This window comes from Pseudomonas salomonii, assembly GCF_900107155.1.
Taxonomy (GTDB): Bacteria; Pseudomonadota; Gammaproteobacteria; order Pseudomonadales; family Pseudomonadaceae; genus Aquipseudomonas; species Aquipseudomonas salomonii.
In genome coordinates, this window is sequence record NZ_FNOX01000008.1 from 321,930 (window position 1) to 379,600 (window position 57,671).

The window sequence follows — 57,671 nt, forward strand, 5'->3', positions numbered from 1 at the left end:
ATATGCGCCACAACGCCCATGGGGTGGTGCTTTGATGCTGTCTGGCACGCTTGCTGCTCAAGCCTGGTTACATCCTTTCCTGCGAGGTACTGCCAGATGAGTCAGCAAGCCGTGAAATTTGCCTATTGGGTACCCAACGTCAGCGGTGGGCTGGTGGTCAGCAAGATCGAACAGCGCACTCACTGGGGCATCGACTACAACCGCAAGCTCGCGCAGTTGGCCGAGGCGGCCGGCTTCGACTATGGCCTGACGCAAATTCGCTTCACCGCCGGTTACGGCGCCGACAACCAGCATGAGTCCGTCGCGTTCAGCCATGCGTTGCTGGCGGCGACCACCACGCTCAAGGTGATCGCGGCGATCCTGCCTGGCCCTTGGCAGCCGGCGTTGGCAGCCAAGCAACTGGCGACCATCGACCAGCTCACCAACGGGCGCATTGCGGTGAATATCGTCAGTGGCTGGTTCAAGGGCGAATTCCAGGCCATCGGCGAACCCTGGCTTGAACACGACGAACGTTATCGTCGCTCCGAGGAGTTTATCCGCGCCCTCAAAGGCATCTGGAGCCAGGACGATTTCACCTTCAAGGGTGACTTCTACCGCTTCAACAATTACAGCCTCAAACCCAAGCCACTCGGCCAGCCGGAAGTGTTCCAGGGCGGCAGCTCACGGGCGGCGCGGGACATGGCGGCACGCGTGTCGGACTGGTACTTCACCAACGGCAACACGCCCGAAGGCATCAAGGCCCAGGTTGACGACATTCGCATTAAGGCCGCGGCCAATAATCATTCGGTGAAAGTCGGTGTAAACGCCTTTGTGATCGCCCGCGACACCGAAGAAGAAGCCCGCGCCGTGCTCGCCGAAATCATCAACAAGGCCGACCCCGAGGCGGTGAATGCGTTTGGCGACGCGGCCAAACAGGCGGGCAAGGCCTCACCGGAAGGCGAGGGCAACTGGGCCAAGTCCAGCTTTGAAGACCTGGTGCAATACAACGACGGCTTCAAGACCAACCTGATCGGCACGCCGCAGCAGATCGCCGAGCGCATTGTTGCGCTCAAGGCTGTGGGCGTGGACCTGATACTGGCCGGCTTCCTGCATTTTCAGGAAGAAGTCGAATACTTCGGCCAGCGCGTCCTGCCGCTGGTGCGCGAGCTGGAAGCCAAGGCGGGGGTCAAGCAGGTGGCTTGAACAGCACCACCGCCGCGCGCAATTGTTTGCTGCCAAAACGACACATGCGCTCGAACTCCCCATGGCTGACCGGCAGATGCTGGCAGTCCAGGGGCTGGCGATGCTGGCTGTGATCCACGTCGGGGTCGTGCAGGTAGACGAACTCTGCGTCGCAGTCGGTGACCATCACCCAGTGCGGCGATTTGGAACGGGTGAGGCGGTAGCTGCTGATCAGCACCAGCGGCTGCCCGCCGGCCTGCAACACCTGGGGTAAATCCAGGGCGCCGCCGAGTATCTGTTCGACGTCGCTGCCGGCCAATTCCTCTTCAAACGCTTCGTGCACCAAGCGCATCACGTCCTTTTTGTGCGGGTCGCGCACGCCATCGAGAAACAACGGCCCGCGCACATTCACCTGCATACGCACCCGAAACCCCCGGCGCCAGGCCGCCAACGCCAAGCCTTGCGGGCTGCAGCCGCCGTGGCCTGCGGTCATGAACACGGTGGTGGCTTCACGCCAGATCTGCAGTTCTTCGCGCCGCCCGGCCCCGCGCCCCGGCAGCAACGCGCCCATGGCCATCAGCAGGCACGCGGCGCCACAGGTGAAGTCGGTGGTCTGCTGGTAATACGGCACGCTCTGGGGGCGTGCGACCTGGTGCTGGAGGATGCGTTTTTCCAGGCGAATGGCGGCGGTGTGATCTTCGTAATAATCATTGATCAGCGCAAAGCGCCGATAGCCATTGCGCTCGTACAGCGCCAGGGCACCGGGGTTGTCGGTGCGCACTTCCAGGCGCAGGTAGGCGCAATCATGTTCCAGGGCGCAGGCCTCGATGCGCGTCAGCAACCGCTTGCCCAAACCCATGCCGCGTGCGTGCTCGGCGATGGCGATGGAGTACAGGCGCGCCAGCGAGGTGCCGCGGTGGAACAACACCAGTGCATAACCGAGCAATTGCGCGTCGTTTTCCGCCACCAGTAACTGGCCATGGGCACGGCTGATCATCCACTGGAAACTGCGCGATGAGAGCCGGTCGGTGGTGAAACAGTGCTGTTCCAGCGCGACCAATTCGGGCACGTCAGCGGGTATTGCAACGCGAAAGGAAAGAGCCATATGACCGCCGTAAAAGTTGCGTAACGAAACGGGACTTCTCTAAAAGATCGTGCTTAATAGAAAAGGTCGAGTTCTCTAAAGCGGATCAAATATTATGTCAGCGGTACAAGGTCATTGGCGTGAAGTATCCGAGCAAAACGTCGCGGCGACAATAACTTCCAGCGGTTATTTATCGGTCGCGAGCAAAGGGTCCAGTCAAGTGGTGATCATTGTCGAACGCAAGGAAGATTGGGCCTCCTACTTTCCCAGCGAAGACATCGTGACGGCCCAGGAATACCTTGAGCAAACTCGTGAAAGCGAGACGGGCAAGCGTGTGCAGGTCATCAACCTGTGCCGCAGCTACAAGTACCTTGGGCACGGCTACTACTGCTCGTTGCTGGCCGAAGCGCGTGGGCACAAGGTGATTCCGTCGGTGCGCACCATCAGTGAATTGACTAAAAAGTCGCTGTATGGCTTGGCACTGGACGACCTGGATAAAACCCTCGATAAAGCCCTGAGTCATCACCTTTACAGCAATACCGAAGGTTTTACCCTGACACTTTATTTTGGTCGAACCAATATAGAACCGCTGCAAGAGTTGGCCCGCCAGTTATTTGAAACCTTCCCGTGCCCGATCTTGTTAGTTGAGTTTCGCAGACACAACGGCTGGCATATCGACGGGGTCAAGTCCGGGGTATTGCACAAGTTGCGCGATGACCAGGAAGACCAGTTCGCCCACGCCCTCGACAACTTCAGCCGCAAGATCTGGCGCCAGCCGCGCTCACGCCGTTTGGCACGGTATGACCTGGCGATTCTTCACGACCCGCAGGAACAACTGCCGCCGTCCAATGCCCGCGCCCTGGACAACTTTGTGCGGGTCGGCAAGGGCCTGGGCATCGATGTGGAGCTGATCGAGCGCAAGGATTATTCACGCCTGGCCGAGTACGACGCCTTGCTGATCCGCGAGACCACCAGTGTCGACAACCACACTTACCGCTTCGCCAAAAAAGCCGAAAGCGAAGGTCTGGTGGTCATGGATGACCCCGCATCGATCCTGCGCTGTACCAACAAGGTCTACCTCACTGACCTGCTCAACAGCCATCAACTGGGCATGCCCGCCACCGAGATTCTCTACAAGGAGCGACCGGAAGACTTCGAACGGGTGGGCGAGCGCCTGGGCTTCCCGTTGGTGTTGAAGATCCCCGACGGTTGCTTCTCGCGCGGCGTGATCAAGGTGGAAAGCCAGGAGGCCCTGCTCAAGGCTACCGCCGAGTTGTTCGAACATTCGGTGCTGTTGCTGGCCCAGGAGTTTTTCTACACCGAGTACGACTGGCGCATTGGCGTGCTCAACCGCAAGCCGATCTTTGCCTGTCAGTACTTCATGTCCAAGGGCCATTGGCAGATTTATAACCACAAGGCCATCGGCCAGGACATCAACGGCGAATGCCGCACCCTGGCGGTCCACGAAGCACCCAAGGCGGTGGTGGAACTGGCGGTGAAGACCGCCAACCTGATCGGCGACGGCCTTTATGGCGTCGACCTCAAACAGTCCGGCGACAAAGTGGTGGTGATCGAGGTCAACGACAACCCGAACATGGACGCCGGTATCGAAGATGCCTATCTGCAAGACGACCTGTATGCGCTGGTGCTGGAGGAGTTCGTACGGCGCCTGGAGTTGAAACGCCAGGGCCAGGGCTGGTGATGCAAACAGCATGAACAACCTGTGGGAGCTGGCTTACCTGCGATAGCAATCTTGAGGACGCCCTCGCAGGCAAGCCAGCGCCCACAGGTTATGCGTCGGTGTGCGGTTGCAGTGTCAGCACTTCAAAGCCGTCCGCCGTCACCGCCACGGTGTGTTCCCATTGCGCCGACAGGCTGTTGTCCTTGGTCACCACCGTCCAGCCATCCTTGAGGTCGCGCACCTTGGCGCTGCCCTGGTTGAGCATCGGCTCGATGGTAAACACCATGCCTTCGCGCAGTTCCAGGCCGGTGCCGGGGCGGCCGAAGTGCAGCACTTGGGGTTCCTCGTGCATCTGCCGGCCGATGCCGTGGCCGCAATACTCACGCACGACGCTGTAGCCGTTGGCTTGCGCATGGCTCTGGATCGCATGGCCGATATCGCCCAGGCGGGCGCCGGGGCGAACCTGGCGAATGCCGGCCCACATGGCTTCGAAGGTCTGTTCTACCAGGCGCCGGGCCTTGGGCGCCACGTTGCCGATCATGTACATCTTGCTGGAGTCAGCGATAAAGCCGCCTTTTTCCAGGGTGATGTCGATGTTGATGATGTCGCCGTCTTTCAACACCTCCTTGGCGCTGGGCATGCCATGGCACACCACTTCGTTGATCGAGGTGTTGATGCAAAAGGGGTAGTCGTATTGCCCAAGGCTCGCCGGGCGGGCGTTGAGGTCGTTGCGGATGAAGGCCTCGACGGCGCTGTCCAGCTCCAGAGTCGAGCGCCCGGCAGCGACAAAACCGTCGAGCATGCTGAATACCTTGGCCAGCAGGCGCCCGGATTCGCGCATCACCGCCAGTTGTGCGGGGGTCTTGATCATCAGCCGCGCCCTCGGATCAGGTCGGGTTTGTCCAGCAACAGCTTGTTGATCAGTTCGTTGTAGGGCAGGTGCGGGTTGAGTTCGGCCAGCAGGCCGATCTTGATCCAGAACTCGGCCTGGGCATTGATGGAGCGGTCCATGGCCGCGCTGGCCAGGCGTAGCTGTTCGTGCAGTTGGTCGGTGATCTTGACGATGCCCATGGGGTTCACTGTGTTGGATTGATATACAAAGCGTATACGTTTCGTATATCGCGCGTAAACCCCAACCGGCTAAATGGCGACAGGCCATTGACTTGCCCAACCACCGGCGGTTAATTTCGTTGCATGACATTTCAAGCCTTGCGCCGCCAGCCGAGCATTATTATTACCGCCATTCCTCATTTGGCGGGATAGCACACGGCTGCACCCAAACCCGCCCTGGAGGCGGGTTTTGTTTTTCCGACTCCTGGGCAGCACACCAATTCCAGGAGACGCCCATGAGTACCCACCGCGCCGCGCAAACCGCCAATACCGGGCTGCTTGAGCACTACGTGAAAAAGATCCTCGCCGCCCCGGTCTACGACGTGGCAGTGCGCACGCCCTTGCAGCCGGCGCCTGCGCTGTCGGCGCTACTGGGCAACCAGGTGCTGCTCAAACGCGAAGATTTGCAGCCGACGTTTTCCTTCAAGATCCGTGGCGCCTACAACAAGCTGGTGCAACTCGGCGATAAGCACAAAGCCTGTGGCGTGGTGACCGCCTCGGCGGGTAATCATGCGCAGGGTGTGGCGCTGGCGGCGCGGGAGCTGGGGATCAAGGCCAGCATCGTCATGCCGTGCAGCACACCGCAATTGAAGGTGCTGGGCGTGCGTTCCCGGGGCGCCGAGGCGGTGTTGCATGGCGAAAGCTTCCCGTTTGCCCTGGCCCACGCGCTGCAATTGGCCCAGGCAACGGGTTGCACCTTTGTTTCGCCGTTCGATGACCCCGATGTGATCGCCGGCCAAGGCACTGTGGCCATGGAAATACTGCGTCAACAGCAAGGCCCGCTGCACGCGATCTTCGTACCGGTGGGCGGCGGCGGCCTGATCGCCGGGATTGCCGCCTATGTCAAATACCTGCGGCCCGAGGTGCGCATCGTCGGGGTCGAACCCGAGGGCTCGAGTTGCCTGCTGGCGGCCTTGCGCGCCGGTGAGCGCGTGGTGCTGCCCAGTGTCGACGGGTTTGCCGATGGCACTGCCGTGGCGCAGATCGGCGCCTATGGCTTTGAGATCTGCCGCGATTGGGTCGATGAAGTGATCACCGTCAGCAATGACCAACTGTGCAGCGCCATCAAGCTGATCTACGACGATACGCGCTCCATCACCGAGCCTTCCGGCGCACTGGCGGTGGCGGGCATTCGCAAGTACGTCAGCCAAAACGGCACGCACGGGCAAACCTTGGTGGCGGTGAATTCCGGGGCCAATATCAACTTTGATAGTTTGCGACATGTTGCAGAGAGAGTCGCGGCGCAAAGTGCAATTTAGTGCATAAACGTTTAATCGGCGCGATTCGACGACGATGCCGGCTACACAAACCGGCTTATATAACGGGTCGTTGCGCTTATGAGGAAAAGTTACAACAAGAACGGATTTTGCCGAGTAGGCTTATTGACTGTAAGCGTCTGCCAAGGTCGGTAAGACGTGGCGGGCCTGCGCCTGCCGGACACACAAAAAATCTGTTGGCAGTCTCAAGAAAGGAGAGGTTGGCCATGCTTTCGGAACTGGAACTACGCAGCATTATTGAAGGAAGCTTCCTGCCCAAGCGGTGTGAATGCACCAAAGCCGAAGACGCCTCGTTGACGATCAAGGTCTATGACGACCGCGACCGTGACCGGGTAGATTTGGAAGTCAAAGGTATCAACGCAGAAAAACTCGACAGCAGTCGAGCCATTTGCAACCTGATCAGCGGGTTGCGCGAAGACCTCAAGCACACCCAGGCGCCTGCTCAGCAAAGAGTGGCGGGGCGCGGCTACTAGTCAGCCAAGTGGTTGAGTGCAAGTGGTTGAGAGTCAGTCACCGATGACCTGTGGGCCTGGTAGTCGCCAGGCCCAATACGGTGTGCATCAGTTCTGGAAATCACAGGCTTCGGACATTTTTCGATAGCCCACGTCTTCGATTTTCCCGGCTTTGTCCACGAATTTGATATCGGCATTGATCACCTTGCACGTATCGGTGTCTTCCTCGTGCATGGCGATCACTTTGTCGATGTTCAACGGCGTGCCGTATTGATAAGGCACGGGCTTGGCCGCGGTGTCGGCTTGGGCCATGCCCGATAGGGCTGCAAGGGCCAGGGTGGCGGTGAATAACCATGTACGCAGTTTCATGAGGGTGCTCCGCAAGTGAGTTCAATTTCACTCTCGGCTTGCGGGATTAACCATCGATTAATTTTGCCTTGGCTGACAAAACCTTCATGAAACCCAGGCTTCAGCCCAACTGCTGACGATACGGCAGGTCCGGCCCGGTCTTGCTGCAGGTCAGCGCGGCGGCGCGGATGGCGAAGCCGAGCATGCTGTCGATCTGCGCGCGCGTCAGCTGTTGCAGGCCGTCAATCGAATCCAGCTGCTGCTCGGTCAGCCAGGCAATCAACGCGGCCTGGAAGGTGTCGCCGGCGCCCACCGTATCGGCCATCACGACCTTGACCGCAGGTTGCGACCAGCTGCCGTGCTGGCGGCTGAAGACTGTCGCGCCATCGCCGCCACGGGTGAGGAATACCAACTGGCAACGGTGTTGCAACCAGCCTTGCAGCACGCTCTCGGGCGATTGGTCGGGGTAGAGCAGGTGCAGGTCTTCGTCGCTGACCTTGATCAGGTCGGCATGTTTGACCAGCTCGGCCACGCGCTCACGCCACAGCTGGATATCCGGCTGCGGGTTGAGCCGCACATTGGGGTCCAGGCTGATCAGGCGCTTGCCGCTTTCGCGCTTGACCAGGCTCAGCAGCGTGTCGCCAATCGGCTGCACCACCAGCGAAAACGAGCCGACATGCAGGCCACGAATCTCATCGCCCAACGTCGGCAGATGCTCAAGGGTCAATTGCCGATCTGCGCAGCCTTCGCCGCGAAAGCTGTACTGCGGTGAGCCGTTGGCGCCCACGGCAACCATTGCCAGGGTAGTCGGCGCGGCAAACTCAAGCAGAAACTGCCGGCTGACGCCTTCGTCCTTGAGCACTTGCAGCAAGCGCTGGCCAAGGAAGTCGTCGGACACGCCACCCAACAGCGCGGACTCAATGCCCAGGCGGCGCAAGCCCACGGCCACGTTGAACGGTGAACCACCGGCAATGGCCTTGTAATTGACCCTGGAAGCCTGCCCGCTGGCCTCTTGCTCGCTGAAAAAATCAAACAGCGCTTCGCCACACACCAGATACATAGTCGTTCGCTCTTAAAGGGTTGCCACGAGCTGCTGGTAGCGCTCGTAAGCCTGTTGATAGGCACTCACATTGGTCGCCACCGGCAGCGTGCGGCTGCTCGGGTCGACACTGACGCATTTGTCGCACAGGCTGGCCAGGGGTTCGCCGGACTGGCTCCACACCGCCTGGATTGCCGCGCCCAGGGCGGCGGCTTCGCTTTGTTCGGTACACACCACTTCGGTGTTCATGATATCGGCAACCATCTGCCGCCACACCGGGCTTTTCGAGCCACCGCCGATCAGGCGGATGCTGTGGCTTTGCAGGCCGGTCTGGCGCAGCAGGTCGAGGCCGTAGCGCAGGCCGAAGGTGGTGCCCTCAACCACCGCGCGACACAGGTTGGCGCGGGTCAGGTTGGTCATGGTCAGCCCGTGCACGCTGCCGGTGGCGTGGGGCAGGGCGGGCACGCGTTCGCCGTTGAGGAACGGCAGCATGCTCACGCCGTCGGCGCCAATCGGCGCTTGCTCAACCAGGCTGTTGAAGGTCGCAAGGTCAAGGTCGAACAGCTCGCGAATCACCCCGGTGGCGTTGGTCAGGTTCATGGTGCAGATCAACGGCAGCCAGCCACCGCTGGACGAACAGAAGGTCGCCACCGACGCTTGCGGGCTGACATTCGGCTGATCGGCAAATGCGTAAACGGTGCCGGACGAACCCAGGCTCATGGTGATCACGCCGGGGGCGATATTGCCGGTGCCGATGGCGCCCATCATGTTGTCGCCGCCGCCGCTGGACACCTTGGCATTCGGGTTGATCCCCAGGCGTTCGGCGATGGCCGGCAGGAGGGTGCCGACAGTTTGATCGGCCGCAACCAATTGCGGCAGGGCTTTTTCCAGGCGTCCGCTCGGGTCGATGTGCGTAAGCAGCGCCACGTCCCACTCACGGCTGCGCACGTTGAAGTAGCCGGTGCCCGACGCATCGCCGTATTCCGCCACGGCGCGGCCGGTGAGCCAGTAGTTGAGGTAATCGTGGGGCAGCAGGATATGGGCGATGCGCGCGAACACGTCCGGGTGTTGTTCACGGGTCCACAGCAGTTTCGACACGGTATAGCCCGGCGCAATGGCCACGCCAAGACGTTCCAGCGAGCCGCTTTCGCCGCCCAGGTAGGCCAGCAGGCGCGCGTTCTCCTGCGCGGTTTCGGTGTCGCACCAGAGTTTGGCCGGGCGCAGCACTTCACCTTGCTCGTCCAGCAGCACCAGACCGTGCTGCTGGCCGGACACGCCGATGCCGAGGATGTCCTGGCCGTCTACACCGGCCTGTTGCAGGGCGCGGTGGGTGGCTTCGGTAAAGGCGTCCAGCCATTCCTGGGTGTGCTGTTCGCGGCGGCCATTGGCGCCGCTGATCAATGTATGCGCGGCGGCGCCCAGGCCCAGGACCTTGCCGCTGGACGCGTCGAGGACGATGGCTTTGGTGCCCTGGGTGCCGCAATCGATGCCGAGGTACAGGTTTTGCTGGGTCATGAGGATTTGCTCAGCATATTGTTGGCTTGGTAACCCGTTCAAATGTGGGAGCGGGCTTGCTCGCGAATGCGGTGTGTCAGTTAAGGATGTATCGACTGAATCACCGCATTCGCGAGCAAGCCCGCTCCCACAGGTTGATTCGGTTTCGTCAGTTGATCTTGGCGAGCAGGCCTTCCAGAGTCTTTGTTACGCCATTATCTCGAAGGCTTTGATAGCAACGCTCAAACGCTGCCACAAACTCAGCCGAGTTGGGAATAGCCTTGCCAAAAATCTCTTCCACACCCAGCAGGCGCTGGCTGATCAGCGCGTCGTCACTCACCAGCCCCTGGCAGAACTCGGCGCGTGGGTCGGGGATCTTGTAAGTCACGCCGTTTTCATCAACGCCTTTGAGGTACAGCGCCCAGGCGGCGACAACCAACGCCGCGCGCTCGGTTTCACGCCCATCGGCAATCAAGCGATTGATGGTTGGTACGGTGAACTTGGGAAACTTCGACGAGCCATCGGAGCACACACGCTCCAACTGGTCGGCAATCGCCTGGTTGGAAAAACGGTCCACCAGCGTCTGCTTGTAGTGGGTCAAATCAATGCCCGGTACCGGCGCCAGGTTTGGGGTCACGTCCAGGTCCATGTACGCGCGCATGTAGGCGACGAACACCGGGTCGTTCATGGTGTCGTGTACAAACCGGTAACCCTTGAGAAACCCCAGGTAGGTCAGGGCCAGGTGGCTGCCGTTGAGCAGGCCGATCTTCATCTCTTCGTAAGGCGTGACGTCATCGGTGAACTGCACCCCGACGCTTTCCCAGGCCGGGCGGCCGTTAACGAATTTGTCTTCCAGCACCCATTGCACAAACGGCTCGCACACCACCGGCCAGGCGTCGTCGATGCCGTGTTCGTCGTGCAGTTGCAGGCGGTGGGCGCTGCTGGTCATCGGTGTGATGCGGTCGACCATGGCATTCGGGAAGCTCACGTTGGCCTTGATCCAGTCGTGCAGTTCGGCGTTGTGCAGGGCGGCAAATGCCAGCAGTGCCTTGCGCGTGACGGCGCCGTTGTGCGGCAGGTTATCGCAGGACATCACGGTAAACGCCGGGGTGCCGGCGGCGCGACGCTGGGTCAGTGCGGCGCAGATAAACCCGAACACGGTTTTCGGGGCATTGGGATGCGCCAGGTCGTGCTGGATCTGCGGCAGGTGCGCCATGAACTCGCCGTTACTGTCGTCAATGCAGTAGCCGCCTTCGGTGATGGTCAGCGAAACGATGCGAATCTGCGGGCTGGCCAGCTTGTCGATCAGCGCCTGGGCGCCGTCTTCGGCCAGCAGCATGTCGCTGATCGCGCCGATCACGCGCACGTCGGTGTCGTCGGTATCGCCCAGCTCATACAGGGTGAACAGGTAGTCCTGGCCGGCCAGGTCGTCGCGGGCCTTGCGGTCCTCGCTGCGCAGGCCAACGCCGCAGATGCTCCAGTCCAGGCCAACGCCGGTATTCATCAGCGCGTCGGTGTAATACGCCTGGTGCGCGCGGTGGAAACCGCCGACGCCGATATGCGCGATGCCCTGGGTGGTGCTGGCAATCGCATAGGCGGGAATTTTCACGTGCGGCGCCAATTGGGTGAGGTTCTGTTTATTCAGTTTCATCACAAGTCTCGCGAAATCAGGCGGCAGCGCGCAGTGGACGAGCCACGGCCACGCCATCGGTGTCGAACAGATGGCAGTGCGCCGGGTCCAGGTGCAACTGCAGGGTTTCGCCGTATTGGCTGGCCATGTCGCCACGGATGCGCAGGGTCAGCGGCTCGCCGCTGGCGGTGATGACGTGGCAGAAAGTGTCGCTGCCCAGGCGCTCGCCGACGTCGGCGGTGACGGTCAGCGTGGTTTGGCCAGGCGAGGCAATTTCCAGGTGTTCCGGGCGAATACCCAGGGTCACCGCGCTGCCCACGCTCAGGCTGGCGCCGCTCATTGGCAGGCTGATCAGCATGCCGGCGTCCAGTTGCACGTCGCAGCTTTGACCCTCGACACGGGTCACCTTGCCCTTGAGGAACCCCATTTTCGGCGTGCCCAGAAAGCCCGCCACAAACAGGTTGGCCGGCTGGTGGTACAGCTCCAGCGGCGAGCCGACCTGCTCAACGCGGCCGCTGTTGAGGACCACCACCTTGTCGGCCAGGGTCATGGCCTCGACCTGGTCGTGGGTCACGTAAATCATGGTCGCTTGCAGTTCTTTATGCAGGCGCGAGAGTTCCAGGCGCATCTGCACGCGCAGGGCGGCGTCGAGGTTGGACAGCGGTTCGTCGAACAGGAAAATCTTCGGGTTACGCACGATTGCACGGCCGATCGCCACGCGCTGACGCTGGCCACCGGACAGTTGCTTGGGCTTGCGCTCCAGCAACGGGCCAAGTTCGAGAATACGCGCCGCTTCGCTGACTTTGCTTTCCACCAGCTTCTTGTCGACACCCGCCAGGTCCAGGGCAAACGACATGTTTTTGCGCACGCTCATGTGCGGGTACAGCGCGTAAGTCTGGAACACCATGGCCAAATCGCGCTTGGCCGGGGTGACTTCGGTGATATCGCGGCCATCGAGTTCGATGGTGCCTTCGGTGACTTCCTCAAGGCCTGCGATCAAACGCAGCAGGGTGGATTTACCGCAGCCCGACGGACCGACGAACACCACGAACTCCTTGTCGTTCACTTCGAGATCAATGCCCTTGATGATCGAGAAACCTTCGAAGCCTTTTTGCAAATTCTTGATTTTCAGGTTGGCCATGATGGGCCTCCGCTTGGAATTATTATTTAACTGCGCCGAAGGACAGGCCACGCACCAGCTGTTTCTGGCTGATCCAGCCAAAGATCAGGATCGGCGCACAGGCGAGGGTCGAAACGGCGGACAATTTGGCCCAGAACAAGCCTTCGGGGCTGGAGTAAGAGGCGATCAGCGCGGTCAACGGCGCGGCGTTCGAGGAGGTCAGGTTCAGCGACCAGAACGCCTCGTTCCAGCACAGGATCAGCGACAGCAGCACAGTGGAGGCCAGGCCGCCCTTGGCGATCGGCAGCAGCACGCGGACCATTTCCTGCCACAGGGTGGCGCCGTCCAGGCGTGCGGCTTCGAGGATATCCTTGGGGATGTCCTTGAAGTAGGTGTACACCATCCACACCACAATCGGCAGGTTGATCAGGGTGTAGATGATGATCAGCGCAATGCGCGTATCCAGCAGGCCAAGGCTCTTGGCCAGCAGGTAGATCGGCATCAATACGCCCACAGGCGGCAGCATCTTGGTCGACAGCATCCACAGCAAGGTGCCCTTGGTGCGTTTGGTTTCGTAGAACGCCATGGAGTAGGCGGCCGGCACCGAGATCAGTAGGCACAGGGCGGTGGCGCTGAACGAGATCACCACCGAGTTCCAGGCGTAGGCGAAGTAGTTGCTGCGCTCGTTGATGTGCAGGTAGTTCTCCAGCGTCGGCGTGAAGATGAACTGCGGCGGTGTGGCGAACGCGTCGATTTCGGTCTTGAAGCTGGTCAGCACCATCCAGAAGATCGGGAAGAAGATCAGGATCGCGATGGCCCAGGCCAACGTGCCGAGCAACAGGCTTTGCAGGCGGCGGGATTGTTGAAGCGTCATGGCGCGGCCCTCAAGGCTTGTCAGTCAGGTTTTTGCCGATCATCCGCACCAGGATGATCGCCGCGATATTGGCGATGACCACGGCAATCAAGCCGCCGGCCGAGGCCATGCCCACGTCGAACTGCACCAGCGCCTGGTTGTAGATCAGGTAGGCGAGGTTGGTCGAGGCGTAGCCGGGCCCACCGTTGGTGGTGGTGAAGATTTCGGCGAATACCGAGAGCAAAAAGATCGTTTCGATCATCACCACCACGGCAATCGGGCGCGCCAGGTGCGGCAGGGTCAGGTGCCAGAAGATCGCGATGGCGCCGGCACCGTCCAGGCGTGCGGCTTCTTTTTGTTCCTGGTCGAGGGACTGCATGGCGGTCATCAGCAGCAGGATGGCGAAGGGCAGCCACTGCCACGACACAATGATGATGATCGACAGCAATGGGTAGTGCGCTAGCCAGTCCACCGGCTCGGCGCCGAACAGCTTCCACACGGCGGCGAGAATCCCCGATACCGGGTGGAAAATCAGGTTCTTCCAGATCAGCGCACCGACGGTGGGCATGATGAAGAACGGCGAGATCAGCATCACCCGCACAATGCCGCGGCCAAAGAACTCACTGGCCTCCAGCAACGCACTGATCAACACGCCGAACACCACGCTGATCAGCAGCACGCTGCCCACCAGCAGCAGGGTATTGGTGGCGCCGGGCAGGAAGCCTGAGTCGGTGATGAAGTAGGTGAAGTTCTCCAGCCCCACGAATTGGTTTTCGCCAGGGTAGAGCAGGTTGTAGCGGATCAGCGAAAAGTACAGGGTCATGCCCAGCGGCACGATCATCCACAGCAGCAGCATCGCCACCGAGGGGCTGACAAGGAACCAGCCGGGGTTGGCCAGGCGGTTTTTGGGTGTTGTATTCATTAGGATCAAGACCAGTCGGGTGCATGCAAAACTAGAATCGGAGCGCGCTCAACGTGGGAGCTGGCTTGCCTGCGATGGCATCACATCGGTCTGGCTGACAGACCGAGTCGCCCGCATCGCAGGCAAGCTCCCACACAAAGCATTTATCGCAATGATGCTGAGTTATTTGGGATAACCCGCCCGCTTCATCTCGCGCTCGGTGGTGGTCTGCGCGGCGGTCAAGGCTTGGTCCACCGTTTGCTGACCGGTCAGCGCGCCCGAGAAGAACTTGCCGACCTGGGTACCGATCGCCTGGAATTCAGGAATGGTCACCAACTGGATACCGATATACGGCACCGGCTTGAGGGTCGGTTTGGTCGGGTCGGCGACTTTCAGCGATTCGAGGGTCACCTTGGCGAACGGCGCGGCTTTGAGGTACTCGTCGCTGTAGGTCGATTTGCGCGTACCAGGCGGCACATTGGCGATGCCATCGGTCTTGGCAACCAGCTCGCCGTATTCCTTGGACGTTGCCCAGGTGGTGAACACCTTGGCGGCGTCCTTGGCTTTGGAACTGGTCGGGATCGCCAGGCTCCAGGAGTACAGCCACGAGGTGCCTTTGTCGGTCTTCTCGTGGGGCGCGAAGGTGAAGCCGACGTTGTCAGCGACCTTGCTCTGAGACTTGTCGGTGACGAACGAACCGGCCACGCTGGCGTCCACCCAGATCGCGCACTTGCCGCTGTTGAACAGCGCGAGGTTTTCGTTGAAACCGTTGCTGGAAGCACCCGGCGGGCCGGATTTCTTCATGTTGTCGACGTAGAAGTTCAACGCGTCCTTCCATTCCGGGCCGTTGAATTCAGGCTGCCATTTTTCATCGAACCAGCGTGCGCCGTAGCCGTTGGCCAGAGTGGTGATCAGCGCCATGTTCTCACCCCAACCGGCTTTGCCACGCAGGCACAGGCCGTACTGCTCTTTGCTCTTGTCGGTGAGTTTGGCGGCGAATTCGCCGATCTGGGTCCAGGTCGGGTGCTCGGGCATGCTCAGCCCGGCGCCCTTGAACAGGTCGGTGCGGTAGTAGGTGATCGAGCTTTCGGCGTAGAACGGCAGGGCATACAGCGAGCCTTTGACCGACAAGCCGTCACGCACCGAAGGGAACACGTCGTCGAGGTCGTAGGACGCCGGCAGGTCTTTCATCGGCTCCAACCACCCCTTGGCACCCCACAGTGCAGCTTCGTACATGCCGATGGTCAACACGTCGAACTGGCCGCCCTGGGTGGCGATGTCGGTGGTCAGGCGTTGGCGCAGCACGTTTTCTTCAAGCACCACCCAGTTCAGCTTGATGTCCGGGTGCTCGGTCTCGAAGGTTTTCGAGAGCTTTTGCATGCGGATCATGTCGCTGTTGTTGACGGTGGCAATGGTCAGGGTTTGCGCGCCAAAGCTGACGGCGCTGAGGGTCATGCAGGTAGTCATGCAGGTGGAGACAAGCAGTGCTTTTGCTGTGAACTTCATCGCGCACTCCATTTCCGCGCCCAGGGGGCTACAGAAGGACAGTTATTGTTGTTGTGTCTTCCGACAAGATGTCAGGAAGAGTGTGCGGTGATTACAGCCTTCAATTGGGGTTATGACAAATCCTTGGGCGCACTGGGGCTGATACTTTTTTGCACTGGTCGCTGAGGCGGCTCATACGGTTTCTCCAGGGTTGGGCAAACGCACGGCCGCACAGTTGCCGTGCGGCCTGCTCAGAAATCCCGTGGCTGGGATGTTTGAATCAATGAACTTTCATTTCCACTTGAATCGTGGCGGGAGGTTTGCTTTTGGTGTACAGGTGGTTTTTCGATAAGTGCGTCAACATTTTATCGGCTCGGGCGCTTGTCTTATTTAAAACGCTTTGCCACAAATCAACCGTGATGGATCCTTCTTTGAACTCACGCTCCCAGTTAATTTTCTCCCCGGCCCGGTAAACATTTTTTGACAGCAACACGAGCGTATGATTGCTGCCTGGGATTTGCACCATATAGGTTCGGTAGCCACTCTCTTTGGCTGACGCCTTGATCGTATCTGCGGCATACGCCGCCATCTCGGCACACTGTCCGAATATTTTTCCGTTTGCGTCCCTTTCCGCGCCCACTCGTCGGGCCAATCGGGTTTGAAACGTCTCACTGCGCACTGCGCCATAATTATCCAGTCCCAGCTCCTTGCGCAGTTCGTCGCGTCTTCTCCTCACGGCCTGGTGGTTGCCATCATATTTGTATTGAGTAACCCCGTTTTCATTAGCGGTGGGGACGTCGGTAATAGCGATCTCTTCGAAGTGCGGTTGAAGTGCTTGTTGAACCTCGTCCATGACGACACGTGCCTTATCTCCCTTAGGCGCTTGCAGTGTGCGCCACAGGGACAAATCATTGAGGTTGGCCACCTTGCCCTCACTGACCAGCTGTGTGGGACGAAGTGTTTTAGGGCCAGGTTGTTGGCGCGCTCTGAGGGTGTCCCGGTACTCATTGATCATCGGTTTTTCAGCGGACGTGCATTTTTTGAATACGATCTCGTTTGGCTGCGGAGTCTCCAGCCTTGTGTAATAGAACTCGGCGGTGTCGGCCTCGATTACCAAGTATTTAGCGGCGCTGCCCTGGGGGTCTTTGACGACAATGCCTCTGAGTTCCCGCGTGTCGTCACACAGATCACTGATGCGGTTGAGTTTGACGACACGCGATTCTGCTTCTAACAGGTTGTCCGGGTTCAAGTTATAAAAACCAAACCCAGCGTCGTTCTTGAGGCTGGCGCTTATCTCCTGTTTATAGATGATAGGTTTTTGATCGGTCACGGGCTCCAAGCGAAGCCCCGTGTCGTGTTCAACCCAACGGTAACGGCGGCGCTGGAAAACAGTGAATCTGTCCTTCTCCAGAAGTTGGGGTACTGAAGGGAACAGGCGCACGTGTTCAAGCGCTTGAAGTTCCTGAGCGGCCAGGTCGTCAACGTTGTTGAGCACTTTGGAAAAACAGGTCGTATCGACCACGCGTTTAGTCCTGCCCGCCGAGATAGAAGGGGCAGGGCAGATGCCTTCAAAGCCCTCCAAAGGTTTAAAGTGCTCGGCTGATTCCAGATCAGTCATTACCCCCGGGTTGCGAGTGTCGTAGCGGTACACGCGTTCGCCTTCGACCAGGTCAAAACCATGAGTGCGGGGCACTGTGTAAGCGTTGGCGGATACCGGTTTCTCCGTCACCAGTGCGTGGCTGCCGTCCGCCAGGGCTTCTTGATGCAAGACGTAAGAGGTATCGGGCACAAAGCTCACCAGAGGCGGGCCATAAGCTGCCTCGGTCGTAACGTCATACGCGTACCAATGACCGTCTTGGCGTACTGCGCTGATATTGGCTTGCTCAGTGCCGCCGTAACTTATTGTGCCATCAGCCCGGTTGGCCGCCGAAGCAAATGTGCCCGCATTGCGTTCGGCTGAAGGGGCAATTTGCGTGCGCCCGAACGAGCTTAACGACTCCGAGACGCTGGAGGCAGTCAGGTCGGTGAACGCGATATTTTCAACCTCTTTAACCCCGAACTTATCGATCAAACCGGCGGCGATCTTTGAACCTGCCCAGCCCGCACCTGTTTTTGCCAATGTCCATAGTTTGCCCAGGCCCTCGGTGGCGACGTACATCACAATATCAACGCCCAGGTCCCACACCGCCTGCGCATACTTGCCCTGGAAAACATCCAGCACACTGGAGCCTCCCGGGAGGGCGCGTAAAATGCCTTCGAAGGCGTCAATAGGTTCCACGCTGTTTTCAACTCTGTTCGCACGCCGGTTCAAATGCGTTGCGACAAAACTGGTTTTGTTCAAGTAGATCGAGTCCACCAGCAACTTAGACAAATACTGGGTTCTTTGACTGTCGTAGTTGGAGGTCTCATGGGTTGCGCTGAACGCAACCAAGAGCTGCCTGATACCGGTTGTTGGGTCGTCATTCGGGATAACGAAGTCGGTTTCGTCGATCCGGGTCAATACGACGTTGGATCGGGTTCCGGGCTTCGGCTCTGCGCCGTTATTGAACGCCGTTGCGTCGAGGGTTTGCAGGCCGGAAGTGCCGTCAGGGATCGTTGGGTCGATAGCGGGGATTTTTACTATTTTTCCAATGGCCGGGTAGATCGCAAAGGCTCTGTCAACGCCCTGGTAATTTGTCGTTAATACGATGCCATTGCCGGCGCCTTTGACTTGATAAACTTTCACCGATCCGTTGACGAGACTCTCGCGATCAGCAAGAGGCAGCTTGCTCAGCATCCCCTTGAACAGTGTGACGGTGTGTCGTCTGCGCAGCGTGTAGTCTTGTTCAATGGCTTGGTTGAACTGGGCATTAATATCAGGCAACTCGCTAGCGCCGGCGCGCAGTGCCTCGGTATCCAGTCCCGGACGCGATGACGTCCAGCGTTCTCCAAGGCGCCCGGCCTCGTAGGCTTCAACGATGCTTGCATTGACACCCGAAAACAGCCCGCCTCCCACCGATTCCCAAAGATCAGCGCGTTCGTAGTCGATATGGTTACCAAATTTTTCTCGCAACGCCTTTAGAGCCATGCTCCTTCTGGTGGGCGCCTCCGGCCCGCGCAGGAAGTTGATTGCCTCGGACGTCTCCTTGATCTGTTGGTCCAGTTTTTCCTGGCTCAATCTGTGCTGCTCAGGAGTGTAGGGAGCGGTGTCACTTTGGATTTCGTGATTGTTGGCAATTGCCCAGTCTCTGACTGGATTGACCTGGGCCAAGGCCTCCAGTCGGGCTTCAGTGGCTGAAATGGGCCTTATCTTGTGAAAGTTCATCACTTGCTGGAAGGTCATATTTGCGCTGGCGCCGGGGGCTATCCATTCAACCCGGTTGACGGCAGTGGCAAAGGCGACCCACTCAGTGGAACTGAAGCAGGCCATTGATGGCATCTCTTTTACCAGCAGGGCAGGGGCCGTCCCCGCCATCAATAATTGGGCAACTGCCGGCACAAGGTTGGGCGCAATGTTGCGCTCTGAAGCCAAGTGCTGGTTGAAGCGTTCACGAATCTCACCCGGCTCAAGCCCCCAGTTGGCCGATTGCATGAAATCAAAACCCGCAACGCTATTGCGCATCGTGCCGGCGGCCGGGTCGAGTTCCAGCACCAGCACGGTCAACAGCCATTGTTGAAGGCTGGTAGCGGTTGGCGCACCCTTCATCTGGGTTTGCAGGCTGGCCGCTAACGCCAGGGCTTTATCCGTGGAGAGCAGTTGTTGCAACGCGGTTGCCGGATCACTACTGAGGTTGGGGACCGCTGTGCCTAGATAGTCGAGCAGGCTTTTCTCGGCGCCAATGAGTGTTTTTACCTGCTCCACTACTGCGCTGCGTTGCGCAGTGCTCAGCGACAGCGGCGTCGACAGAAACCCCCAGTGATTGCCCAGCGGTGGCGACCGTGGGACTGGCGTCTGCAACGCCGCCAGTAGATTGTCGTTATCGGCTTTCGACTGCGTGGTGTACCAGCCATTGTCCGCGATAAATTGCTGAACCGTCGTGACGCTTTTAGGCTGATGCGATGAGTCGGGAGAGACTACAAAGCGCGCGCTGTCGTCGACTTTGCCTTGCTTCAACAGATTGATTAACGCATACCGATCATTGCTGTTACCCAGCGCGGTACGCTGACTTCGCAGCCGCGCCACTGTGACTTGCGCAGGTTCCGATCGCTCCGGCAAGTGCTGGGTGCGGCCTATCAGTTCCAACTGCCGGGCAAATTTTTCGCTGCTGGGGTCGGTGCTGATACCGTAGAAATTGCAGAGCCATTCGAACGGTACGCTGCTGGCGGTGCCATATTTGAGTTCGACGGGCTTTGTGCCGGCAGCGAATGGCGCTGCGGCAGCGTTTACAGGGTTCATTACGTCGAAATGCTCAGGAAACTGTTTGGCAAAGTCGGTTTCTCTCGTCCGCAGATCGGCCGCATCTTTTGGCGCAACCCAAGTTGTGTCGGTACCGACGAGGTTGTTCTGCTGGCGCCAATCGCTATAACCCCGTGCGTTCAGGGCGTCGCCCAAGTAAGCCAGTGATTGACCGAACAGGCTGTTGGCCGGGATCGAGTCAATCATCGTTGCCGTGGCCTTGGCTGGGTCAGCCTTGATCTGCAGCATCACTCGATGCACGGCGATGGCCAGGTCGTGTTCGGCCTTGGCCAACACATCAGCGGGTGACTGTTGGCTTTCCTCCGTGGCGTTGTTTGTGTTGGCTCGCACGGCGGCGGCGAGGGTTTCAAGGGGCGAGGGGGGAATGGTTGTGCCGGCCAGTTGCTGTATTACCGCCTGCTGGCGCTGCTGTATGGCATTGGCTTGGTCGGTGTCGGCCAATGCTTTGAAGTTGTTGTTTTGGTTGATCTCGACCACCCGGCCGAGTGTGGCCGCAAGTTGGCGTTGCTCCCACCTCGGTTTACGACTGTCCTCTTGGTGAGGCGGCGCTTCGTTGTAGAACGCCATTACTTCAAACAGTGTCGCGCGGGTGCCGGTGGGGTAAGTCACGTCCGAGTCAGACCCGGCGGCCATCTGTTGAACGGCTGGCTTAATCTCGACCCAGGCATCGGCCCAGCCTGACACATCGTTGACGGTGAACGTGGTGGGGACACCCTTCACTTCACCTGTCAGTGCACCGCTGACAGGGTTGATGCGCACGCTGCCGGGGTCCAAATCGTTGTCTTTCGCAAAGGTTTTGAACGCATTGCCGTTGAGTGCATTCAAGAGATGTTTGCGCACTTGGCTGAAGGTTGAATACTCAGGAATATCTTCCAGAATGACTGAGGTTTCATATTGGGTCGTTTCCGGAACCAGTTTCATCAACCCCTGGCTGACGAGCTGCGCCAGCGCACGATCCGCTTGCTTAACCTGCTGTTGCGCGGTGAGCGGGGCGAACGGCTCAAGCGTCTGCCGTAGTGCGTGTGTCGGCAGATCCACGATCCGTTGGCTCGCCTCCCGCTGTCGCTGCTTGATGGGCGCATCCAGCGGGTCGGTGCTGCTTAACGCAGCGAACTTGCCGTCGCGCAACAGTTGCCCGGCCATCGACAGAGTGTCGTTACTGCCGATCGAGCCCAGTTGCATACCGTAGAAACCAGCGATGTCGCTGGCGGATGCCTGCGCTCGACCGTAGAACGCAATGTCTGAATAACGCATGCCTGCCAGTTTTTTTGCGGCGGCCAATACGGCGCCTGAGACCGCAGACCATTCAGGGTCATTGGGGGAGAAGTAACTGACTAAGGCGCCATCAACCTTCTCGGTCAGGGCGCCGTCGACGCCAATGATCAGGTTCGAAGTCTCAATCAACTTGGCTTCGGCAAACGATTTGAACGGTTGCGATTCGAGCGCGTCAGCCAGCGCAGACCACGCCTGGCCGAAGGTTGAGTGCGGTGGGACGACAACCTTGTCCGGCTCCTCGCTTGAGCGACGGGTCTCTCTGGCGAGCCGTTGGCGGATAATGCTGTTGGCAACGCCGATGGCCAGTTGCTGGTCGCCTTGTTCAACCAACGCGTCGGCGAACTGGCGGGTTGACGCCAAGCGTGAAGGCGGTGTGGCGTTGGGGTTCTGCAAGTCTCGGCGTATGCGCGCGGCAACAGGGCGAGTGTTCGATGGGCCGGGTGGTGGGTTGTCGAGGGCCTCCTGAGTCGGCTGAGGGTGGCGGGTTAGCGGTTTGACTGGCTCGACGGGTAGTAGCGGGGCGCTTTGAGTGGGTGAAGGCTGAACGTTGATCATAGAGTTACCCTTTGTGCGTCAGAAAAGCACCAGCCAATGCCTAAAGTAGCGGCGATGCCTTCGCTGAGTGACAGTGGGTCCTACAAGGTTCCTGCTGCGCGTTGCGGTTTCACCGGTACTTTGTGTTCCGGGTGTTTCGCGCCCAACAGAATCAAGCCAGGTTCTGTTCCGTAAGGAGACAGTGCATCCAGCCTATGACGTGTAGCTTTTTGGTCGTACACAGGAGGGCGTTACGCCCCATTTATATTGCGGGATATGCTGGTGGCGGGCGTGAGAGCATTCATCGCTGATCGCCAGGGCACCTCAGGCTTGCGGTCTTTTTAACTGAAGTGCGAGGCGTCTACCGGCATCAGGTTCTGCTCCGTCAACCGCTGCATCGCCAACCGTCGATAGTGGGAAGGGGTCATGCCCTTGAGTTGCTGAAAGCGCCGGTTGAAGTTGGAGATATTGTTAAAGCCTGACTCAAAACACACATCGGTGACGGCCTTGTCACCGTCCGCGAGCAATTCGCAGGACTTGCTGATGCGCAGCCGGTTGACGAATTCGATGAAGGTGCGCCCGGTGGCCTGCTTGAACACCCGGGAAAAGTACGTTGGCTTCATCCCCAGGTGTTCCGCGACTTCCTCCAAAGGCAACTCCCGCGCGTAGTGGGCAAAGATATAGTCCACCGCGCGGTTGGTGCGGTCGATGCTGTGCTCGTCGGCCAGTTGCGGCGTGGTCACGCCGGAGAGCAACTGGTAGTCCTCGCAGGCGCTCAATACGTCCAGCAAGATGAAGAAATGCCCAAGGCGCGCCATGCCCCGGCTGTCTTCGATACGCTGCATCAGGTCCATGGCCTGGGCGATGGTTTTTTTGCAGCGAAACTCGACGCCGTACTGTGCCCGTTCAAGTAACGGCGTCAGGCTCTTGAGTTCGGCGAACAAGTGGTTGCCCTGCTCAAACAACTCATCGGTGAAGTTCACCAGCATGTCGCGCTTGGGGACCACCTCGTCCTCTTCCACCTGGCTGATCCAGTTGTGGGGCAGGTTGGGGCCGGTGAGGAACAGGCTTTCGGGATAGAAGTTGCCGATGTAGTCGCCGATAAACACCTTGCCGGCGCTGGCCACGATCAGGTGCAGCTCGTATTCCTTGTGGAAGTGCCAGCGCACCAGCGGGCAGGGGAAGCCGTGCTGGCGATAGATGATGGACAGACCGTTGTGATCGTCCATCAACTCGTAGGAAGGGTCGGTGATGCGCATTGCTCGGGTCATGCTGCCGTCGCTTTATTGTGGTTGCTGCACAGGATAATGCCCCCTTGTGCGCAACCTCGCCAGCGCCAACCTTATAGGCTGCGGTTTTTTGCCTCGATCCACTGCGACATGTACTGGGTGCTTTTATGCGCATGGTGGCGCAGCATGCTGCCGGTGAAGTTATCCCGGCGATGGGCAGCGAGTCGGCTGCGGCAGCGTTGCAGGCAGTCTACAAGTGCCGGGCCGTGGAAGGTCTGGTCGTAGCGTCGGGCGAGCAACCGGCGGCCCGCCTCCTGGGCCTGTGTCCAGCGTTCGTGGTCTTGATACAGCGCCACGGCCGCCGCCGCCAGTGCCGGCGCACTCTGTTCGATCATGCCCGGCCACGGCTGTTCGTCCCCCATGGCCTCGGCGCCTATCGGCGTGGTGATATTCGGCGTGCCGCAGAGCATGGCGTCCATCAGTTTGCCCTTGATCCCGGCGCCGAAGCGTATGGGCGCCAGGCAGATACGTGCGGCTGTCATCACTTGCAGGGCATCTTCGGCCCAGTTCATCACATGAAAACCCTGCGCAGGGTTGTGCAGGGCGGTGGCCTTGGGCGGCGTGTAGGCGCCGTAGACATGCAGCTGTGCGCCCGGCAGTTGCTGGCGGATCAACGGCCACACGCTGTTCTTCATCCACAGCACCGCATCCCAATTGGGCGCGTGACGGAAATTGCCGATGCTGAGAAAGTGCGCGCGGTCTTCAAACGGCGCAAAGGCTTCGGTCGGCGGCTCCAGCATTAACGGGCACCAGTGGAGCAGGGCGGCCGGCACCTTGAAGTGCTCGGTGAGCAGGCGGATTTCCACATCGGAAATCATCAGGCTGATATCACAGCGGTAAATGGCGGCGATCTCGCGCTTGGCGAGGTCGGTGTCGGCCATCCATTGGAACTCCTCCTGCAAGGCCGGCTTGAACAGTGCGCTGAAATCGTCGCTGTCGGGGTGGGCCTTGAGATGGGCCTTGAAACGCTGATGGCGCGCATCGCGCAGGCTTTGCAAATCGGAGCTTTCCAGCACGCGCAAGGCATCGGGGCAGCATTGCTCCACGCGCCAGCCGAACTGCTCTTCCATCATGAAACGGTCGAACAGCACGATGTCCGGGGCTAACGCGCGGATAAAATCGTCGAAACTGCTGTTGTTGAGCTCAATGGCGCACTCGCTGATGCCCAAGGCAGGCAAGTCGGCCTTGTGTTCGCCAATGGTCGCCGGGCTGCTGAAGGTAATGTCCCAACCCTGGTCCAGAAAGCTTTGCAGAATCTGCATCATATGCCCGCTGGCGGCGGAGGAGCGGGGTTCCGGCCAGACATAACCAATGACCAGGACTTTGGTGGCGGGCTGATTCATCTAAAGCGGATCCTTGAAGGGCGGGCAAAAAACGCGCAATTAAACCACACCTGTGCGGCATGACAATTTGTGTCTGGAGGTAGGTAGCCACCTCAGTTTGTGGTTAACTTCGGCCTCTCGAATTCGTTAAACCAAAACCCAGCATAAGGATTCCGTTCATGGCCCAAGTCACCCTTCGTGGTAACCCTGTCCAGGTTGAAGGCGAATTGCCGAAAACCGGTGCCACCGCTCCAGCGTTCAGCCTTGTCGCTGTAGACCTGTCGGAAGCGACCCTGGAAACATTCGCCGGCAAGCGCAAAGTGCTGAACATCTTCCCAAGCGTCGACACCCCGACCTGCGCCACTTCGGTACGCAAGTTCAACGCCCAGGCCAACGATTTGAGCAACACCGTTGTACTGTGCATCTCCTCTGACCTGCCGTTTGCCCAGAAGCGCTTCTGCGGCACCGAAGGCCTGGACAACGTGCTGAGCCTGTCGGACTTTCGCAACGCCGACTTCGCCGTAGACTACGGCGTGTCCGTGGCCGACGGCCCGCTGCAAGGCCTGACCGCCCGTGCCGTGGTGGTACTGGACGAAAACAACAACGTGCTGCACAGCGAACTGGTGCCTGAAATCGGCCAGGAGCCAAACTACGAAGCAGCCCTGGCTGTTTTGAAGTAACTGTTTCGGCGCATTACTGTCATTTTGCAGTAGCACGCTTGCGGCAAGATTGCGGCCTGGCCTAGTCCAGGCCGTTTTTATTTGCGCTTCAGACGTTTAGCGAAATAGCCCGCGGACTAAGGTCAACCGTTAAAAGTTGTAATCCAAGGTAAATAGCCGGTAAAGGCGCTTTTCTTAATGCGCCCCAGTGCTTATCTTTCAGCCTCCCAAAGAAGAAGCTCTCGCGCCCAATGGTTGATCACTCCATGCAATCCTCCCCTCGCAATTCCCGCCGCTGGCTATTCGGCCTGCTTGTGCTGTTGGTCATCGCCGGCCTGTGCTGGAAATTCTGGCCCGCCGGCCATAAAGATGACACCGCGCAGAAACCGGCCGGGCATACCGGCAAGACGGGGATGGCGCGGCCCGGTTTCGGGGGGGCCACCGGCCCGATTCCGGTGCGTGTGGCGCCGGCGGTGCTGGGCGAGTTCCCGGTGTACTACAAGGCCCTGGGTACGGTGACCGCGCTTAACACCATTAATGTACGCAGCCGGGTGGGCGGTGAGCTGGTCAAGATCGCCTTTGAAGAAGGCCAGATGGTCAAGGCGGGCGACCTGCTCGCGGAGATCGACCCGCGCAGCTACCAGAACGCCTTGCTCCAGGCCCAGGGCACGCTCCTGCAGAACCAGGCCCAACTGAAAAACGCCCAGGTTGATGTGCAGCGTTACCGTGACCTGTATGCCCAGGACAGCATCGCCAAACAGACCCTGGACACCGCCGAAGCCCTGGTCATGCAGTACCAGGGCACGGTCAAGACCAACCAGGGCGCGGTCGACGACGCCAAGCTCAACCTCGAGTTCACCAAGATCCGCGCGCCGATCAGCGGCCGCGTCGGCCTGCGTCAGGTCGACGTCGGTAACCTGGTGGCGGCCAACGACACCACCTTCCTGGCGGTGATCACCCAGACCCAGCCGATCAGCGTGGTCTTCACCCTGCCGGAAAACACCCTCGACACCGTGCTCACACGCTACCACGCCGGTAACAAATTACCCGTGGAAGCCTGGGACCGTGGCGATGTGAAGCAGCAGGCGGTCGGCGTGTTGCAGAGCCTGGACAACCAGATCGACGTGACCACCGGCACCCTCAAATTCAAAGGCCGTTTCGATAACAAGGACCAGGCGCTGTTCCCTAATCAGTTCGTCAATGTGCACCTGCTGGCCGACACCTTGCACAATGTGGTACTGGCACCGTCCGCCGCAATCCAGTTCGGCAACAGCGGCACCTTCGTCTACAAGCTCGACGGCGACAAGAAGGTCAAGATGCAACCCTTGGTGGTCGGCGATACCGATGGCGACAACACCGTCATCAAGGAAGGCCTGGTGGCCGGCGACCGCGTGGTGCTGGAAGGCACCGACCGCCTCAAGGACGGCAGCGACATTGAAGTGGTCAACGACAGCAGCGAAGTGCCGACCACGCCGACCGAACACCTGCAAGGCAAGCCTGCGGCAAAAGGGGAGACCGGCGCTAACGCCGGCAAGGCGCAAAAGGTCGGTTCATGAACCTGTCGCGACTGTTTATCCTTCGCCCGGTTGCCACCACGCTGAGCATGCTGGCCATTGTCCTGGCCGGCATCATTTCTTACCGTTTGCTCCCGGTCTCGGCTTTGCCGCAGGTGGACTACCCGACGATCCGGGTGATGACCCTGTACCCAGGCGCCAGCCCGGACGTGATGACCAGCGCGGTCACTGCGCCGCTGGAGCGTCAGTTCGGGCAAATGCCCGGCCTCACACAAATGGCGTCCACCAGTTCGGGCGGCGCCTCGGTGCTGACCCTGCGCTTTAACCTCGACATCAATATGGATGTCGCCGAGCAACAGGTGCAGGCCGCGATCAACGCCGCGACCAACCTGTTGCCCAAGGATTTGCCGGCGCCGCCGGTGTACAACAAGGTCAACCCGGCAGACACCCCGGTGCTGACCCTGGCAATTACCTCCAAGACCATGTTGCTGCCCAAGCTCAACGACTTGGTTGACACGCGCATGGCGCAAAAAATTGCACAGATCAGCGGCGTCGGCATGGTCAGCATCGCCGGTGGCCAGCGCCAGGCCGTGCGCATCAAGGTCAACCCCGAGGCCCTGGCGGCCAACGGCTTGAACCTGTCGGACGTGCGCACCCTGATCGCCGCCTCCAACGTCAACCAGCCCAAGGGCAACTTTGACGGCCCTACGCGTGTCTCCATGCTTGATGCCAACGACCAGTTGGTTTCGCCTGCGCAATACGCCGAGTTGATCCTGGCCTACAACAATGGCGCGCCGCTGCGCCTTAAAGACGTGGCGCAGATCGTCGACGGCGCCGAAAACGAGCGCCTCGCTGCCTGGGCCAATGAAAACCAGGCGGTGCTGCTCAATATCCAGCGCCAGCCCGGCGCCAACGTGATCGAGGTGGTGGACCGTATTAAGGCGTTGCTGCCGAGCATCACCGATAACTTGCCGGCGGGCCTGGATGTGACGGTGCTTACCGACCGCACCCAGACCATCCGCGCCTCGGTGAAGGACGTACAGCATGAATTGCTGATCGCCATTGCCCTGGTGGTGATGGTCACGTTCCTGTTCCTGCGCCGGGTCAGCGCCACGATCATTCCGTCGATCGCCGTGCCGCTGTCGCTGGTGGGCACCTTTGGCGTGATGTACCTGGCGGGCTTCTCCATCAACAACCTGACGCTGATGGCACTGACCATCGCCACCGGGTTTGTGGTGGACGATGCCATCGTGATGCTGGAAAACATCTCGCGCTACATCGAGGAAGGCGAGACGCCCATGGCGGCTGCGCTCAAGGGCGCCAAGCAAATCGGTTTCACCCTGATTTCCCTGACCCTGTCGCTGATCGCGGTACTGATTCCGCTGCTGTTCATGGCCGATGTGGTCGGGCGGCTGTTTCGCGAATTTGCCATCACCCTGGCGGTGGCGATCCTGATTTCCCTGGTGGTGTCCCTGACCCTGACGCCGATGATGTGCGCGCGCCTGCTCAAGCGCGAACCCAAGGAAGAAGAACAAGGCCGTTTCTACAAGGCCAGCGGCGCCTGGATCGATTGGTTGATCGAAGCCTACGGGCGCAAATTGCAGTGGGTGCTCAAGCACCAGCCGTTGACCCTGCTGGTGGCCATCGCCACCCTGGGCCTTACCGTGGTGCTGTACCTGGTGGTGCCCAAGGGCTTTTTTCCGGTGCAGGACACCGGCGTGATCCAGGGCATATCGGAAGCACCGCAGTCGATTTCGTTTGCCGCCATGAGCCAGCGCCAGCAGGAGTTGGCCAAGGTGATCCTGGCCGACCCATCGGTTGAAAGCCTGTCGTCCTACATTGGTGTGGATGGCGATAACGCCACCCTCAACAGCGGCCGTTTGCTGATCAACCTCAAGGCCCACGGCCAGCGCGACGTGAGCGCGGCCCAGGTCATCACGCGCCTGCAACCGCAGATCGACAAGCTGGTGGGCATTCGCCTGTTCATGCAGCCGGTGCAGGACCTGACCATTGAAGACCGCGTGAGCCGTACCCAATACCAGTTCAGCATGTCCTCGCCGGACGCCGATTTGCTGGCGCTGTGGAGCGACAAGCTGGTGCACGCCTTGCGCCAGTTGCCGGAACTCACCGATGTGGCCAGCGACCTGCAGGACAAGGGCCTGCAAGTGTTCCTGGTGATCGACCGTGATGCGGCCTCGCGCCTGGGCGTGAGTGTGTCGACCATCACCGATGCGCTTTACGACGCCTTCGGCCAGCGGCAGATTTCCACCATCTATACCCAGGCCAGCCAGTACCGCGTGGTATTGCAGGCGCAATCGGGTGAAACCCTGGGGCCGGCAGCGCTCAACCAGATTTATGTGAAAACCACCGACGGCGGCCAGGTGCGGCTGTCGAGCCTGGCGCATGTGGAGCAGCGTCAGGCACAACTGGCAATTGCACATATCGGCCAGTTCCCGGCGGTGATGATGTCGTTCAACCTGGCGCCTGGCGTCGCGCTGGGCAAAGGCGTGGAGCTGATCAACCAGACCCAGAAGGACATCGGCATGCCGGTGGGCGTGCAGACCCAGTTCCAGGGCGCGGCCCAGGCCTTCGAAGCCTCGCTGTCGAGCACCTTGCTGCTGATCCTGGCGGCGGTGGTGACTATGTACATCGTGCTCGGCGTGCTGTACGAGAGTTACATCCACCCGATCACGATTCTTTCCACGTTGCCGTCCGCCGCAGTCGGCGCCTTGCTGGCGTTGCTGCTCAGTGGCAATGACCTGGGCATGATCGCGATCATCGGCATCATCCTGCTGATTGGTATCGTCAAAAAGAACGCGATCATGATGATCGACTTCGCCCTCGACGCCGAACGCAACCAGGGCCTGGACCCGCAGACGGCGATTTATCAGGCCGCGCTGCTGCGCTTTCGGCCGATTTTGATGACCACCCTGGCGGCCTTGTTTGGTGCGGTGCCATTGATGCTGGCCACGGGTTCCGGCGCCGAGTTGCGCCAACCGCTGGGCCTGGTGATGGTCGGCGGCTTGCTGGTGAGCCAGGTGTTGACGCTGTTTACCACGCCGGTGATCTATTTGTATTTCGACCGCCTAGGCCGTCGCTGGCGCAAAGAGCCGCAAAGCCTGGAGCCGGTTGAGTCATGAACCTGTCCGGACCTTTCATTCGCCGGCCGGTAGCCACCATGCTGCTGAGCCTGGCGATCATGTTGCTCGGTGGCGTCAGCTTCAACTTGCTGCCGGTGTCGCCGTTGCCGCAGATCGACTTCCCGGTGATCGTGGTGTCGGCCAGTTTGCCCGGCGCCAGCCCGGAGGTGATGGCCTCGACGGTGGCGACGCCGCTGGAACGCTCATTCGGCGCGATTGCCGGCATCACCACCATGAGCAGTTCGTCGAGCCAAGGCTCCACGCGGGTGATCCTGGCATTCGACTCCGACCGTGATATCAACGGTGCGGCGCGGGAAGTGCAGGCGGCCATCAATGCCTCGCGCAACCTGCTGCCCAGTGGCATGCGCAGCATGCCGACCTACAAAAAGATCAACCCGTCCCAGGCACCGATCATGGTGCTCTCGCTGACCTCCGACGTGCTGCAAAAAGGCGAGTTGTACGATTTGGCCTCGACCATCCTCTCGCAGAGCCTGTCCCAGGTGCCGGGCGTGGGCGAGGTGCAGATCGGCGGCAGTTCCTTGCCGGCGGTGCGCATCGAGTTGGAACCCAAGGCCCTGGACCAATACGGCGTGGCCCTGGACGATGTGCGCAACACCATCGCCAATGCCAACCAGCGGCGGCCCAAGGGTTCCCTGGAAGACAGCGAGCGTAACTGGCAGATCCAGGCCAATGACCAGCTGGAAAAGGCCAAGGACTACGAGCCGCTGCTGATCCGCTACCAGAACGGCGCAGCCTTGCGCCTGGGCGACGTGGCGAAGATCAGCGACGGCGTGGAAGACCGCTACAACAGCGGCTTCTTCAACAATGATTCGGCGGTGCTGCTGGTGATCAACCGCCAGTCCGGCGCCAACATCATCGAGACCGTCCGGCAGATCAAGGCCCAGTTGCCCGCGTTGCAGGCGGTGCTGCCGTCCAGCGTCAAACTCAACCTGGCCATGGACCGCTCGCCGGTGATCACCGCGACCCTGCATGAAGCCGAGATGACCCTGCTGATTGCCGTGGCCCTGGTGGTGCTGGTGGTGTACCTGTTCCTGGGTAACTTCCGCGCCTCGTTGATCCCGACCCTGGCAGTGCCGGTGTCGCTGGTCGGGACCTTTGCGGTGATGTACCTGTTTGGGTTTTCGCTGAACAATTTTTCGCTGATGGCGTTGATCCTGGCCACCGGCCTGGTGGTGGACGACGCCATCGTGGTGCTGGAAAACATTTCCCGGCATATCGACGAGGGTGTGCCGCCGATGAAGGCGGCGTACCTGGGCGCCGAGGAAGTCGGCTTTACCTTGCTGTCGATGAACGTGTCGCTGGTGGCGGTGTTCCTGTCCATCCTGTTTATGGGCGGCATTGTCACCAATCTGTTCCGTGAGTTTTCCATCACCTTGTCGGCGGCGATCATTGTGTCGCTGATCGTCTCGCTGACCTTGACCCCGATGCTCTGCGCGCGCTGGCTCAAACCGCACATTAAGGGGCACATGACCGGTTTGCAGCGCTGGAGCCAGAAGGTCAATGACCGCATGGTTGCGGCCTACGCCACCAGCCTGGACTGGGTGCTGCGCCATCGCCGCCTGACCCTGCTGAGCCTGTTGATCACCGTGGGCGTGAACATCGCGCTGTACGTGGTGGTACCGAAAACCTTCATGCCGCAGCAGGACACCGGCCAGTTGATCGGCTTTGTGCGCGGCGATGACGGGCTGTCGTTCAATGTGATGCAGCCGAAGATGGAAACCTTCCGCAAGGCGGTGCTCAAGGACCCGGCAGTGCTCAGCGTGGCCGGCTTTATCGGCGGCAACAACGGCACCAACAACGCGGTGATGCTGGTGCGCCTCAAACCTATTGCCGAGCGCAAGCTCTCGGCCCAGGCGGTGATCGAGCGTCTGCGCAAGGAAGTGCCGCTGGTGCCGGGCGGGCGGCTGTTCCTGATGGCCGACCAGGACCTGCAATTTGGCGGCAGCCGGGACCAGACCAGCGCCCAATACTCCTACATCCTGCAAAGCGGCGACCTGGCTGCGCTGCGTTTGTGGTACCCGAAAGTGGTCGCGGCCTTGCGCGAGCTGCCGGAGCTGACCGCCATCGACGCCCGCGAAGGGCGCGGTGCGGCGCAGGTGACGCTGGTGGTCGACCGCGACCAGGCCAAGCGCCTGGGTATCGACATGAGCATGGTCACCTCGGTGTTGAACAACGCCTACAGCCAACGGCAGATTTCCACCATCTATGACAGCCTCAACCAGTACCAGGTGGTGATGGAGGTCAACCCGAAATACGCCCAGGACCCGATCACCCTGAACCAGATGCAGGTGATCACCTCCACGGGTGCGCGGGTGCCGTTGTCGACCATTGCCCATTACGAAAACAGCCTGGCCGACGACCGTGTCAGCCATGAAGGCCAGTTTGCCTCGGAAAACATCGCCTTCGACATGTCGCCCGGGGTGACGGTGGAGCAGGGCACGGCCGCCATTGAGCGGGCGATTGCCAAGGTCGGTTTGCCGGAAGACGTGATCGCCAAAATGGCCGGCACCGCCGATGCCTTTGCGGCGACGCAGAAGGGCCAGCCGTTCATGATTCTGGGCGCGCTGGTGGCGGTGTACCTGGTGTTGGGCATTCTGTATGAAAGTTATGTTCACCCGCTGACCATTCTGTCGACCTTGCCATCGGCCGGTGTCGGCGCGCTGCTGTCGATCTACCTGCTGGGCGGTGAATTCAGCCTGATATCCCTGCTGGGTCTGTTCCTGTTGATCGGCGTGGTGAAGAAGAATGCGATCCTGATGATTGACCTGGCGCTGCAACTGGAGCGCCATGACGGCATGAGCCCGCTGGAATCGATTCGTAGCGCCTGCCTGCTGCGCCTGCGGCCAATTTTGATGACCACGCTCGCGGCCATTCTGGGCGCCTTGCCGTTGCTGCTCGGTTCCGGCGATGGCGCCGAAATGCGCCAGCCCCTGGGCCTGACCATTATCGGCGGGCTGGTGTTCAGCCAGATCCTGACCCTTTACACCACCCCGGTGGTCTACCTCTATCTTGACCGCGCGCGCCACCGCTTCAACGCCTGGCGCGGCGTGCGTACCGATGCTGCCTTGGATACTGCGCTATGACCGATTCAACCTTGACTAAATTGGCCATGAGCATGCCCCGTGGTTCCCGTATCGCCAGCCTGCTGCTGTGCGGCGCATTGCTCAGCGCCTGCGCCATCGGCCCGGATTACAAACGCCCGGAGGTGGTCGAGCCCGCGCAGTTCAAGCAAGCCCAGGGCTGGCGCCAGGCCAACCCCAGTGATTCCCTGGCCCGTGGTGCCTGGTGGGAGTTGTACGGTGACCGTCAACTTAACGAGCTGGTCACGCGCCTCAATAACGCCAACCAGACCGTGGCCCAAGCCGAAGCGCGCTTCCGCCAGGCCCAGGCCCAGGTGCGCAGCGCACGCGGGGCGTTTTTCCCCACGGTGGATTTCAGTGCCGGTAAAACCCGTGCCAGTCAGGGCACCGGCAGCAGCAACGCCAGCCTCAGCAGTTCCAGCAGTGGTATCCGCGACACGCTCAATACGCAGTTGGGCGTGAGTTGGGAAGCGGATGTGTGGGGCAAGTTGCGCCGTGGTCTTGAAGCGAATGAAGCCACGGCTGAGGCCAGTTCGGCGGATCTGGCGGCGATGCGTTTGAGCCAGCAATCGGAGTTGGTGCAGGACTATCTGCAACTGCGCGTGATGGACGAGCAGACACGTTTGCTGCAGGCCACGCTGGAGACTTATCAGCGCTCCCTGAAGATGACTGAAAACCAGTACCGCGCGGGGGTTTCCGACAAGGCGGCGATTGCTCAGGCACAGACCCAACTGAAGACGACCCAGGCCAGCTTGATCGACTTGATTTGGCAACGTGCGCAGTTGGAAAACGCCATTGCGGTGTTGATCGGCGAAGCGCCGGCCAACTTCAATCTGGCAGTGAGCAAGGACGTTCCAGCCTTGCCGCAGATTCCGGTGAGTGTGCCATCGCAATTGCTTGAGCGGCGCCCGGATATCGCGTCGGCGGAGCGCTCGGTGATTGCAGCCAACGCGAATATCGGCGTGGCCAAGGCGGCGTATTACCCGGACCTGACCTTGAGCCTGGCGGGTGGGTATTCCAGCAGCACCTATGCGGACTGGATCAGTTTGCCGAACCGGTTCTGGTCGGTGGGGCCCAAGCTTGCGATGACCTTGTTTGACGGTGGGCAGCGTTCGGCTGAGGTCGATCGTAGTGTGGCGTCTTACGACGAGACGGTGGCCAAGTACCGCCAGACAGTGCTGGATGGTTTCCGCGAAGTGGAAAACTATATGGTCCAGTTGAAGGTGCTGGAAGATGAGGCGGTGGTCAGCAATGAAGCCCTGGAGGCCGCGCGCGAATCCCTGCGCTTGACGCAGAATCAGTACAAGGCCGGGCTGATCGCCTACCTCGATGTGGTGACGGTGCAGGCCACGGCGTTGAGTAATGAACGCACCGTGCTGACCTTGTTGCAGACGCGGTTGGTGGCAAGTGTGCAATTGATTGCGGCACTGGGTGGCGGCTGGGACGGGCAGACGTCCTTGGCTGAGAAGAAATGACTGAGCAGATTTCAACAAACGACTCAGTCGTCTCGCGGATTTTAAAGTGGCCGATCCTGTCGCACCGGGCCTGATATTCAAGCAGATGACTCGGCGCAGCGGCCTGAAGCAGGTGGCATTTCAAGGTCATTAGATTGGCGTCAAAATGCCACTAATGGCCCCTTGATAATTAATTAAACCGGCCATAATTATTCTCGCTACAATCGCCCGCTTTGCCACTTGGCACGGGCGTTCCAGGCCCGTCAGTCTCGAGAAGTCCCATGCTGATCGGTAGTTATTCCCCCTCTCTGGTCGTGATCTCCCTGTGCGTTGCGATCCTGGCGTCCTATACCGCGCTGGACCTGGCCGGCCGTATTGCGACCGCCAGGGGGCGCGTGGTGTACATATGGATGACCGGCGGGGCATTGGCCCTGGGCGTGGGCATCTGGTCCATGCACTTTATCGGTATGTTGGCGTTGCGCCTGCCCTTTGCTCTCGGGTTTGACCTGGGCATCACCGCGCTGTCGTTATTGATCGCAGTGTTATCCAGTGGCTTTGCGCTGTGGCTGGTCAGCCAGCCACGTCTGCCGGCCTGGCAGTTGGGGTTTGGCGCGCTGGTGATGGGCGCAGGGATTGCCTGCATGCACTACACCGGCATGGCCGCGATGCGCATGACCCCTGGCATCGATTACGACCCCGCGCTGTTTGGCACCTCGTTGTTGATCGCCGTGGTGGCGTCCGGCGCGGCCTTGTGGATCGCGTTCAACCTGCGGCGCAATACGCCTTACGTACGCCTGGCGCGGGGTGGCGCCGCGGTAGTGATGGGCATTGCGATTGTGGGTATGCACTACACCGGCATGGCTGCCGCGCGTTTTGCTGACAACAGTTTCTGCGGCGCCGCGCTGACGGGCCTGAGTGGCAAGGGCCTGGATAACCTGGTGCTGGTCACCTCGCTGGCGGTGTTGATCATCGCGCTATTGACCTCATTGCTCGACGCCCGGCTTGAAGCCCGCACCGCCGTGCTCGCCGAGTCACTGACCCTGGCCAACCAGGAACTCACCCACCTGGCCCTGCATGACATGCTCACCGGCCTGCCCAATCGCACCTTGCTCGCCGACCGCATTCAACAAGCCATACAGTCCGTCATGGAGCAGGGTGGTTGTTTTGCGTTGATGTTTATCGACCTGGACGGTTTCAAACCGGTCAATGATGCATTTGGCCACCATTTGGGTGATCAATTGCTGCGTGAAGTGGGTTTGCGTCTGCGCGAGGACCTGCGCAGCCAGGACACCCTGGCGCGCATCGGTGGCGATGAGTTTGTGCTGCTGGTGCAGTTGAGCCAGCCGGACGACGCCGTGGGCCTGGCCGAACGCCAGGTCGGCTTGATCGATCGTACGTTCAAGGTAGCCGAGCATGAACTGAAGATCTCCGCGAGCATCGGCATTGCCATGTTCCCCGGTAACGGCGTGAACCCGCAGGAACTGCTGATGAACGCCGACGCCGCGATGTACCACGCCAAGGGCATGGGCAAGAACGGCTACAGCTTCTTTGATGTGTCGATGAACACCAATGCACGCAAACAGCTGCAGTTGTTGCAGGACCTGCGCAACGCCGTTGAGCACGAGCAGTTCCGCCTGTACTACCAGCCCAAGTTCGACGCGCTCAGCGGTATTGCGGTCGGCGCCGAAGCGTTGTTGCGCTGGGAGCACCCGCAACAGGGGCTGTTGTTGCCGGCGATGTTTATCGAGCTGGCGGAAAAAACCGGGCTGATTATTCCCATCGGCGAATGGGTGCTCAACGAGGCTTGCCGCCAGATGGCTGTCTGGTACGCGCAGGGTTATGAAGACTGGCGCATTGCGGTCAACCTCTCGGCGCTGCAGTTTTGCCATGCCGGGCTGGTCAGGAGTGTCGCGGCGGCGTTGGCGCGTCACCGCTTGCCGGCCAACAGCCTGACCCTGGAAATCACCGAAACCACCGCCATGAGCGATGCCGATGCGAGCATGACGGTGTTGCAGCAACTGTCGGACATGGGCGTGGACCTGTCCATCGACGACTTCGGCACCGGTTATTCAAGCCTGATGTACCTCAAACGCCTGCCCGCCAATGAGCTGAAGATCGACCGTGGGTTTGTGCGGGACCTGGAACACGACAGCGACGACGCCGCCATTGTTTCGGCCATCGTTGCCCTTGGCCAGGCACTTGGGCTGCGCATTGTCGCCGAAGGGGTAGAGACCGATGTGCAGCAGAGTTTCCTTACCCGCTTGGGGTGCAACACCTTGCAAGGCTACTTGCTGGGTCATCCGTTGCCGGCCGAGGGTTTCATGGCCGACATCCAGCGCGCCGAAGACGCCCTGACGCCTGACAAAAGCCGTGGATGACGGGTATTCTTGGATCCAACCTTAAACCGTTGGTTTATTCAGGAGACCGCACCCATGGACAAAGTCGTCATCATCACCGGAGGCAGCCGTGGTATTGGCGCCGAGACGGCCTTGCTGGCTGCACGCCAGGGCTATCGCATCTGCATCAACTACCAGTCTGATGAGGCGGCGGCCCTGCGTGTGCTGGACCAGGTGCGCGCCTTGGGCGCACAGGCCATTGCGGTGCGGGCCGATGTCAGCATCGAAGATGAAGTCATCGCATTGTTCAATCGTGTTGACGCCGAACTGGGGCGCGTGACGGCACTGGTCAACAACGCCGGCACCGTGGGGCACAAGTCACGGGTGGATGAAATGTCCGAGTTCCGCATTCTTAAAATCATGAAGACCAATGTGCTGGGGCCGATCCTGTGCGCCAAGCAGGCGGTGCTGCGCATGTCGCCCAAGCATGGCGGGCAGGGCGGCAGCATTGTCAACGTGTCGTCGGTCGCCGCACGCCTGGGTTCGCCGGGCGAATATGTCGACTATGCCGCGTCCAAGGGCGCGCTGGATACCTTCACCATCGGCCTATCCAAAGAGGTGGCGGGTGAAGGGATCCGTGTCAACGCGGTGCGCCCTGGCTACATCTTTACCGACTTCCACGCCCTGAGCGGTGACCCGGACCGCGTCAGCAAGCTGGAGTCCGGCATTCCCATGGCCCGTGGCGGGCGCCCGGATGAAGTGGCGGAAGCGATTATCTGGTTGCTGTCGGACAAGGCCTCGTACACCACCGGCAGTTTTCTCGATTTGGGCGGCGGCCGTTGAGGCTTTAGCGCCAGTCAAGGCGCCATCGCGGGCAAGCCCGCGATGGCGTCAGATAAGGCAACAACCGAGCCTAGAACGATCGCACGATGCGCCCGAGCGTTTCCATGGCCTTTTCCGATGCCTCGGTCCACGGGCTGCCGTAGTTCAAGCGAATGCAATTTCTGAAGCGTTGGGTCGCCGAGAAAATCGGCCCCGGCGCAATGCTGATGCCCTGGGCCAGGGCCATCTGGAACAGCTTCAGCGAATCGGTTTGCTCCGGCAGTTCCAGCCACAGGAAGTAGCCGCCGGCCGGCTGGCTGACCCGCGTCTGTGCCGGGAAATACCGCGCGATCGCGGCCAGCATGGCGCTCTGCTGTTCTTCCAGGGCGTAGCGCAATTTGCGCAGGTGCCGGTCATAGCCGCCGTGTTGCAAGTAGTCGGCAATCGCCGCCTGGGCCGGCATCGAGGGGCACAGCGAAGTCATCAGCTTCAGGCGTTCAACCTTCTGCGCATAGCGCCCGGCAGCGACCCAGCCGACGCGATAGCCGGGCGCCAGGCTCTTGGCGAAGGAGCCGCAGTGCATCACCAGCCCTTCGGTGTCGAAGGCCTTGGCCGGTTTTGGCGCGTGCTGCCCGTAATACAGCTCGGCGTACACATCATCCTCGATCAGTGGCACTTGATGGCTGCGCAGCAGCTCCACCAGCGCCTGTTTCTTCGCTTCCGGCAGGGTGGCACCCATGGGGTTCTGGAAGCTGGTCATGGTCCAGCAGGCCTTGATCGGGTAGCGCTCCAGGCTTTGCGCCAGGGCATTGAGGTCGATGCCATCGCGCGGGTGCACGGGAATCTCCACCGCCTTGAGCTTCAGGCGTTCGAGCACTTGCAGGCAGGCATAGAACGCCGGGGCTTCGATAGCGACCAGGTCGCCCGGCTCGGTCACCGCTTGCAGGCACAGGTTCAGCGCTTCGAGGGCGCCGTTGGTGATCAGCAGCTCTTCTATCGGCAGCATCAGGCCGCCCACCATATAGCGCAGTGCAATCTGGCGGCGCAGTTGCGGGTTACCCGGCGACATGTCGGTGACCACAAGGCGCGGGTCCATCTCGCGGCCGGCACTGGCCAGCGAACGCGCCAGGCGTGGCAACGGGAACAGCATGGGGCTGGGGAACGCCGAGCCGAACGGCACGGTGTTGGGGTCCTTGATGGAGTCGAGCACTGAGAACACCAGCTCACTCACATCGACTTCGGTGGATTCGTGCACCTGTTCACTCACCACCGGCTCGGAAAACGGGCTGGGCGCATGCGTGTTGACGAAGTAGCCGGAGCGTGGCCGCGCACGAATCAGGCCACGGCGTTCCAGCAGGTAGTAAGCCTGGAACACCGTGGACGGGCTGACGCCGTAGGTCTGGCTGGCATAGCGCACCGACGGTACCCGTTGGCCGGGGCCGAGCACGCCGGAGCGGATCAGTTCTGCGATGTCGTCGGCGAATTTTTCGTAGCGTTTCATGGGGGCCTGATTAACTTTCTAAAAAAATTGAACGCCGACTCAATGTGTGTGCTGGAAATCAACGATTCAGCGGCGCCACAAAACGGCTGTCTGCTGCGCTGTAAATCCACGGCTTAGTCACATCCATAACCTTGAAGCGCAAGGTCTGCGAGCTGCTCGCCGGTTTATCGGCCAACAACGCCACCGACACCGGCACGTCACTGATTTCCCCCGGCGCCAGGCTGATCCGGGTCTTGCCTTGCAACTGGAAGCCCTCGGCGTCCACCAGTTCCAGGCGGTAGTCCTGGCGCTGCTGGGTCTTGTTGATGACCTTCAAGCTGTAGATGTTTTCGATCAGCCCCTGGCTGTTTTCACGGAACATGCCACGGTCTTTGGTCACGTCCAGCGACACCATTGGTCGCTCAATCAAGGCCACCACCAACGCCGCGATCATCACCAGCAGCACGGCACTGTAGCCGATCAGGCGTGGCCTGAGCAGGTGGGTTTTGCCACCTTGCAGTTGATCTTCGCTGGTATAGCTGACCAACCCGCGGGGGTAGCCCATCTTGTCCATGATCGAATCGCAGGCGTCGATGCATGCGGCGCAGCCGATGCATTCCATTTGCAGGCCGTCACGAATGTCGATGCCGGTGGGGCACACCTGCACGCACAGTTGGCAGTCGATGCAATCCCCCAGGCCAACCTGCGCCGGTTTCACCTCGCGTTTGCGCGGGCCACGGCTTTCGCCACGCGCCGCGTCGTAGGAAATGGTCAGGGTGTCTTTGTCGAACATCACGCTCTGAAAGCGCGCATACGGGCACATGTGCATGCACACCGCTTCGCGCAGCCAGCCGGCATTGATGTAGGTGGCGGCGGTAAAAAACAGCACCCAGAACAGGCTTACGCCGCCCATTTGCCAGGTCAGCAACTCAGCGGCCAGCGGGCGGATTGGCGTGAAGTAGCCGACAAACGTGAGCCCGGTCAGCACGCTGATACCCAGCCACAGCGTGTGTTTGGCCGAACGCCGCGCCAGTTTGTTCAGGCTCCAGGGCGCCGCTTGCAGTTTGATGCGTTGGTTGCGTTCCCCTTCGGTGACCTTTTCACACCACATGAACAGCCAGGTGAACGAGCTTTGCGGGCAGGTGTAGCCGCACCATACGCGGCCGGCAAATACGGTAATGGCAAACAGGCCGAACGCGCAGATGATCAACAGTGCCGACAGTAGGATGAAATCCTGGGGCCAGAAGGTGGCACCGAAGATGTGGAATTTGCTTTCGGCCAAGTCCCACAGCACGGCTTGGCGCCCGGACCAGTTGAGCCACACGGTGCCAAAAACGCCAGGAACAGTACAGCGGCGCCGCTCACGCGCAAGGTGCGGAACAGGCCGGTAAAACTGCGGGTATGGATCAGGTTGTCGCTGGATTTGGCCTTCACCTTCTTTGGGTGTATGGGCTCAAAGGTGTCCACGGTTGGGATTCTTTCGCTCATGGTCGTTCGCTCATCAGCCTCCATCAGGCCAATGAACTATGAGCTTCAAGCTGTTTGCATAACAGACTCAGGTGGGTCGATAAAAAGCGGATCAGACAGGCTTTTTATACGTCACTGCGACAATATGCTGCACCCCGTAGCGCCTGGGGCGCAGCTGGCTTGTGCGCGGTTTGATACAGATCAATCAAATCACCGAATCACTGTCGGTCGCCTTCAAGTGTTTGCGACCGTCCTGGGCACCGGCGACGGTCAGTGCGTCGGCTTCGGCTTCAGTGATGTAGACCCGATTGCCTTTTAACTCTACAAAAGACATGGATTTGGCGCTGTCGGTACTCACCGTCACATCAGTGGCGGGCAGGGCGTATTCCTGGCCGTCGTCAGCGACCTTGAAAAAGCACGTTTGATTGTCGATACGTACAGGCATGGTGCTCTCCTTTTTATGGGCAGTTATGGGTTAGGGCGTCGCGCAGTGCCAGGTGTTCCAGGCAACTGACTGGCGGTCGGCGCTGTCCATCGTCTAACCACACTAAAACGGATAACGACCATGGACGCCTGGTGGCAAGAAGTGCTTCAAACCCTGCACGCAGAATTTGCTGACATCGCTGATGCAAAGCAGCTCACGCAGATAACCGTTCGCCTGCTTATCGCCGCGATCCTGGGCGGTATCCTGGGGTTTGAGCGTGAGCAAAAGGGCAAGGCGGCGGGGGTGCGCACCCACATGCTCGTGGCCTTGGGCGCTGCACTGTTTGTGCTGGTGCCGCAGACGTCAGGCAGCCAGTCGGACGCCATGAGCAGGGTATTGCAGGGGGTTATCGCCGGGATCGGCTTCCTGGGGGCCGGCACTATCCTCAAGGGCAAGGAGGATGAAGAGGGCCAGCACGTCAAAGGCCTGACCACCGCTGCCGGGTTGTGGATGACGGCCGCCATTGGCGTGGCGGCAGGGGTTGGGCGTGAATCAACGGCGGTCTTGAGTACACTGCTGGCGCTCGTCGTACTTGGCGTCATGCCCAAAATCGTCAAGCTTTGGGAAAAGGAACGTTGAGTCCGCGCTCAGAGCGTCTTCATCCTTGATTTAATATGTTTTGGGTTGAGCGCTTCGGTGATGGTGTTCATATCCATCACCGTTTGGGCTGTGTCCTTCACGCACCCATTCAGTTGCTCGAATGCGCCGGCCGTGCCTTTGAAAAAGTCATAGACATGGCGAAAGCCATAATCGTCCTTACCCGATATCAACTTTAACAGTAAGGCGATTTTCTGTTTGTCATAGGCTGCCTGATAGTCGTTGAAATACAGTTGGGTGGATAACTTTACGCATTCCTCGTCGCTGTTTTTTTGCAGAAACTTGCCGATGTCCGTCAGGAGGTGAGCAACTTCCTCTGCGTCTGGTTCTTTCAACATGGAGTCGACACTTTCCTGGCTGAAGTGCACGCGCATGTCATTGAGCACTTTTCGCGACTTCAGGTCGTTGGGGGCGCGCAAAACCTGGGCGATATCGTCCTCTGTGAGTCTGGCTTTAAACTCCTTGAGATAACGCCGGCTGATGGAAACCTCTGACTCTACGTGTTGGTGGCGGCCCTGCTTCACATTAATGTCCGACATGGTATTAACCTGCTCGCGTTCAAGAAGGGGAAAAATAAAAGGTGCTCAAGTAATCGCGAGTAGGACTGTAGCAATAGGCGCACAGGCGAGATGTAGGCCATTTCGCCTGTACGCGCAGGTTAATGCGTTTTTAAGGCAGGCATTCTGACGCGAGTACGCGTGTGAGTGATGGCGTTGATCAACAAGGTTGAACAATCACCGGCGGCATGGTTGTGGGCGGTTCCTCCACGGGTGGCGGCAGGTTTTCCGGTGGTTCCTTCTCCGGGATCGGTTCCGGTTCACTCGGCGGCAGCGTTGGATTGTCGATATTCGGGTCCGGGGTTTCAGCCGGGATCGGGATATTCATCGGTGTGGCCTCCTTTGTGCTTTGCTCTATCGGTGGACAACCGCCGGGCAGGTTTGATTCCCGCCCAATGGCGGTACATCCACCTGAACTTTTCATCGCAGCCCAGGCTCGGACCTATTACGGCCCTGCTCAGGGAGAGCGGTGCCGTCTCAGAATTCGGATCAAGCAAAGAGCGTCCACAGGGCGTAAGGGGAAGATGCTCGATGACTGCTGAAACACTGACTCCAGAAGACTCCATATTGCCGCTGTCCCAGGCGTTGCTGCTGCCCAGGATCGCGATTGAAAGCACCACACCCGTGATTGACGGCGGTGAATTTGCAGTGAAGGCCGTGGTCGGCCAGCGCGTCAACGTCACCAGCAAGGTATTTGCCGACGGCCATGACAAGCTGGCCGTGCTGATCCGCTGGCGCCCGCTGCAGGACGAAAGCTGGCACAGCGTAGTGATGACCGATGTGGGCAACAATGGCTGGGAAGGCGCGTTCACCGTGGCCCAGCAGGGTCCGCACGAATACTGTATTGAAGCCTGGATCGATACCTTCGTAAGTTTCTGCTACGAGTTGCGCAAAAAACATGAGGCCGGGGTGCCGGTCAGCCTCGAACTGCAGGAGGGCCGCAGCCTGGTGTTGCAGGCCGCCGAGCGCAGCGACAATGAGCTGCGCGACCGCCTGATGCTGTTGCACCATGAACTGTCGGGCCTGCTGGAAACCGAGCAGGTCGCGCAGTTCCTGCACGAAGACAGTGCACATTTGATGACCCAGGCCGACCACCGTGCCTACTTGAGCGTCAGCACGGTCTACCCGATCGACGTGGAGCGCGAGGCCGCGCAATTTGCCAGTTGGTACGAGCTGTTTCCGCGCTCGATCACCGACGATCCGGCCCGCCATGGCACCTTCAATGACGTGCATGCGCGGCTGTCGATGATCCATGACATGGGCTTTGACGTGCTGTACTTTCCGCCGATCCATCCGATCGGCCGCAGCCATCGCAAGGGCAAGAATAACTCGCTGACCGCAGGCGCCGATGATCCCGGCAGCCCTTATGCGATTGGCAGCGAGGAGGGCGGCCATGAAGCCATCCACCCGCAGCTGGGCAGCCGCGACGACTTCCGCCGGCTGGTCAAGGCCGCCGCCGAACATGGCCTGGAAATCGCCCTGGACTTTGCCATCCAGTGCTCCCAGGACCACCCGTGGCTCAAGCAGCACCCAGGCTGGTTCAACTGGCGCCCGGACGGCACGATCAAATACGCCGAAAACCCGCCGAAGAAATACCAGGACATCGTTAACGTCGACTTCTACGCCGCCGACTCGATCCCGAGCCTGTGGACCGAATTGCGCGACATTGTTGTGGGTTGGGTCAAAGAGGGCGTGAAAACCTTTCGTGTGGATAACCCGCACACCAAGCCGCTGCCGTTTTGGCAATGGCTGATCAGTGACGTGCGCTCCAGGCACCCGGAGGTGATCTTCCTGGCCGAAGCCTTTACCACGCCGGCGATGATGGCGCGCTTGGGCAAGGTCGGTTATTCCCAGAGCTACACCTACTTCACCTGGCGTAACACCAAGGCCGAGTTGAGCGAGTACCTCACGCAGCTGAACGAATCGCCATGGCGCGAGTGCTACCGGCCGAATTTCTTTGTGAATACCCCGGACATCAACCCAGGGTTTCTGCACGAATCCGGGCGTCCGGGCTTTCTGATCCGCGCCGCGCTGGCCACCATGGGCTCGGGCCTGTGGGGCATGTATTCGGGGTTTGAACTGTGCGAGGCGGCGCCGGTGCCGGGCAAAGAGGAATACCTGGATTCGGAGAAATACGAGATCCGCCCTCGGGACTTCACGGCGCCCGGCAACATCATTGCCGAGATCGCCCAGCTCAACCGCATTCGTCGGCAGAACCCGGCGTTGCACACCCATCTGGGCTTGAAGCTCTACAACGCCTGGAACGACAACATCCTGTACTTCGGCAAACGCAGTGACGATGGCAGCAACTTTATCCTGGTGGCGGTCAACCTTGACCCGTTTAACGCCCAAGAGGCCCATTTCGAATTGCCACTGTGGGAGCTGGGCCTGCCGGACGACGCCCAGACACAAGGTGAAGATCTGATGAATGGCCATCGCTGGACCTGGTACGGCAAGAACCAATGGATGCGCATCGAGCCGCAGATGCCATTCGGGATCTGGCGTATCACCGTCTCCTGATCGGACGAAGATCAAAATGTGGGAGCGGGCTTGCTCGCGAAAGCGGAGTATCAGGCAATACATCTGTAACTGATCCACCGTATTCGCGAGCAAGCCCGCTCCCACACTGAAGGCGTCCAGACCCTAGATTTTTCAGTGTTCCAGGAGTTTCCAATGGCGAAGAAACCCACCCCAGCCACTTTTATCAAAGACCCGCTCTGGTACAAGGACGCGGTGATCTATCAAGTTCACGTTAAATCCTATTTCGACTCCAATAACGACGGTATCGGCGACTTTCCCGGCCTGATCGCCAAACTCGATTACATCGCCGATCTGGGCGTCAACACCATCTGGCTGCTGCCGTTCTACCCGTCGCCACGTCGCGACGATGGCTATGACATCGCCGAATACCGGGGTGTGCACAGCGACTACGGGACCATGGCCGACGCCAGGCGCTTTATCAGCGAGGCACACAAGCGTGGCTTGCGGGTGATCACTGAACTGGTGATCAACCACACTTCCGACCAGCATCCCTGGTTCCAGCGGGCGCGCAAGGCCAAGCCGGGCTCGGCGGCGCGGGACTTCTACGTGTGGTCCGATGACGACCAGAAGTACGATGGCACCCGCATCATTTTCCTCGACACCGAAAAGTCCAACTGGACCTGGGACCCGGTCGCCGGCCAGTACTTCTGGCACCGGTTCTACTCGCACCAGCCGGACCTCAACTTCGATAACCCGCAAGTGATGAAAGCCGTGCTGTCGGTGATGCGCTACTGGCTGGACATGGGCATCGATGGCCTGCGTCTGGACGCCATTCCCTACCTGATCGAACGCGATGGCACCAATAACGAGAACCTGCCGGAAACCCACGGCGTGCTCAAGCAGATCCGCGCCGAGATCGACGCGCATTACCCCGACCGCATGCTGCTGGCCGAAGCCAACCAGTGGCCGGAAGATACCCAGCTGTACTTCGGTGACAAAAAAGGCGACGACGGCGATGAATGCCATATGGCCTTCCACTTCCCGCTGATGCCGCGCATGTATATGGCGCTGGCCCAGGAAGATCGTTTCCCGATTACCGATATTTTGCGCCAGACCCCGGAGATCCCCGCTAACTGCCAATGGGCGATCTTCCTGCGCAACCATGATGAACTGACCCTGGAGATGGTCACCGACAAAGAGCGCGACTACCTGTGGAACTACTACGCCGCCGACCGCCGCGCGCGCATCAACCTGGGTATTCGTCGGCGCCTGGCACCGCTGATGGAGCGTGACCGTCGCCGCGTTGAATTGCTCAACAGCCTGTTGCTGTCGATGCCCGGCACCCCGACCTTGTACTACGGCGATGAAATCGGCATGGGCGACAATATCTACCTGGGCGACCGCGACGGCGTGCGCACGCCGATGCAGTGGTCCATCGACCGTAACGGCGGCTTCTCGCGCGCCGACCCGGCCAGCCTGGTGCTGCCGCCGATCATGGACCCGCAATATGGCTACCTGTCGGTCAACGTCGAAACCCAGGCCCAGGACCCGCATTCACTGCTGAACTGGACCCGGCGCATGTTGGCGGTGCGTAAGCAGTCCAAGGCTTTTGGGCGTGGCAGCCTGAAAATGCTCTCGCCGAGCAACCGCCGCATCCTGGCGTATACCCGTGAGTTCACCGGCGACGATGGCCGCACGGAAACCATCCTGTGCGTGGCCAACGTGTCGCGCAGCGCCCAGGCGGCCGAGTTGGACTTGTCCGCTTTCGCCGGCATGGTGCCAGTGGAGATGCTCGGCGGTAACGCGTTCCCGCCCATCGGCCAGCTGAATTTCCTGCTGACGTTGGCGCCGTACGGTTTCTATTGGTTTGTGCTGGCGGCCGAAAACCAGATGCCGAGCTGGCATGTGGAGCCGGTGCAGAGCATGCCGGACTTCACCACGCTGGTGCTTAAACAACGCATGGAAGAGTTACTCGACGAGCCGTGCCGCACCACCCTTGAACACACCTCGCTGCCGGCATGGTTGCCCAAGCGGCGCTGGTTTGCCGGTAAAGACACGGCCATCGATCAGGTGCGGATTGCCTACGGCGTGCGGTTTGGCGACCCACAGCACCCAGTGCTGCTCAGCGAGGTCGAGGTGACCAGCGGCGGTCAGGTCAGTCGTTATCAATTGCCGTTCGGCTTTTTAGCCGAAGACCAGTTCACCAGTGCCTTGCCCCAGCAATTGGCGCTGGCCCGGGTACGCCGGGGGCGTCAGGTCGGTTTGGTGACCGACGCTTTCAGCCTGGAACACTTTATCCGCGCGGTGATCCAGGGCCTGCAGGCGGGCACGGTGTTGAACACCCACGAAGGTGATTTGCGTTTTGAAGCCACACCGCACTTGGCCGCATTGCAACTGACGGATGAGGCGCAGGTGCGCTACCTGTCGGCCGAGCAATCCAACAGTTCGGTGGTGGTGGGCGAGAGCCTGGTGCTCAAGCTGATCCGCAAAGTCAGCGCCGGGGTGCACCCGGAGCTGGAAATGAGCGCTTACCTCACGGCCGCCGAATACCCGAATATTTCGCCGTTGCTGGGCTCGATGATTCGCCGCGATGGCGACGGCCAGGACAACCTGCTGATGATTGCCCAAGGCTACCTGAGCAACCAGGGCGACGCCTGGAGCTGGACTCAGAACAACCTGGAGCGCGCGATTCGCGACGAGCTGGCCCAGGCGATTTCCGAGCAGGAACAGCATTACAACGCCCTGGGCGAGTTGCAGGATTTTGCCGGTTTACTCGGCCAACGCCTGGGTGAAATGCACGCGGTACTGGCAGCGAAAACCACCAACAAGGACTTCAAGCCCGAGACCACCACGGCAAAGGACACCCAGGCCTGGGCCAAGGACGTCGGCGCGCAGATCGACCGCGCGCTGCAGTTGTTAAAACTTCATCAAAACCAGTTGAACCCCGCCGATCAGGCGCTGGTCAGTGAAATGCTGGGGCAGAAAAAAGCCCTTGCCAGCCGTGTCCAGGCCCTGGCGAAGGCCACGGCGGGCGGTTTGCGCATTCGCGTCCACGGTGACTTGCACCTGGGGCAGGTCCTGGTGGTCAAGGGCGATGCGTACTTGATCGACTTTGAAGGCGAGCCGGCGCGCCCGCTGCATGAACGGCGCGGCAAGCACAGCCCGTATAAAGATGTAAGTGGCGTGTTGCGCTCGTTTGATTACGCCGCCGCCATGGCCCTGAATGTGCAAGGCGTGGATCACTCGCCGCACGCGGATACCGCCCGCAAGCGTGTGACTGACCGTTACCTGAGTGAGGCGCGCAGCGCATTTATCCAGGCTTATCATCAGGCTACGTCTACACTGGCGCATGACTGGCAGGATGCCAACGGCCAGGACGCAGCGCTGACGTTGTTCAGTCTGGAGAAGGCCGCGTACGAAGTGGCTTACGAAGCAGAAAATCGCCCGACCTGGTTGCCGGTGCCCCTGCAAGGGCTGCACGGTTTGCTCAGCGGGCTGGTATCTCAAGCGAATAATGCACGCGGTGGGGAGACGTCATGAATTTTACACAGAGAGAACCGCTGCAAGCGAAGTTGACCGCCATGCCGGCGCCAAAAGATGTAGAGGCGCTGGTGCGCGCGGAACACCCGGACCCTTTTTCCATCCTGGGGCCGCACGATGACGAGCAGGGCGGGCAATTTATCCGCGCGTTTCTGCCCGAAGCCTTGAGTGTCCACGTGTTGGCCCGCGATAGCGGTGAAACCATCGGCAGCCTGGATGCGACCCAGGTGCCGGGTTTGTTTGTCGGGCATTTTTCCACGCGTCAGGGCTACCTGCTGAAGATCCAGTGGGCCGGCGGCGAACAGATCACCGAAGACCCTTACAGCTTCAGCCAATTGCTGCTGGGTGAAATGGACTTGTACCTGTTCGCCGAAGGCAATCACCGTGACCTCGGCAATTGCCTGGGCGCGCAGGTCACCAGCGTCGACGGCGTGCAGGGCGTGCGTTTTGCGGTGTGGGCGCCGAATGCGCGGCGCGTGTCGGTGGTGGGCGACTTCAATATCTGGGATGGGCGCCGTCATCCGATGCGCCTGCGGCATCCGTCTGGCGTGTGGGAAATTTTTATCCCGCGCCTGCAAGCGGGTGCAGCCTACAAGTACGAGATTCTCGGCGCCCATGGGATTCTGCCGCTCAAGGCCGACCCGATGGCACTCGCCACCCAGCTGCCGCCCGACACTGCCTCAAAAGTCGCCGCGCCGTTGCAGGTGGACTGGCAAGACCATGAATGGATGCAGGCGCGTGCCGACAAGCAAAAGGCCACGGCGCCGTTGTCGATCTATGAACTGCACGTCGGCTCCTGGCAGTGTGAACTGGACGAGGCTGGCGAAGTGTCGCGCCAATATGGTTGGCGCGAATTGGCCAAGCGCTTGATTCCCTATGTGCAGCAACTGGGCTTTACCCATATCGAGCTGATGCCGATTATGGAACATCCTTTCGGCGGCTCCTGGGGTTACCAGGCGCTGTCGCAGTTTGCGCCGAGCGCACGCTTTGGCTCGCCGGAAGACTTCGGATTTTTCGTCAATGCCCTGCACCAGGCCGACATCGGCGTAATTCTGGATTGGGTGCCGGCGCATTTTCCCACCGATACCCACGGCCTGGCCCAGTTCGACGGCACGGCTTTGTACGAATACGCCAACCCGCTGGAAGGTTTCCACCAGGACTGGGACACGCTGATCTACAACCTGGGCCGCACCGAAGTGCACGGCTTTATGCTGGCTTCGGCGTTGCATTGGCTCAAACACTTCCACATCGACGGTTTGCGTGTGGATGCGGTGGCCTCGATGCTGTATCGCGACTATTCGCGCAAAGCCGGGGAGTGGGTGCCCAACCGCCATGGCGGTCGCGAGAACCTGGAGGCCATCGACTTCCTGCGCCATCTCAATGATGTGGTCGCGCTGGAAGCGCCGGGCGCACTGGTGATCGCCGAAGAGTCCACGGCCTGGCCGGGCGTCAGCCAGAGCACGCAGCAGGGCGGCCTGGGCTTCAACTACAAGTGGAACATGGGCTGGATGCACGATTCGCTGCATTACATCCAGCAAGACCCGGTGTACCGCGCTCATCATCACAATGAGCTGAGTTTCGGCCTGGTGTATGCGTGGTCCGAGCGGTTTATCCTGCCGATCTCCCACGACGAAGTGGTGCACGGCAAGCATTCACTGATCGACAAGATGCCGGGCGATCGTTGGCAAAAATTCGCCAACCTGCGCGCTTACCTGAGCTTCATGTGGATGCACCCCGGCAAGAAGCTGTTGTTTATGGGCTGCGAATTCGGCCAATGGCGCGAGTGGAACCACGACCAGCAGTTGGACTGGTACTTGCTGCAATACCCTGAACACCGCGGCGTGCAGAAACTGGTCGGCGACCTGAACCGCCTGTACCGCGAGGAGCCGGCGCTGCACGAGCAGGACGATGCGCCCCAAGGCTTCCAATGGTTGATTGGCGACGACGCAATCAACAGCGTTTATGCCTGGCTACGCTGGAGCAAGGACGGCAAGCCGGTGCTGGTGGTGGCCAACTTCACCCCCGTGCCGCGTGAGGGCTATGCGGTCGGTGTGCCGTTTGCCGGGCGCTGGAGCGAGGTGATCAACAGCGATGCCGATACCTATGCCGGCTCCAATTATGGCAATGGCGGCGAAGTGTTCACCCAGGAGGAGCCGCGCCATGGGCAACCGGTGTCACTGTCGCTGAACCTGCCGCCTTTGGGCGTGTTGATTCTGCGGCCGGAAGCGCTTTAAGGGCTCTAGCGTGGTGGATTCTGTTGTCCGCGCTACTGGCAGGGTGCCACAATGGCGCCTTTGTCGTGGCAGTCGAAGCGGGCGTATTTCATGAACGGCCTTGGGCGTGGGCAAGACCCGGATGAACTTATCGAACAGCAGGTGCGAACCGACCGGTTGCACCAGCTGTTTCGCCAATCGTTCTCGGCCATTTTCGGCAGCTACCTGGGCGCCGTCATGCTCTGCTGGCTGTGCTGGAGCCGGTTTGACCACGAGGTCATGCTGGTCTGGCTGGGGGTGCTGGCGGTGACCTCGCTGGTGCGGGTCAAGCTCTTCACCGACTGGTTTCGCTGCCCCGACAGCGAGCGCACGCCCGCGCGCTGGGAGCGCCGTTATTGGGTCACGCTGATGCTGTCAGCCGGCACCTGGGGCCTCGGCGCCCTGGCGGTGATGCCCCCGGATGATCGCGTCTCCCAGGTGCTGGTCATGCTGTTTACCGTGGGCATGTCGGTCAGCGCCGTGTCGTGTTATTCGGCTTATCGCTATATGACCCTGGGTTCCATGGCGCTGGTGCTGTTGCCGTGCACCCTGTGGTTGCTGTTCCAGCCGGCGCCGATGCAAGTCGGCGTGGCGATTGCGGTACTGGTGTTTTCGACCTTTGTGGCCAGTGCCACACGCAAGCTCTCGGATGCGCTGGAAAAAGCCTTTCGCCTGACCCGGCAGATGGAGCGGGCCCACCATATCTCCACGCGCGCCGCCCAGACCGACGAGCTCACCGGGCTGATGAACCGTCGCGCGTTTTTCGAGCAGGCCCACCTGCTGTACGCGCAATGCCGGCACAACCAGCAGCCGCTGAGCGCGCTGATGCTGGACATGGACCACTTCAAGGACATCAACGACACCTACGGCCACCAGGCCGGTGACCAGGTGTTGCGCCAGATTGGCGGGGTAATCAGCGCCTCGTTTCGCCAGGCCGACGTTTATGGTCGACTCGGCGGTGAAGAATTCGCGGTGTTGCTGCCCAACACCTCGCTGGAAACCGCACAGGGCATCGCCGAGCAACTGGTCCAGGCGATTTCGGGGCTGAGTTCCGAGCCGGTAAAAGGCTTGACCGCCAGCCTCGGTGTGGCCACCACCCGCAGCCTCGATCAGGACTTGCACAGCCTGATGAACAACGCCGACAAAGCGCTGTACCGCGCCAAAGCCATGGGCCGTAATCAGGTGGCCGTCGCGCAGTAGCGCGTCATTCCTTGAGCATCGACCTGGCCAATGCCCGCGCCACCTGGTCGGCGGAGTAGGGCTTGGGGAGGAATTCGAAGCCTTCATAGCCGCTGTCGGCCAGTTCTTCGCTGTAGCCTGACGTGAGCACCACCGGCAAGTCGGGGCGGCGCTCGCGCAGCCGTTTGCTCATGGCCACGCCGGTCATGCCGGGCATCACCACATCCGAGAAAATCGCGTCAAACGCCATGCCGTCCGGGCCGGCCAGCGCCAGTGCCTGCTCGGCATCGGTGGCCCAGGTGGTTCGGTAGCCCAGGTCCTGCAGGATCTGGTTGGCGAAGCGGCCAACTTCAAGGTTGTCTTCGACTATCAGGATGTGACGCGCCGTAGTGTCGGGCACCGGGCCTTGGTCTTCCTGAACCGGGCAGGCCTGCACCGCCACAGGCTCGGCCTCGGGTAGATACAGGGTAAACACGCTGCCCTGGCCGAGGTTGCTGGTGACGTCGACGTTGCCACCGGATTGTTTGGCAAACCCGAACACTTGGGACAAGCCAAGCCCGGTACCTTTGCCCACCGCCTTGGTGGTAAAGAAGGGTTCGAAAATGCGCTCGACGGTCTCAACGGCAATGCCGCTGCCGGTGTCGGCCAGGGCAATGCTCACACAGGGCTGGTTTGATTCGGCATCGCCACGGATGCGCGGCAGTTTTGCCAGGGGAGCGACGCGCAAGGTCAGGGTGCCTTGGCCCTCCATGGCATCGCGGGCATTGAGCGCGATGTTGATCAGGGCGGTTTCAAATTGGCTGGAGTCGACGCGCACATGGCACGGCCGCTGTGGCAGTTCCAGCTGCACGCGGATACGCGCTCCGGTGAGGCTTTCGAGCATCTCGCCGATGTTCTTGACCCGCAGGCTCACATCGAAAACTTCCGGGTTCAACGGCTGGCGGCGGGCAAACGCGAGCAATTGGCTGGTGAGCTTGCTGGTCCGCTCGACGGTGTCGGACACCGCGCTCATGTAGCGTTGGCGGCGCTCTTCGGATAACCCCGGCTGGCGCAGAAAATCCACCGAGGAGCGGATGATGGTCAGCAAGTTGTTGAAGTCGTGGGCCACGCCGCCGGTCAACTGGCCGATGGCCTCAAGCTTCTGCGACTGGCGCAATGCGGCTTCGGCCTGGGCCAGTGCCAGGGTGCGTTCTTCGACGCGTTGCTCCAGGGTGGTGTTGAGTTCGGCAAAGGCTGCCAGGCCTTCACGCACAGAGGCATCGGCGCGCACGCGCTCGATATGCGCCCAGGAGCGCTCGGTGACTTCGCGCAGCAACGCCAAGTCGTAGCTCGACCACAACCGTGGGCGTTTATCGTGTACCGCCATCAAGGCCGTCAGCCGGCCATTCTTGATCAAGGGCATGCAGATCGTCGCGCTGACCCCCAGTGCCTGAAAGGACGCCGATTCCTCTGGCGGCAGCTCGCGCAGGTTGTCATGGATCACCAGTGGCTCACCCGCGCGCAGGCACTTGACCGCCGTCTCGCCAAACGCCGCCAGGCTGTAGTGGCCGATGATACTGGGCGAACCGGGTGCTACCCAATTGTCGCGGATGGTGAAGCCGTCCTCATCGGCGTCCATATCGGCGTAGGCGCAGTTGCTCACCTGCAAGTGTTCGGCCACCAGTTGGGTGGTGCTGGTCAGAATGGTTTCGGCATCGGCCGCATTGGCCACCGTGTGGCTGATGGCATCCAGCACCGCCAGGCGTCGGGTGAGGAATACCGTGCTGGTGGTTTCCGACACGGTGTCAAGAATGCCGACCACCTTGCCCTCGGGGTCGCGAATCGGGCTGTAGCAAAAGGTGAAGTACGCCTGGTCCGGCGTCGGGCCGCGTTCAATCACCAGAGGGAAATTTTCGATGTAGGTGGCATGGCCCTGGAAGGCGGCATCGGCGATGGGGCTGATATCCGCCCACACCTCATGCCACACCTCGTTGAACGGGCGTCCCAACGGATCGGGTTTTGAGCCCAGGATAGGAATAAATGCATCGTTATAGAGCGTGATCAACTGCGGGCCCCAGACAATCGCCTGGGGAAAGCTCGATGCGAAGCACAGCGCTACGGTGGTCTTGAGCACGTCGGGCCACTGCTCCAGCGGGCCCAATGGCGTGTTGGCCCAGTCATGCTGGCGAACCCGCTCAGCCATGTCGCTGCTGCTTTGCAGCCAATTCATCATTGCGAGAACACCTTGTTTACCACGGTCTGTCGAGGGCCTGAAGCGGTCAGGCTAACAAGCTACAGACCGGAATGAATGCCGCCAGTTCAGCACGATTACACAGGTGATGGCAATTTGATGCTCTATCCAAATGAATAGACGGGCAGACGGGTCTCACGCCTTCTATTGCGCGCCGAGAACCCCCGTCCAATAAATGCCGGCATCACTCTTGGGATCCATGGCGTAGGCCGCGCCCAATTCACGAAATTGCGGGTTCATCAGGTTGGCGCAATGCCCGGGGCTGGCGAGCCAGCCGTCCACTACTTTGCGCGGGGTGTCGAGGCCGGCGGCGATATTTTCACCGATGTTTTTTGCGATATACCCCGCCAGTTCCGCGCGGTCGCCCGGTGTGCGGCCGTCATGGTCCAGGTGGTCGAAGAAATTGCCGTTAGCCATGTTGCGCGAATGCCCATTGGCGGCGCTGGCCAGGTCATCATTCCACGACAGCGGCGTGGTCGCGGTGAACGCCTGGGTGCCGCATTGACGCGGTTGCTGACGCGCAGCGTTGACCAGCTCGAGCAGTTTTTTGCCCTCGGTCTGCCAGTCACCAAGGCCGCTGGAGAGCAGCGGGCGTGCCAGCACAATGCGCCAATCCTGGCCGCTGTTGCTCACGCCGATATCGACAAATTGTGGGTCCAGCACCACGCGACAGAAGCTTTCGCGCACGGCCTTCATCGCCGCTTCGGCGTTTTTGGGGCCGGAGAGGCTGATGGCCTGCACGTTCACCATCGGGTAGGCGGCCCGTGCCAGCGCCTGCTGCAAGTCGCCGACATTGGTGGCCGGCAACACCAGCCGCGTATCACCGGTCAGCGGTGGCAGTTCCTGGGAACCCTGGTTGCCGCAGCGTTGCACCTGGCTGCGGTATTCGTTGATCTGTTGCACCAACTGACTTTCTTCATTCGCCATCGCGCTGGCGCAGAACACCAAACTGGCGGCCAGCGTCGTCAGACCCATCATCAATGACAGCACGCGCATGGACGTTACCCTTGAGCTTGAAAGTGCCCATGATGCGCGAAGTAACCCGGTTTGGGGCAACGCCTTTTTTGTTTTTTTGCCTCAACGGGTGTTCTGCGGGCAGATCGTGGCGCGGTTGCGGCCCCAGGCAAAAGTGCTGGCGGTGACGATCAGGGCCAACGCGGCGGCGAAGGTCACGTGCAAGCCGGAGGCAACACTGGTCGGCGCTGCGTGAGTCACATCGGGGCTGGCCCAGGCAAACACCGCGCCCAGGGCCGAAGCGCCGAAAATCAGGCCCAGGTTGCGCGACAGGTTCAGCAGCCCGGACACGGTGCCTCGGCGCGTCGGCGCGACATCGCTCATCACCGCGGTGTTATTGGCGGCTTGAAACAGGCTGTAGCCTGTCGTCAGCAGGACCAGGGCGCCGAGGTAAGCGGGCAGTCCCGCCGTCAACGAAAGCGACAGCGCGCCCAGCGCCATCACTCCCAAGCCCGCGAGGGTCATGCGGTGGCTGCCCAGACGATCGGTGAGGCGGCCCGCCGGTACGCCGGTCAGCGCCGCTACACAGGGGCCGAGGGCCATGGCCAGGCCCATCCGGGCCGGATCCAGCCCGAGCCCACGGGACAGGTAGAACGGCCCGACCACGAACGTGGCCATGATCACTGCCGCCACCAGTGCGCTCATCGCCAACCCGGCACGCAGCGTCGGGTCTTGCAACGGCTGCCAGAAAGCACCTGCCGATATGCTGGCGCTGGCCTGTCGGTCCGCCGGTAAGCAATAAAAGGCGAGGGCGGCGGCCAACAGTCCCAGCGGCACACCGAACGCAAACAACGCGGGCCAGCCCCACAGGCTCAGCAGCACCCCGCCGACACTGGGGCCCATGGCGGTGCCGACTGCCGACATCGTGCCGAGCAAACCCATCACTTGGCCGGTACGCGCTTTGGTCACCGTGTCGCCCACCAGGCCGAGGGTCATCGCCATCATGCCGGCTGCGCCCAACCCTTGCAGGGCGCGCGCTGCAATCAGCCATTTAAGCGATGGGGCTGCCGCGCACAGTGCACACGCCACGGCGAACAGCAGCAAGCCGGCGAGCAAGACGCGCTTGCGCCCGAAGCGATCGCCCAGGCGGCCGGCGCCGACAATCACCGCCGTAATCGCCAACAGGTAGGCGAGCACTACCCATTGCACGGCATGAAACGACACATCAAACGCCTGTGCCAGGCTGGGCAGGCCGACATTGGCAATGCTGGTGCCCAAAGAGGCCAGCAACATGGCGAACGACAGACTGACGAGCGCACCAGGTGAAGAGTTGTGCATGGACGATTCCTTGAGTGAAGGCAACTGACACAACTCTACGGCGTGGCCTACTATGGCGGAAGACGCATGGGTTGCAGCTAATACCTGCATCAAACGCCTGATAAGGAGCGCGTATGCCCGACCTGAATTTGCTTATTACTCTGGATACGTTGCTCAGCGAAGGCAGTGTGGCCGCTGCCGCCAGGCGCCTGCGCCTGAGCCCTTCGGCCATGAGCCGAGCGCTGGCCCGCCTGCGCGAAACCACCGGCGACCCCTTGCTGGTGCGTGCCGGACGCGGCCTGGTGCCGACACCGCGGGCGGTCGAATTGCGTGAACAGGTCAGCCGTTTGGTGCAGGAGGCCCAAGCGGTGTTGCGCCCGGCGCAAGCGTTGGATATGGGCCAGGTGGTACGCACCTTCACGCTGCGCTCCAGCGAGGAGTTTGTGGAAAACCTCGGCCCGGCGTTGCTCGCGCGTATCGCCCAGCAAGCGCCGGGCGTGCGCCTGCGTTTCGTCGACAAAAGTGACAAAGACTCGGCGCTGCTGCGCGACGGCAGTATTGACCTGTCCATTGGCGTGGTCGACGCCAGCGCCAGCCCCGAACTGCTGACCCAGGCGCTGTTCCGTGACCGGCTGATCGGTGTGGTCCGCAGCGGCCATGCGCTGAGCCAGGGTGACGTCAGCGCCGAGCGTTTTGCCCAGGGCCAGCATGTCTACGTGTCGCGCCGTGGGCTCGACCGTGGCCAGGTCGACGACGCGCTGCACGCGCTGGGCCTGACGCGGAACATCAGCACCATCGTCGCCGGCTTTGCCACCGCCATCGCCCTGGCCCGCGATACCGACCTGATCGCCAGCGTGCCTGAACGCTACACCGCCCATCAGCGCGACGGGCTGCACAGCTTTGCGCTGCCGGTAGTCGTGCCGTCGTTCACCGTGGCCATGCTCTGGCACCCGCGCCTGGATGCCGACGTGGCCCACCGCTGGTTGCGCGGCTGTTTGCGCGAGGTGTGCGGGCAGCAGGTACAATCACCGCTGCCTTGATGCTAAACCCAGGAATTTGCATGTTCAGCCTTACCCGCTACACCACCGCCAGCCCCGAGCCGATCAACAGCCAGATCCTGCAGATGGTGGTCGACAACCTCACCGACATCAGCAGCGTGGCATTGCCGCCGAGCAACCTGCTCTACAACATCTATCAATACGCCGTCGGCTTTGAGGTGCACCAGTACCTTGAAGCACTGAATGGCGCCAAGGGCATCGCGGTTGAACTGGTGGTGGCACTGCAGGGCGAACAGGTGATCGGCTTTTGCCTGTACCTGCCCGTCCAGGATGATCCGCACGCCTGTGGCATCGCCTTTATGGCCGTGCAAGCCGCGCATCGGCGCCAGGGCGTTGCGCGCGCGATGCTTGGCGAGGTGCTGGCGCATTACCCCCACGCAGAGCTGGCCTGCTCAGTGGAAAAAGTGCCGGCGTTTAAAGCGATGGGCTTTCAGGTGCGTGGTGCGCGGGGCACCCAGGTGTTGATGAACACGCGCGATTACGGCACTGATGGTTTGATGGGCGTGCTGGACGTGGCTGCGATCTACAGCTCGCTGGAGGTGCGGCAGATTCATACGTACTTGCTGCAAAAACACGGCAAGCGCGCGATGGTTGATGC

At 60.6% G+C, this 57,671-nt stretch carries 39 protein-coding genes and 1 pseudogene (1 of these 40 only partly in view); 18 read left to right on the forward strand and 22 right to left on the reverse strand.

Annotated features, from left to right (window positions below):
* Positions 1-96: 96 nt before the first annotated feature.
* A complete protein-coding gene (gene sfnG, locus BLV67_RS19870) occupies positions 97-1,182 on the forward strand; it encodes a dimethylsulfone monooxygenase SfnG (RefSeq protein WP_069788834.1) in 1,086 nt (361 codons plus the stop codon).
* Here the strand turns inward: sfnG and BLV67_RS19875 are convergent.
* A complete protein-coding gene (locus BLV67_RS19875) occupies positions 1,166-2,266 on the reverse strand; it encodes a GNAT family N-acetyltransferase/peptidase C39 family protein (protein WP_065931674.1) in 1,101 nt (366 codons plus the stop codon). The genes sfnG and BLV67_RS19875 overlap by 17 nt on opposite strands.
* A 94-nt stretch (positions 2,267-2,360) precedes the next feature.
* Here BLV67_RS19875 and BLV67_RS19880 point away from each other — a divergent pair, with 94 nt between their 5' ends.
* Positions 2,361-3,947 (forward strand): RimK family protein, encoded by a 1,587-nt coding sequence (locus tag BLV67_RS19880; RefSeq protein ID WP_065931673.1) that lies wholly within the window; start codon positions 2,361-2,363, stop codon positions 3,945-3,947.
* A gap of 88 nt (positions 3,948-4,035) precedes the next feature.
* Here the strand turns inward: BLV67_RS19880 and map are convergent, their stop codons facing one another.
* The gene (gene map, locus BLV67_RS19885; RefSeq protein WP_069788835.1) at positions 4,036-4,797 is read right to left on the reverse strand and encodes a type I methionyl aminopeptidase; all 762 of its coding nucleotides are present in this window, start codon (positions 4,795-4,797) and stop codon (positions 4,036-4,038) included.
* Complete coding sequence (locus BLV67_RS19890) at positions 4,797-4,997, reverse strand: ParD-like family protein (RefSeq protein WP_017135045.1); 201 nt, start codon at positions 4,995-4,997, stop codon at positions 4,797-4,799. The genes map and BLV67_RS19890 overlap by 1 nt, the downstream gene beginning before the upstream one ends.
* 275 nt (positions 4,998-5,272) lie before the next feature.
* Here BLV67_RS19890 and ilvA point away from each other — a divergent pair, with 275 nt between their 5' ends.
* Together ilvA and BLV67_RS19900 are read left to right on the forward strand one after the other, a co-directional pair.
* A complete protein-coding gene (gene ilvA / locus BLV67_RS19895) occupies positions 5,273-6,295 on the forward strand; it encodes a threonine ammonia-lyase, biosynthetic (protein WP_074854507.1) in 1,023 nt (340 codons plus the stop codon).
* Between the two features lie 224 nt (positions 6,296-6,519).
* A complete protein-coding gene (locus BLV67_RS19900) occupies positions 6,520-6,786 on the forward strand; it encodes a DUF1652 domain-containing protein (RefSeq protein ID WP_017135047.1) in 267 nt (88 codons plus the stop codon).
* An 87-nt stretch (positions 6,787-6,873) separates the two neighbouring features.
* Here BLV67_RS19900 and BLV67_RS19905 read toward each other — a convergent pair whose 3' ends face one another.
* The 11 genes from BLV67_RS19905 to BLV67_RS19955 form a co-directional block, all read right to left on the reverse strand.
* Positions 6,874-7,134 (reverse strand): DUF2790 domain-containing protein, encoded by a 261-nt coding sequence (locus BLV67_RS19905; RefSeq protein ID WP_069788836.1) that lies wholly within the window; start codon positions 7,132-7,134, stop codon positions 6,874-6,876.
* A gap of 100 nt (positions 7,135-7,234) precedes the next feature.
* Positions 7,235-8,173 (reverse strand): carbohydrate kinase family protein, encoded by a 939-nt coding sequence (locus tag BLV67_RS19910; protein ID WP_065931669.1) that lies wholly within the window; start codon positions 8,171-8,173, stop codon positions 7,235-7,237.
* Between the two features lie 12 nt (positions 8,174-8,185).
* A complete protein-coding gene (gene xylB / locus BLV67_RS19915; protein WP_069788837.1) occupies positions 8,186-9,667 on the reverse strand; it encodes a xylulokinase in 1,482 nt (493 codons plus the stop codon).
* Positions 9,668-9,815: 148 nt separating this feature from the next.
* Positions 9,816-11,297, reverse strand: coding sequence for a mannitol dehydrogenase family protein (locus tag BLV67_RS19920; protein ID WP_069788868.1), 1,482 nt, complete (start codon positions 11,295-11,297; stop codon positions 9,816-9,818).
* A gap of 16 nt (positions 11,298-11,313) precedes the next feature.
* Positions 11,314-12,417, reverse strand: coding sequence for an ABC transporter ATP-binding protein (locus tag BLV67_RS19925; RefSeq protein ID WP_065931667.1), 1,104 nt, complete (start codon positions 12,415-12,417; stop codon positions 11,314-11,316).
* A 22-nt stretch (positions 12,418-12,439) separates the two neighbouring features.
* On the reverse strand, positions 12,440-13,270 hold the full coding sequence (locus BLV67_RS19930) for a carbohydrate ABC transporter permease (RefSeq protein ID WP_056859282.1): 831 nt from the start codon (positions 13,268-13,270) through the stop codon (positions 12,440-12,442).
* 10 nt (positions 13,271-13,280) lie between these two features.
* Complete coding sequence (locus BLV67_RS19935; protein WP_056859283.1) at positions 13,281-14,171, reverse strand: carbohydrate ABC transporter permease; 891 nt, start codon at positions 14,169-14,171, stop codon at positions 13,281-13,283.
* Positions 14,172-14,333: 162 nt separating this feature from the next.
* Positions 14,334-15,617 (reverse strand): ABC transporter substrate-binding protein, encoded by a 1,284-nt coding sequence (locus tag BLV67_RS19940; protein ID WP_371919087.1) that lies wholly within the window; start codon positions 15,615-15,617, stop codon positions 14,334-14,336.
* Positions 15,618-15,915: 298 nt separating this feature from the next.
* Positions 15,916-21,699, reverse strand: a complete 5,784-nt coding sequence (locus tag BLV67_RS19945; RefSeq protein WP_069788839.1) for a hypothetical protein — start codon at positions 21,697-21,699, stop codon at positions 15,916-15,918.
* A 482-nt stretch (positions 21,700-22,181) separates the two neighbouring features.
* Entirely contained in the window at positions 22,182-23,111 is a 930-nt protein-coding gene (locus tag BLV67_RS19950; protein ID WP_065931663.1) for an AraC family transcriptional regulator, read from the reverse strand.
* A 71-nt stretch (positions 23,112-23,182) separates the two neighbouring features.
* Positions 23,183-24,472 (reverse strand): glycosyltransferase, encoded by a 1,290-nt coding sequence (locus tag BLV67_RS19955; RefSeq protein WP_069788840.1) that lies wholly within the window; start codon positions 24,470-24,472, stop codon positions 23,183-23,185.
* Between the two features lie 158 nt (positions 24,473-24,630).
* On the opposite strand from BLV67_RS19955, the gene tpx reads away from it, so the two are divergent.
* The 7 genes from tpx to BLV67_RS19990 all read left to right on the forward strand — a co-directional run bounded on the left by tpx (position 24,631) and on the right by BLV67_RS19990 (position 37,498).
* Positions 24,631-25,131, forward strand: a complete 501-nt coding sequence (tpx, locus tag BLV67_RS19960; RefSeq protein ID WP_065931661.1) for a thiol peroxidase — start codon at positions 24,631-24,633, stop codon at positions 25,129-25,131.
* A 230-nt stretch (positions 25,132-25,361) separates the two neighbouring features.
* Positions 25,362-26,666, forward strand: coding sequence for an MdtA/MuxA family multidrug efflux RND transporter periplasmic adaptor subunit (locus BLV67_RS19965; protein WP_069788841.1), 1,305 nt, complete (start codon positions 25,362-25,364; stop codon positions 26,664-26,666).
* Positions 26,663-29,764, forward strand: a complete 3,102-nt coding sequence (locus BLV67_RS19970) for an MdtB/MuxB family multidrug efflux RND transporter permease subunit (RefSeq protein WP_065931659.1) — start codon at positions 26,663-26,665, stop codon at positions 29,762-29,764. The genes BLV67_RS19965 and BLV67_RS19970 overlap by 4 nt, the downstream gene beginning before the upstream one ends.
* Positions 29,761-32,868, forward strand: a complete 3,108-nt coding sequence (locus BLV67_RS19975; protein ID WP_074854508.1) for an efflux RND transporter permease subunit — start codon at positions 29,761-29,763, stop codon at positions 32,866-32,868. Before BLV67_RS19970 ends, BLV67_RS19975 begins: the two co-directional genes overlap by 4 nt.
* Positions 32,865-34,340: an efflux transporter outer membrane subunit gene (locus BLV67_RS19980; RefSeq protein ID WP_069788842.1), complete on the forward strand. Its 1,476-nt coding sequence runs from the start codon at positions 32,865-32,867 to the stop codon at positions 34,338-34,340. Before BLV67_RS19975 ends, BLV67_RS19980 begins: the two co-directional genes overlap by 4 nt.
* A gap of 260 nt (positions 34,341-34,600) precedes the next feature.
* Positions 34,601-36,697, forward strand: a complete 2,097-nt coding sequence (locus tag BLV67_RS19985) for a putative bifunctional diguanylate cyclase/phosphodiesterase (RefSeq protein ID WP_069788843.1) — start codon at positions 34,601-34,603, stop codon at positions 36,695-36,697.
* Positions 36,698-36,751: 54 nt separating this feature from the next.
* Positions 36,752-37,498 carry an SDR family oxidoreductase gene (locus tag BLV67_RS19990; RefSeq protein ID WP_069788844.1) on the forward strand — a complete coding sequence of 249 codons (747 nt, stop codon included), beginning with the start codon at positions 36,752-36,754 and terminating at the stop codon, positions 37,496-37,498.
* A gap of 70 nt (positions 37,499-37,568) precedes the next feature.
* Here BLV67_RS19990 and mapR read toward each other — a convergent pair whose 3' ends face one another.
* From mapR to BLV67_RS20005, 3 genes and pseudogenes are all read right to left on the reverse strand, one after another.
* Entirely contained in the window at positions 37,569-38,978 is a 1,410-nt protein-coding gene (gene mapR, locus BLV67_RS19995; RefSeq protein WP_065931654.1) for a GntR family transcriptional regulator MpaR, read from the reverse strand.
* Positions 38,979-39,036: 58 nt separating this feature from the next.
* Positions 39,037-40,445: pseudogene (ccoG, locus tag BLV67_RS20000) on the reverse strand (cytochrome c oxidase accessory protein CcoG).
* A 184-nt stretch (positions 40,446-40,629) separates the two neighbouring features.
* Positions 40,630-40,869 (reverse strand): DUF3203 family protein, encoded by a 240-nt coding sequence (locus tag BLV67_RS20005; RefSeq protein WP_069788845.1) that lies wholly within the window; start codon positions 40,867-40,869, stop codon positions 40,630-40,632.
* Between the two features lie 120 nt (positions 40,870-40,989).
* On the opposite strand from BLV67_RS20005, the gene BLV67_RS20010 reads away from it, so the two are divergent.
* On the forward strand, positions 40,990-41,487 hold the full coding sequence (locus BLV67_RS20010) for an MgtC/SapB family protein (protein ID WP_065931651.1): 498 nt from the start codon (positions 40,990-40,992) through the stop codon (positions 41,485-41,487).
* An 8-nt stretch (positions 41,488-41,495) separates the two neighbouring features.
* Here BLV67_RS20010 and BLV67_RS20015 read toward each other — a convergent pair whose 3' ends face one another.
* Together BLV67_RS20015 and BLV67_RS32990 are read right to left on the reverse strand one after the other, a co-directional pair.
* Positions 41,496-42,044: a hypothetical protein gene (locus BLV67_RS20015; protein WP_065931650.1), complete on the reverse strand. Its 549-nt coding sequence runs from the start codon at positions 42,042-42,044 to the stop codon at positions 41,496-41,498.
* Between the two features lie 178 nt (positions 42,045-42,222).
* Positions 42,223-42,390 carry a hypothetical protein gene (locus BLV67_RS32990; RefSeq protein ID WP_017139127.1) on the reverse strand — a complete coding sequence of 56 codons (168 nt, stop codon included), beginning with the start codon at positions 42,388-42,390 and terminating at the stop codon, positions 42,223-42,225.
* A gap of 203 nt (positions 42,391-42,593) precedes the next feature.
* On the opposite strand from BLV67_RS32990, the gene BLV67_RS20020 reads away from it, so the two are divergent.
* The 4 genes from BLV67_RS20020 (at position 42,594) to BLV67_RS20035 (ending at position 51,535) form a co-directional block, all read left to right on the forward strand.
* Positions 42,594-44,582 (forward strand): alpha-1,4-glucan--maltose-1-phosphate maltosyltransferase, encoded by a 1,989-nt coding sequence (locus tag BLV67_RS20020; protein ID WP_069788846.1) that lies wholly within the window; start codon positions 42,594-42,596, stop codon positions 44,580-44,582.
* Between the two features lie 153 nt (positions 44,583-44,735).
* On the forward strand, positions 44,736-48,083 hold the full coding sequence (gene treS / locus BLV67_RS20025) for a maltose alpha-D-glucosyltransferase (protein WP_069788847.1): 3,348 nt from the start codon (positions 44,736-44,738) through the stop codon (positions 48,081-48,083).
* Entirely contained in the window at positions 48,080-50,317 is a 2,238-nt protein-coding gene (gene glgB / locus BLV67_RS20030) for a 1,4-alpha-glucan branching protein GlgB (RefSeq protein ID WP_069788848.1), read from the forward strand. Before treS ends, glgB begins: the two co-directional genes overlap by 4 nt.
* A 51-nt stretch (positions 50,318-50,368) precedes the next feature.
* Positions 50,369-51,535 (forward strand): GGDEF domain-containing protein, encoded by a 1,167-nt coding sequence (locus tag BLV67_RS20035; RefSeq protein ID WP_065931646.1) that lies wholly within the window; start codon positions 50,369-50,371, stop codon positions 51,533-51,535.
* Between the two features lie 4 nt (positions 51,536-51,539).
* Here BLV67_RS20035 and BLV67_RS20040 read toward each other — a convergent pair whose 3' ends face one another.
* The 3 genes from BLV67_RS20040 to BLV67_RS20050 all read right to left on the reverse strand — a co-directional run bounded on the left by BLV67_RS20040 (position 51,540) and on the right by BLV67_RS20050 (position 56,036).
* The gene (locus tag BLV67_RS20040; protein ID WP_069788849.1) at positions 51,540-53,726 is read right to left on the reverse strand and encodes a GAF domain-containing protein; all 2,187 of its coding nucleotides are present in this window, start codon (positions 53,724-53,726) and stop codon (positions 51,540-51,542) included.
* Between the two features lie 162 nt (positions 53,727-53,888).
* A complete protein-coding gene (locus BLV67_RS20045) occupies positions 53,889-54,740 on the reverse strand; it encodes a CAP domain-containing protein (RefSeq protein ID WP_065931644.1) in 852 nt (283 codons plus the stop codon).
* A gap of 81 nt (positions 54,741-54,821) precedes the next feature.
* The gene (locus BLV67_RS20050) at positions 54,822-56,036 is read right to left on the reverse strand and encodes an MFS transporter (RefSeq protein WP_069788850.1); all 1,215 of its coding nucleotides are present in this window, start codon (positions 56,034-56,036) and stop codon (positions 54,822-54,824) included.
* 113 nt (positions 56,037-56,149) lie between these two features.
* Here BLV67_RS20050 and BLV67_RS20055 point away from each other — a divergent pair, with 113 nt between their 5' ends.
* Both BLV67_RS20055 and BLV67_RS20060 read left to right on the forward strand, forming a co-directional pair.
* Entirely contained in the window at positions 56,150-57,055 is a 906-nt protein-coding gene (locus BLV67_RS20055) for a LysR family transcriptional regulator (protein WP_069788851.1), read from the forward strand.
* 20 nt (positions 57,056-57,075) lie between these two features.
* Positions 57,076-57,671 carry the 5' portion of a GNAT family N-acetyltransferase gene (locus BLV67_RS20060; RefSeq protein ID WP_069788852.1) on the forward strand. The gene runs 76 nt beyond the window's last position, so the window shows 596 of its 672 coding nt (coding positions 1-596); it begins with the start codon at positions 57,076-57,078; its stop codon lies off the right edge, out of view.

Coding starts and splice junctions, on each gene's coding strand:
- BLV67_RS20005 (WP_069788845.1), bottom strand. CDS start 40,869: ATGCCTGTACGTATCGACAATCAAACGTGCTTTTTCAAGGTCGCTGAC.
- BLV67_RS20015 (WP_065931650.1), bottom strand. CDS start 42,044: ATGTCGGACATTAATGTGAAGCAGGGCCGCCACCAACACGTAGAGTCA.
- BLV67_RS20045 (WP_065931644.1), bottom strand. CDS start 54,740: ATGCGCGTGCTGTCATTGATGATGGGTCTGACGACGCTGGCCGCCAGT.
- BLV67_RS20040 (WP_069788849.1), bottom strand. CDS start 53,726: ATGATGAATTGGCTGCAAAGCAGCAGCGACATGGCTGAGCGGGTTCGC.
- BLV67_RS20055 (WP_069788851.1), top strand. CDS start 56,150: ATGCCCGACCTGAATTTGCTTATTACTCTGGATACGTTGCTCAGCGAA.
- BLV67_RS19985 (WP_069788843.1), top strand. CDS start 34,601: ATGCTGATCGGTAGTTATTCCCCCTCTCTGGTCGTGATCTCCCTGTGC.
- BLV67_RS19925 (WP_065931667.1), bottom strand. CDS start 12,417: ATGGCCAACCTGAAAATCAAGAATTTGCAAAAAGGCTTCGAAGGTTTC.
- BLV67_RS19980 (WP_069788842.1), top strand. CDS start 32,865: ATGACCGATTCAACCTTGACTAAATTGGCCATGAGCATGCCCCGTGGT.
- BLV67_RS19970 (WP_065931659.1), top strand. CDS start 26,663: ATGAACCTGTCGCGACTGTTTATCCTTCGCCCGGTTGCCACCACGCTG.
- BLV67_RS19905 (WP_069788836.1), bottom strand. CDS start 7,134: ATGAAACTGCGTACATGGTTATTCACCGCCACCCTGGCCCTTGCAGCC.
- BLV67_RS20035 (WP_065931646.1), top strand. CDS start 50,369: ATGGCGCCTTTGTCGTGGCAGTCGAAGCGGGCGTATTTCATGAACGGC.
- BLV67_RS19935 (WP_056859283.1), bottom strand. CDS start 14,171: ATGAATACAACACCCAAAAACCGCCTGGCCAACCCCGGCTGGTTCCTT.
- sfnG (WP_069788834.1), top strand. CDS start 97: ATGAGTCAGCAAGCCGTGAAATTTGCCTATTGGGTACCCAACGTCAGC.
- BLV67_RS20050 (WP_069788850.1), bottom strand. CDS start 56,036: ATGCACAACTCTTCACCTGGTGCGCTCGTCAGTCTGTCGTTCGCCATG.
- treS (WP_069788847.1), top strand. CDS start 44,736: ATGGCGAAGAAACCCACCCCAGCCACTTTTATCAAAGACCCGCTCTGG.
- xylB (WP_069788837.1), bottom strand. CDS start 9,667: ATGACCCAGCAAAACCTGTACCTCGGCATCGATTGCGGCACCCAGGGC.
- BLV67_RS19975 (WP_074854508.1), top strand. CDS start 29,761: ATGAACCTGTCCGGACCTTTCATTCGCCGGCCGGTAGCCACCATGCTG.
- BLV67_RS19955 (WP_069788840.1), bottom strand. CDS start 24,472: ATGAATCAGCCCGCCACCAAAGTCCTGGTCATTGGTTATGTCTGGCCG.
- glgB (WP_069788848.1), top strand. CDS start 48,080: ATGAATTTTACACAGAGAGAACCGCTGCAAGCGAAGTTGACCGCCATG.
- tpx (WP_065931661.1), top strand. CDS start 24,631: ATGGCCCAAGTCACCCTTCGTGGTAACCCTGTCCAGGTTGAAGGCGAA.
- BLV67_RS19920 (WP_069788868.1), bottom strand. CDS start 11,297: ATGAAACTGAATAAACAGAACCTCACCCAATTGGCGCCGCACGTGAAA.
- mapR (WP_065931654.1), bottom strand. CDS start 38,978: ATGAAACGCTACGAAAAATTCGCCGACGACATCGCAGAACTGATCCGC.
- BLV67_RS19940 (WP_371919087.1), bottom strand. CDS start 15,617: ATGACTACCTGCATGACCCTCAGCGCCGTCAGCTTTGGCGCGCAAACC.
- BLV67_RS19950 (WP_065931663.1), bottom strand. CDS start 23,111: ATGACCCGAGCAATGCGCATCACCGACCCTTCCTACGAGTTGATGGAC.
- BLV67_RS32990 (WP_017139127.1), bottom strand. CDS start 42,390: ATGAATATCCCGATCCCGGCTGAAACCCCGGACCCGAATATCGACAAT.
- map (WP_069788835.1), bottom strand. CDS start 4,797: ATGATCAAGACCCCCGCACAACTGGCGGTGATGCGCGAATCCGGGCGC.
- BLV67_RS19965 (WP_069788841.1), top strand. CDS start 25,362: ATGGTTGATCACTCCATGCAATCCTCCCCTCGCAATTCCCGCCGCTGG.
- BLV67_RS20010 (WP_065931651.1), top strand. CDS start 40,990: ATGGACGCCTGGTGGCAAGAAGTGCTTCAAACCCTGCACGCAGAATTT.
- BLV67_RS19930 (WP_056859282.1), bottom strand. CDS start 13,270: ATGACGCTTCAACAATCCCGCCGCCTGCAAAGCCTGTTGCTCGGCACG.
- BLV67_RS19875 (WP_065931674.1), bottom strand. CDS start 2,266: ATGGCTCTTTCCTTTCGCGTTGCAATACCCGCTGACGTGCCCGAATTG.
- BLV67_RS19990 (WP_069788844.1), top strand. CDS start 36,752: ATGGACAAAGTCGTCATCATCACCGGAGGCAGCCGTGGTATTGGCGCC.
- BLV67_RS19890 (WP_017135045.1), bottom strand. CDS start 4,997: ATGGGCATCGTCAAGATCACCGACCAACTGCACGAACAGCTACGCCTG.
- BLV67_RS20020 (WP_069788846.1), top strand. CDS start 42,594: ATGACTGCTGAAACACTGACTCCAGAAGACTCCATATTGCCGCTGTCC.
- BLV67_RS19880 (WP_065931673.1), top strand. CDS start 2,361: ATGTCAGCGGTACAAGGTCATTGGCGTGAAGTATCCGAGCAAAACGTC.
- BLV67_RS19910 (WP_065931669.1), bottom strand. CDS start 8,173: ATGTATCTGGTGTGTGGCGAAGCGCTGTTTGATTTTTTCAGCGAGCAA.
- ilvA (WP_074854507.1), top strand. CDS start 5,273: ATGAGTACCCACCGCGCCGCGCAAACCGCCAATACCGGGCTGCTTGAG.
- BLV67_RS19900 (WP_017135047.1), top strand. CDS start 6,520: ATGCTTTCGGAACTGGAACTACGCAGCATTATTGAAGGAAGCTTCCTG.